The sequence below is a fragment of the Bradyrhizobium erythrophlei genome (genome assembly GCF_042430365.1).
GTDB lineage: Bacteria > Pseudomonadota > Alphaproteobacteria > Rhizobiales > Xanthobacteraceae > Bradyrhizobium > Bradyrhizobium erythrophlei.
In genome coordinates, this window is the sequence record NZ_JBHMET010000235.1 from 430 (window position 1) to 42,775 (window position 42,346).

Below are 42,346 nucleotides of genomic sequence, written 5' to 3' on the forward strand. Positions count from 1 at the left end.
GACGCCAAGGCGGCGTGAGACCGGGCCAACGGAACTGAGAACCAAAGCATCCCGTGCGAGGGGATGAGGAAGTAGAGGTCGCAAATGAGAACATGTCTTGTTGTCGATGACTCAAGCGTCATTCGCAAGGTTGCCCGCCGCATCCTGGAAGGCCTCGACTTCCAGATCACCGAGGCCGAGGACGGCGAGAAGGCGCTCGAGGTCTGCAAGCGCGCGATGCCGGATGCGGTGCTGCTCGACTGGAACATGCCGGTGATGGACGGTTACGAGTTCCTCGGCAATCTGCGCCGCATGCCCGGCGGCGATCAGCCCAAGGTCGTGTTCTGCACCACCGAAAACGACGTCGCGCACATCGCGCGCGCGCTGCATGCCGGAGCCAATGAGTACATCATGAAGCCGTTCGACAAGGACATCGTCACCGCGAAGTTCCAGGAAGTCGGACTGATCTAAAATCTTGTGTTCGATCCGGCGGCGGAAGCCTTCGGCTCAATTGTTGTAACCTGTGCCGTTGCGTTGCTGGTGAAGTTATGAGTATAGCGTTGACAAGTGCTGCGGCCTCGACATCGACCCGTACGGAGAAATTGCGGGTGATGGTCGTCGACGACTCCGTCGTCATCCGCGGAATGATCTCGCGCTGGATCGGCGCCGAGCCCGACATGGAAGTCGTGGCCTCGCTGCGCACCGGCCTCGATGCCGTCAACCAGCTCGAGCGCATCAAGCCCGACGTCGCGGTGCTCGATATCGAAATGCCTGACCTCGACGGCATATCGGCTCTGCCGCGACTGCTGGCGAAGAAGCGTGACCTCGTCATCATCATGGCCTCGACGCTGACCCGCCGCAACGCGGAGATCAGCCTGAAGGCGCTGTCGCTCGGCGCTTCCGACTACATCCCGAAGCCGGAGAGTACGCGGGAGGCGACCGCCGCGGAAACCTTCCGCCATGATCTGATCCAGAAGATCCGCCACCTCGGCCCCAGGGCCCGCCGCAGCGCCGCCCACCCGGCGGTGAGCCCACCGCTGGCACCGGACCACGACAAGCCGCGTGTGTCGGTCACGGGCGCCGCGCCAGCTCATGCCGCGCCGGCGCAGTTCGCGCGCCGTCAGTTCGGCCTGTTGCCGCCGAAGGTGCTGCTGATCGGCTCCTCGACCGGCGGCCCACAGGCGCTGATGTCGCTGGTCGCTCATATCGGACCGGTGATCGATCGCTTCCCTGTGTTGATCACCCAGCACATGCCGCCGACTTTCACCACCATTCTCGCCGAGCATCTGGCGCGTACCAGCAAGCGGCCGGCGCATGAGGCGATCGACGGCGAAACGGTCAAGGCCGGCCAGATCTACCTTGCGCCGGGCGGCCGCCACATGCGCGTCGTCCGCCACGGCATCGATGTCGCGATCGCGCTCGACGACGGCCCGCCGGTCAACTTCTGCAAGCCCGCCGTCGATCCGCTGTTCTCCTCCGCGGTCGAGGTCTGGCAGGGTGGCATCTTGTCGGTGATCCTCACCGGCATGGGCTCCGACGGCATGCGCGGGGGCAAGGACATCGTCGCCGCCGGCGGCAGCGTGATCGCGCAGGACGAGGCGACCAGCGTGGTGTGGGGCATGCCGGGCGCGGCTGCCAATGCCGGGATCTGCGCGGCGGTGCTGCCGCTCAATCAGATCGCACCGAAACTTGTTCGTGTGTTTTCGGGAGACCGCTCGTGACGCCCCAGGACTATGAGTATCTGCGCAAGCTCCTGAAAGAGCGGTCCGGGCTCGATCTCTCGGCCGACAAGCAATACCTCGTGGAGAGCCGCCTGGTGCCGCTGGCGCGCAAGGCGAATCTCGCCGGGATCCCGGAGCTCGTGCAGAAGATGAAGGGCGGCGCCGAGCCGCTGACATCGGAGGTGGTCGAGGCGATGACCACCAACGAGACGTTCTTCTTCCGCGACAAGATTCCGTTCGACCATCTGAAGGAAGCGGTGCTGCCGGCGTTGGCAGCGGCCCGCGCCGCGCGCCGCAGCTTGCGCATCTGGTGCGCGGCGTCGTCGACCGGGCAGGAGCCCTATTCGATCGCGATGTGCTTGAAGGAAATGAGCGCGCTGTTTTCGGGCTGGCGCACCGAGATCGTCGCCACCGACCTGTCGCAGGCGGTGCTGGAGAAATCCAGGGCCGGCCTGTTCAGCCAGTTCGAGGTGCAGCGCGGCCTGCCGATCCAGCTCCTCGTGAAGTACTTCACCCAGAAGGGCGAGCTCTGGCAGCTCAACGCCGACATCCGCGGCATGGTGCAGCACCGCCAGCTCAATCTGCTGCAGGACCTCTCCCATCTCGGCACGTTCGACGTGATCTTCTGCCGCAACGTGCTGATCTATTTCGACCAAGGCACCAAGGCCGGCATCTTCGCCAAGCTGGTGCGGATGCTCGAGCCCGACGGCGTGCTGGCGCTGGGCGCGGCCGAATCCGTGGTCGGCATCACCAACGTGTTCAAGCCCTATCCCGATCGGCGCGGGCTCTATCAGCCGAGCAACGCCCCGGTCGCACGCGCCGGCGCCGCGGCGCACGTGCTGAAGGCGGTGGCGTCGGCCGCGCGCTGAGGTGCAATTCTTCTGAGCTAGAAGGGTAGGCACAGGTCTCTGCCCGTCATCCCCGCGCAACGGCTTCGCCGTTGTCGCTGGAGGAGCGCTAGCGCGTCTCGAAGGATCGACGGCCACCAGCGGGGCCGTGCATCCTTCGAGACGCCGCTTCGCGGCTCCTCAGGATGACGGTGAAAGAACGGCGTTCGTTTCTACGACGTTGAGCTAAAGAATCGCGTGCGGGAGAAATCGCGACGTGTTGCCGGTGATCGGGTTCTCGTCTTCGCGGATCGACAAGCAGCACGGGATGTGATCGACCAGCCAGCTTCCGAGCACCGGATATTGGCCGGAGAAATTCGGCAACGGCGCCAGGGCCTGCCGGATGAAGCCTTCGGCACCGTAAGGGCCTTCCTGTTCGACCAGTGCGGTGCCGGCGCTGACGAGCGCGATGTTGGAGCCCTCGCGCGAATAGATCGGCTTGCGTACGAAGGACGGGCCAAGTTGCGCGGCCCGCGGGTCGTCCTCGAAATAGGCCGGCAGCAGATTGGGATGGTTCGGAAACATCTCCCACAACAGCGGCAGGATGCCCTTGTTCGACAGGATCGCCTTCCACGGCGGCTCGATCCAGCGCGTCGACGCCTTCGCCAGGTTGTTGCCGAAGGCGTCGTGGAACATCCACTCCCATGGATAGAGCTTGAATGCGAGTTCGATTTCGCGGTCGTCGAGATCGACGAAGCTCCCGTCGTCGCGCAGCCCGATCTCCTCGATGTCGAGCAGCGTGGTCTTGAGCCCCGCCTGCGCGGCGGTATCCTCGAGATAGGCGAGCGTGCCGGCGTCCTCGGTGTTTCCGGTCATGCCGGTGAGATGCAGCGGGTGCGTGCCGCCGACCTTGCTCCAGGCCTCGATCAGGCGTTCGTGGATCGAATTGAACTGGTCGGCGCGCTTCGGGATGATGTTGCGATCGATCGCCTGTTCGAGCCAGGTCCATTGAAACACCGCAGCCTCGAAGATCGAGGTCGGCGTGTCGGCATTGTATTCGAGCAGCTTGGCCGGACCCTTGCCGTCGAATTTGAGATCGAGCCGGCCGTAGAGGCTGTCGTCGTCGCGATGCCAGCTCTCCGCGATCAGATTCCAGAAGGCCTCGGGAATCTTCAGGCGGCGCAAATAGCTCTCATCGTCGACCGCGTGGCCGACGAGTTCGAGGCACATTGCGTCGATCTCGCCGGTCGGCGCCTCGATCCCGCGTTCGATTTCGTCGAGCGTGAAGGCGTAATAGGCGCGCTCGTCCCAATAGCGTTCGCCGTCGATGGTGTGGAAATCGAAGCCGGCGCTTTCCGCCGTCGCGCGCCAGTCGTCGCGTTCGGAGCATTCAATTCGCTGCATGGTTCACCACGCTTTCGAGCGAACGGGGCGTCAGCCGCCACCGTGGCCGCCGTGCCCATGACCGCCGTGGCCGTGACCATGGCCGCTGAAACGATGCGGCCCGCCGCCGAAGCCGCCATAATGGGCCGGGCGGCAATAGAGCCTGCCGTCCGGGCCCGGCACCGCGCTGTTGCCGGGACCGCAGTCGCGGCGCGGAGTCAGACCCATCGATACCGCGCCGATCGCGGCACTCCCCATCAATGTCAGCACGACGCGGCGCGAGCGTTTCATGGGCGCGATCCCTCCTCGACGAGCGGCGTCGAGTTTCCATCAGCGGTGACCGCCGGGCAAGCAAAAGCGCGACCGCACGCGACAGCGTGATCGGTCAGCCGCCGCCGAAGCCGAACGCATGTGCGAACGAGCCGAAGCCGCCGCGGCTCACCGATCCCGACGAGGTGGTCGATGACGAGGACGAGCCGCCGCCGGAGGAGGAATCGCCGCTGAAGAAGCTGCTGCGCGAGGAGCTTCCGCCGCCGCTGCCACCATGGCCACCCGATCCGGATGACGAGCTGCGCGGCGCGCAGTCGGCGCCGGGCTGCGGCACCGCGGGGGCGGCCATGCCCGGCGAGGCCGGCCGGCAGTCCTCGCGCGGCATCAGCGCGTAGGCGCCGCCGCCCACGGCAAGCGTGCCCATCACCAGCAGGACGACATGGTTGGAGCGCTTGGGCGGCGGGCCCGGCCGCGGCGGCACCGCGGGCCGGCGCTTGCCGAATGGCGGGTTCGGTTTGTTCGCCATTGTCAGTAGATCATGCAGGCCGCGTTCAGCGCGCCTGCGGCCAGCGAGGACAGACCGAGCCAGATCGCCGCCGCCATCTCGCCGGATGCGATCCGTGCCGACAGGTTCGGCACCGGGACCTTGACGATGTAGTAGACGATGATCTGCACGATCAGCGCGATGACGCTCCAGATCAGGCAATCCACCACATTGGCGGAATGGGCGATGGCGCTAACCACCGGCAGCACGAAGCCGAGCAGGCTTAACCCCAGCGCAATCGCGGCCGCCGGATCGTTGTCGCGGATCAGCTGGAACTCGTCATGCGGGGTGACGCGGGTATAGACGAAGAGGTAGGCGACCACGGCGATCAGCGCCGTGCAGAAATAGACCAGGAACGCCGGCAGGCCGGCGAGGGATTGCAGGATCATTTCAAGCCGCCCCGAGACCCGTCACGCTTGTCGCAGCGAGGATCGCACGATTCGTTGGTCGGCGCACGGGGATGGCGGGTTCAACACCGGCGTTAGCAAGCACAGCGGCGCTGCTGCAGGGCAGGAAATCTGGCGAGGTCAATCACAGACCTTTTACATGCAGCTCGACAGGCAAGGCATAGCATCGCGCGAACTGGAAGACTGACGCTCGTTGTCCAACCATGGAAACTGGTCGGTACTCCCGATGGCAAATCACCTGTTGACGCGGCGACAGGCCGTCGGCCGCTGGCTGGCCGCAACCTCGATCGGCATTGCCGCTCGTACGCTCTGGCTGAGTTATCCGGCACAGGCGCAGGTGCTTCCGGAAACGCCATCGTGCGGTCCCGACGATGGCGCCACGATCTCGCAAACCGAAGGGCCGTTCTACACGCCGCACTCGCCGGCCAAGCGCAATTTCCGCGCCGATGCACCGGGAGCGGCCTTTACGCTTATCGGTTTTGTTACCAACAAGCGCTGTCGGCCCATTGCTAATGCGGTTGTCGACCTCTGGCACGCCGATGCGAGCGGTGCCTATGACAACAGCGGCTTCAGGTTGCGCGGACATCAGGCGACCGACGCGCTAGGGCGATATGTCTTCGAGACCATCGTGCCGGGGATGTACCCCGGGCGCACTCGGCATTTCCATGTCAAGGTTGCGGTGCCGGGTCAGCGCGTTCTGACCACGCAGCTTTATTTCCCGGGCGATGCGCGCGCCAACAGCGGCGACAGCATCTTCGACCACCGCCTGTTGATGCGCGTCGACAACGCATCCGATGGCAAGATCGGCCGCTATGATTTCGTGGTGAATGTCGCTTAGTCCGCCGGACGGTCTTGCGTCATCCAAAAACAAAAACCCCGCCATTTGCGGCGGGGTCCAAGTCGGGAGGCGTGAACCGGATGGTTCGCCTGCAGAAGCCAGCTTTAGGCCGGGATGCGCTCGTCGGCCTCGTGCGGCTCGCGCAGCACGTAGCCGCGGCCCCACACGGTCTCGATGAAGTTGCGGCCTTCGGAAGCATTCGCAAGCTTCTTGCGCAGCTTGCAGATGAAGACGTCGATGATCTTCAGCTCCGGCTCGTCCATACCGCCATAGAGGTGGTTGAGGAACATTTCCTTGGTGAGCGTGGTGCCCTTGCGGAGCGAGAGCAGCTCCAGCATCTGGTATTCCTTGCCGGTCAGGTGCACGCGCTGGCCGCCGACCTCGACCGTCTTGGTGTCGAGATTGACCACGAGATCGCCGGTCTGGATGACCGACTGGGCGTGGCCCTTGGAGCGGCGCACGATCGCGTGGATGCGGGCGACCAGTTCGTCCTTGTGGAAGGGCTTGGTCATGTAGTCGTCGGCGCCGACGCCGAGACCCTTGACCTTGTCCTCGATGCCGGCGAGGCCGGAGAGGATCAGAATGGGTGTTTTGATCTTCGACACCCGGAGCTGCTTGAGCACGTCGTAGCCGGACATGTCGGGCAGGTTGAGGTCGAGAAGAATGATGTCGTAGTCGTAAAGCTTGCCGAGATCGACGCCCTCTTCTCCGAGGTCCGTCGTGTAGACGTTGAAACTCTCGGACTTCAGCATCAATTCGATCGACTGCGCGACGGCGCTGTCATCTTCAATCAGCAAAACGCGCATGCCAGTCCCCTATAGTCGCCGCTCCGGGCGTCAGGTCGGCCGCACTTGCGGCACTCACAAAACGCCTTTGAACAACTGATTCGGATCCTGACGAGATATGGTTAACAAAAACTGATTCCTCCGCGCAAGCTGTATCCGTGCAATTTTTGTCGAATCGCCCTAAGATACTGTGCAGAAGAAGCTTTTCCTATCCGTTCTCGCTCAAGTTCCACATTAAGAGACGGGTCTAACCGACTCTCGCGACTCACCGTTCTTCTGAACAGCAAGCGACCTCAGTCACCAAAGACAGTGACGCAATGATTAACGATGCGGGTAAACACGAAGTTAAGCGACTGGGCCAAAAACGCGGAAACTTAAGGTTTTCGCAATGAAGGCGCTCGCGGAGCAAATTGGTGACATCGACGGCGTCAATATTTATGGACGCGTGGTCGGCGTGCGCGGATTGATGGTCGAGATCGCCGGACCGATTCACGCGATGTCGGTCGGCGCGCGCATCGTGATCGACGTCGGCGGCAATCGCTTCATCGCGGCCGAGGTGATCGGCTTCTCCGGCAGCAATGCGGTCGTGATGCCGTTCGGCGGTCTCGAGGGTGTCAGGCGCGGCTGCCGCGCGCTGATCGCCAATGCCGCGAGCCAGGTGCGGCCGTCGCCGGCCTGGCTCGGCCGGGTCGTCAACGCGATGGGCGAGCCGATCGACGGCAAGGGACCGCTGCCGCAGGGCGCCTCGCCGATGCCCTACCGCAACTCGCCGCCGCCGGCGCATTCACGCAGGCGGGTAGGTAGCCCGCTCGATCTCGGCGTGCGCGCGCTCAATACCTTTCTGACCTGTTGCCGTGGCCAGCGGCTCGGCATCTTCGCCGGCTCCGGCGTCGGCAAGTCGGTGCTGCTGTCGATGCTGGCGCGCAATGTCGACGCCGATATCACGATCATCGGCCTGATCGGCGAACGCGGCCGCGAGGTGCAGGAATTCCTCCAGGAAGACCTCGGCGAGGAGGGTCTCGCCCGCTCGGTCGTGGTGGTCGCGACCTCGGACGAGCCGGCGCTGATGCGGCGGCAGGCGGCCTATCTCACGCTCTCGATCGCCGAATATTTCCGCGACGAGGACAAGGACGTGCTGTGCCTGATGGACTCGGTGACGCGCTTCGCAATGGCGCAGCGCGAGATCGGCCTGTCCGGCGGCGAGCCGCCGACCGCCAAGGGCTATACGCCGACCGTGTTCACGGAATTGCCGAAGCTCCTGGAGCGCGCCGGGCCGGGCACCGGCGTCGGCACCATCACCGCCATCTTCACGGTGCTGGTCGACGGCGACGATCACAATGAGCCGATCGCCGACGCGGTGCGCGGCATCCTCGACGGCCATATCGTGATGCAGCGCGCAATCGCCGAGCGCGGCCGCTATCCGGCCGTCAATATTCTGAAGTCGGTCTCGCGCACCATGCCGCGCTCCGCCGATCCCAATTTCCTGCCGCTGATCACCAAGGCGCGGCAGGTGATGGCGACCTATGCCGACATGGAGGAATTGATCCGGCTCGGCGCGTACCGGCCGGGTTCCAGTGCCGAGGTCGACGAGGCGATCCGCCTGCACGAACCGCTCGAGACGTTCCTGCGCCAGGCCAAGGACGAGGCCACCAGCCTCGGCGATGGATACCAGCAACTGGCGCAAATCCTGTCGGGTTTGGAAACGGAACGCTAACTTTGTCAGGCCATCATCTCCGGCACACCATTAGCTATGCCGGCGGGGCCCAGCGGGGAGCCGGCTCTGTCCCGCGTTCCAAATCGGGACTTCTGGGGAGTAAGAGTCGATGAAGTCACGAGAAACGCTGATCCGTCTGAAGAAGTTTCAGGTCGACGAAAAGCGCCGCCGGGTCACCCAGATCGAAGGCATGATCGCCGATTTCCAGCGCATGTCGGTCGAGTTGGAGCGCGAAATCCAGGTCGAGCAAGAGCGGGCAGGGATCAACGATCCCTCGCATTTCGCCTATCCGACCTACGCCAAGGCAGCGATCCAGCGTCGGGAAAACCTGACCCGTTCCGCCGACGAGCTGCGCACCCAGCTCGAAGACGCCAAGGCGCTGCTGGCTGAGGCTTTCGAGGAATTGAAGAAGGTCGAGCTGCTCGACGAGCGCGACCAGGCGCGCGAGCGCGCGGAAGAGAGCGCGCGCGAGCAGGCCGATATGGACTCGATCGGCCTGATGCGCGCCCGCCTCGGCGCCATCGCCTGACACACCTCGTCCATACCAGACGACGACAAAACCCGGGCCCTCGGCCCGGGTTTTTGCTTGGCGATGTCCACAAGCGAGCCACTGGTGGACCGTCTGGCCACAAATTATGCTACGACCATCCCGGACATACGCGGCAAAGAGCCTCGGCACCGAGGGCTTTGGCAACGGACAATTGGCGATAAAGCGGTTGGCAATTTGGCAGTGGGGACGCGGGATTTGGGGGACGCTGGATGTTGACGCCAGCTGAGCTGGTCTGGCTGATCGCTGCCGTTGCGAAAGGGGATGAGGTCGCCTTCGAGCGCCTCTACGCCGCGACGCGGGCGAAACTCTTTGGCGTCGTGCTTCGTATCTTGCGCCGACAGGATCTCGCCGAGGAGGTCATCCAGGAGGCTTACGTCAAGATCTGGAACAGCGCCGGACAATTCAATCCAGCCCTGTCTTCCCCGATCACATGGATGGCGTCGATCGCGCGCAACCGCGCCATCGACGTGGTGCGCAAGCGGAGCGAGCTCTCGCTGGAGGAGGAGCCGGCGGCCATGGAAGTGGCGGCCGAGTCTCCCGATCCGCTGGCGCGCCGGGAGATGACGGAAGATCTGAGGCGGTTGTTGGAGTGCGTCGGTCGTCTGGAGCCGGATCGGCAGAAGCTCGTGCTACTGGCCTATTACAACGGCTGGAGCCGCGAGCAGCTTGCCGCAAAGTTCGAGACGCCGGTGAATACGGTGAAGACCTGGCTACGCCGCAGCATGATGGAAATCCGGGAATGTCTCGGACTTTGAAGGTTCTGGACTTCGAGTGATGGCCTACAGCGAAGACCATATCGCGCTCGCCGCCGAATATGCGCTCGGCACCCTCGACGCCGAGGAGCGCGCGCAGGTCGAGACCATGATGGCCGTCGACAAGGAATTCACCGCGATCGTCCAGGCGTGGGAGCACAGGCTCGGCTCGCTCAACCAGATGGTCGGCTCGGTCGAGCCGCGCCCGATCGTGTGGGAGAACATCAAGGCGGCGATCGGTCATTCGACCGAGCCGCAGCAGCCGCTGGTGCTTCCCGAACCGCCACCGCCTCCGCCGCCACAGGTCGAGCCGGCCGAGATGCGTCAGGCGCCGGCCGTCGACACCGCGAACGTGATCGATCTGAGCGGCCGCGTGAAGCGCTGGCGCAACGTCGCGTCCGCGGTGAGCGCGCTCGCCGCCGCACTGCTCGTGATGCTGGGCCTGCAGATCTATCAACCTGACGCGCTGCCGCAGGCGATCCGGCCGAAGCCGCGGGTCCAGATCGTCGAGGCGAAGACGCCGCCACCGCCGCCGTCGGCACAATACGTGGCGCTGTTGCAGCAGGGGGCCGGCGCGCCGGCCTTCATCCTCACGGTCGACGCCGCGACCAAGAGTTTCACGGTGCGCAAGGTCGGCGCCCAGGCCGAGCCCGGCAAGAGCTTCGAGCTTTGGCTGATCTCCGACAAGCTGCCGCAGCCGCGCTCGCTCGGCGTGATCGGCGGCAGCGATTTCACCGCGCGTCCGGTGCTGTCGTCCTACGATGCCAACACCATCCATGCGGCGACCTTTGCTGTGACCGTCGAGCAGGCCGGCGGCTCACCCAGCGGCCAGCCGACCTCGGCGCCGATCTTCACCGGCAAGCTGATCGAGACCGTGCCGGGCGGGCAAAAGTAGAGCGCCAAAGCGCAAGACGAGACCCGCTAGCGCACCTCACAAAAAGAAAACGCCCGTGGGGAGCGGGCGTTTTCGACAGTCAACTTGGGGGTAGTTGGGGGTCTTCAATTATCCACGTAGCGACTTTGGGGGGCTGTAAAGAGACTACGTGAATTCCGTGAAATTCTCCTTCTATCGGACGAGCGAATTGGCCGAGCTGGTCACCGCGACCGGCTTGCCGGCCTTCATCACGCGCGCGGCCTGGGTGTAACCCTCGTCCGAACCGTTGCGCGTCGAGATACTGAACCCAGCGACCAGGATACCCGCGACAAGAGCCACGACCACGATCTTCAGATGCGTCGAACGATCAGCGCTGTAGATCGAGTGATTCATGGAAGTCTCCTGCCGCCTTCCTGTCTTGCGGATTTGTCGAAGCCATCCGCTGCGGGGTTCAACGCCTCGCGCCACTCAACGTAGGATTTGCTGATTCCGTTCCCCAGAGGCGATCACAAGCCGGTGAAAAGACTTGAACGGGCGCGATCGAAAACGTCGCCTCAAGCGCGAAATCTGGCAAAAAATATAGTGACTACAGACTATTGCCAGTCAGGCGTGTTCCGCAATCCGGAGTTCTCCGGTCCCTACGGGTTCCCCACAAATCATTTGCGTGTGGCGAATAAACCGCGTTCGCGAGCGGGCTGATTTGCCGGGCGACGTGCCGTTCCGGGCAACGGCAACCGGCGTCGGCTCTTGTCGCCAGAAGCGTTTTCAAGCGAAGTGGACACCGGTTCGCGTGAAGAAAACGCGTCAAAACAAGTATCTAGAGCCCCGTTCCGGTTCCATCGGAACGGGAATGGCTCTAGATGCTGCCAACCGTCTTCAGCCGGGCGCGGGGGTGAATTTCGGCCTGCGACAGCACGGTGGTCTGCGAGCGGAACCGCTCGACCAGCGAGCGAACGAATGGCCGGATCGCCGCCGATGTCACCAGCACCGGCGCCTCGCCTTCGCGTGCCGCCTGCTCGAAGGCGTTGCGCACCGCGGTCATGAACTCCGAGAGCTTGGAGGGCTGCATCGCAAGGCTGCGGTCGTCGCCCTGGCCGACGATCGACTCGGCGAAGGCCTGCTCCCACCGCGCCGACAGCGCGATCAGCGGCAAATAGCCGTTCGGCGAGGTGTTTTGGGCGCAGATCTGCCGCGCCAGGCGGGCGCGGACGTGCTCGACCATGGTCGCCGGGTTGCGCGAGAACGCCAGCGCGTCGGCGATGCCCTCGAGGATGGTCGAGAGGTCGCGGATCGAAATGCGTTCGGCGAGCAGGAGCTGCAGCACGCGCTGGATGCCCGAGATCGTGACCTGGGCCGGCACGATGTCCTTGATCAGCTCGCCCTGTTCCTTCGGCAGGTCCTTGAGTAGCTTCTGCACCTCGCCGTACGAGAGCAGGTCCGCCATGTTGGTCTTGAGCAGCTCGGTCAGGTGCGTCGACAGCACGGTTGCGGCGTCGACCACGGTGTAGCCTTTCAGCGCGGCCTCTTCCTTCAGGCCGGCATCGACCCAGGTCGCGGGCAGGCCGAAGGTCGGTTCGATGGTGTGGATGCCGGGCACCTGCACCTGGTTGCCGGCGGGATCCATGACCATGAACTGGTTCGGCCAGATCCGGCCGGTGCCGGCGTCGACCTCCTTGATCTTGATCACGTAGCTGTTGGCCTCGATCTGCACATTGTCGAGGATGCGGACGGCCGGCATCACGAAACCCATCTCGACCGCGAGCGAGCGGCGCAACGCCTTGATCTGCTCGGTGAGCCGATCGGTGCCGTCCGGGCCGTTGACGAGCGGCAGCAGCGCATAGCCGAGCTCGATCTTGAGGTCGTCGATCTTGAGCGCGGCGGAGATCGGCTCTTCGGCCGCGGCTGCGGCGGCCGCCGCCGCGGCCGGCGCTGCGGCTGCGGCGACCTCGGCGGCCTTGGTCACCTGCTGCTGCTTGCGCGCGGTCCAGGCGAGGGCGGCCGCACCGGAGCCGAGCGCCATGAACGGGATCATTGGAATGCCCGGCAGCAGCGACAGCACGATCATCACGCCGGCCGACATGCCGAGGGCCTGCGGATAGCCGGAGAGCTGCCGGATCAGCGCCTTGTCGGCGGCGCCGGTGATGCCGGCCTTGGACACCAGGAGGCCTGCGGCGGTCGAGACGATCAGGGCGGGCACCTGGGTGACCAGGCCGTCGCCGACGGTCAGCACGGTGTAGGTGCGGGCGGCCTCACTGAAGGAGAGCCCCTGCTGGGCGACGCCGATGATGATGCCGCCGATGATGTTGATGAAGACGATCAGCAGGCCCGCGATGGCGTCGCCGCGGACAAATTTCGAGGCGCCGTCCATGGCGCCGAAGAAGCCGCTTTCATCCTCCAGCGCCTTGCGCCGCTCCTTCGCGGTCTTCTCGTCGATCAGGCCGGCGGAGAGGTCGGCGTCGATCGCCATCTGCTTGCCGGGCATCGAGTCGAGCTGGAAGCGCGCCGCGACCTCGGCGATGCGGCCGGAACCCTTGGTGATGACGACGAAATTCACGATCACGAGGATCGCGAACACGATGATGCCGATCACGAAGTTGCCGCCCATCACGAAGTTGCCGAAAGCTTCGATGACGTGGCCGGCGGCGGCGGTGCCCTCGTGGCCGCGGGAGAGGATCAGCCGGGTCGAGGCCATGTTCAGCGACAGCCGCAGCATGGTCGAGATCAAGAGGATGGTCGGAAACGACGAGAATTCCAGCGGCGCCTGAATGAACAGCGAGGTCATCAGGATCAACACCGAGACCGTGATCGAGACCGCCAGGAACAGGTCGAGCACGATCGAGGGCAGCGGCAGGATCAGCACCACCAGGATGGTGAGCACGCCGAGCGCGAGCGCAATGTCGCCGCGCTTCAAGATGTCGCCGATGTCGGTGAGGCTCGGAAGTCCGCCTTTGCCTGCCGTGCCCTGTCCCGCCGTGACGTCGACCATGCTCGCCGCCTCTCCCCGCGATTGACGGCTGCGGCCGCCAAACGTCTGCGCGGCGGCCGAAGGGCCGCCGTTCCGAAAGTGAGGCACCGCACTGGCGTTCACGGGGAGCTCCCTCCCGTTAGGCGCGATCGACGACACTCGACTTCACTGGGCAATTTTTGCCCGGTGTATGGTTAGCAAAGGGTTAATGGGAGCCTTCTGAGGAGCTTTGACCGGATCATTCCAGGGGGAAGGGGCTTCGCAGGCGTGGGCAAGCGCTCCCCCCGCCTGAGCCGGGCAGGTTGGCGTGGGGCCGCCTCGTGCCGGCTTGCGTAGGGAGCTATCTCAGGGCACCGAACACGACCCCGGATGCTGCAGCGACGCACAGCATGATGACGCTCGCGCGCCACAGGAACTGCCGACGCGCAGCCCGCCGGTCGTGGAAGGCGAGCCAGTCGCGAACAAATCCCGCCGGGATGTCGAACACCACCGCTGGCTCTGCGCCATGATGGGTTTCGTGCTCGCAATACATTGTCCTGACCGTCGGCACGCCGAGGCGCTCGAGCTCGCGATGCCACTGCCAGGCATGCTCGCCATTGGTCCATCGATTTTCAAAGGGGATCACGTGTGATTCCATGACGAGCCTCCGGCCCACCTCGAACCTCACGCGACAAGCCTAGCCTATTTTGCGGGCCGGCGCGAGATTGGCGCCGTCCGGGCACGTGCCCCTGCGGCGCGGTGGCGGCGCGGCCGGGCGCCATGGAGCCCCGGCGGTCCGGCGCCGGGTCCACTCATCAGCGGGGTCCAGGCCGGTTACTCGGCGGCCGCTGTCCATTGGCGCCAATGCGTCGGTTGAACGTGGACGTGGTCATTTGAACCACTGACCCAGTCGGCGCCGTCCTTGTGACAAGGGAACATCAGCGCGTGGACCATTCCATCATAGTCCAGGACACAGACCTCGAGATCCCGGTCTGACGGCGCAATTGAAACGGGTAGCCATTCCGCGGACGACATATGCATGATGTACCTCCGATGAAATGCTGCGATCCCTTGATGTGATCCTTCACTATCGCACCAATGGCGAATGGCAAGTGTGAACCAGCTCGCACTGCTTCAATCTTCCTCGACAGGATGATCACCGTCGAGCGATTGATATTCCTGGACGTCACCTTTTCTCAAGTCGCATGCACGAGCACGATCAGCCCCGCCACAATCAGTGCGGCGCCGGCGGCGTAGCTGAGGCGGCGGCCGAAGGGGAGAAGTTTCTCGCAGCCGACATAGAGGGCGATGCCGACGATCCAGAACAGGTTCATGACGCCGCCGACGAACAATAGCGCCATCAGGAACCAGCAACAGCCGAGGCAATAAAGGCCGTGGCGCAGCCCCATGCGCAGCGCACCGGCTGCGCCCGGACGCCAGTACCGGCTCAGGAACAGCACCGGGCTCTGGCAGTAGCGGAGGCAGGCGCGCTTCAACGGCGTGAACTGGTAGAGCCCGGCCAGCAGCAGGACGCCGCCGCCCAGCACGGCGCTGCTAGCAGCCATCGCCATCGACAACAGGCCCGCGCGGTCGAGCTGCCATTGCGCCAGCGTCGCAGCGAGGCTGAAGCCCGTCCAGATCAGGAGATAGCCGCACAGGAAAATCCAGGCCTCAGCGAGGGGCGAGGCGGTCGCCGCTTGCTTGCGCTTCAGCGCCGCGAACAGCAGCAGCATCGGCGCCGCGCTCGACACCATCATGGCGATCATCATCGTCAACCACATGGCGAACACCAGCGCGGCGTAGGATGGCGTCCACGGCATCGGATCCATCGGCATGTCGGCCATGCTCATGTCCATGCCGGCGCCGGCGAGCAGATAGGCCCAGGCCAGCGCCATCACCGCGGCGATGCCGCCTGTAAAGATCAGGCGGTCATGCCGCAGGAGCTGTTCGAGCGCCGACGTCTCGCTCATGGTGGGATCCCAGCAGCCGAACAACCGGACTGCGCTCGCTATAGGCTAGGCCGCGACACCTGCCGGCGTCTGCACGACGTTGGCGAGCGAGCCGTGCGAGCCATTGGTCTCGAACTTGATCGCCCCGGTCGAGCGGATGTTGGCTGAACCCACTTCGGCCTCCCTGTACTCGAATCCCTCGGGCATCAGCACCTCAATGCGATGCGGCGCGCCGGTCACAGGATTCTTGATCGGTTCGACCTCCGTCTCCAGCACGCCCTTGGCGACGAGCTTAGCGACCCGCCCGTTCTTGTCGAAGGAAAACTCGAAGGGCACGAACGCCGGATCGTGGATCTTGGTGACGATCAGGGTGAGGATATGGAATAGCGTGCCCTCGGCCGAGTGCTTGCCCGAGAGAATCTGGAACAGGGCCTCGCGTTGTTCCGCCGTGGCGCGCTCGTCGATGATCGGCTGTATCTGCCCATTGCCCTCATGCAACGGGCCGGGAAAATTGACCGTCGCTATGAAAACGAGGCCGTCGAGCCGGGTGCTCTCGAAATGTCCCTTGGTGATCCGCATGCCGAGCATGCCCTTGCAGAAGCCCAGGGTTGGAGGGGCGTTGAAATCGCAGGGGCAGCCAAACGCACAATTGCAGTTCTTGATCCATTCGCCTTCGAGACGCCAATCAGAAGCCATTGCAACCTCCATAATGACCGTCGGTGAACGATGCGGACGCTAGAGAATTCCTTCTGCATCAAAAAATCCGGATCAATCCGGGCAAGTCGTGATCATATCAGCCCCCGGCCGTGCGGTACAGGACACGCCGCGGCCGCGTTGCCCGAACTTTCTGGCCGGAGCGGCGCCCTGGGACGTCCATCCGGAATGGACGACGGACGAGAATTGAACGTCCGAGGCCCTATATTCGACGAAACGCCTAGCAGGACGTTTCGCCTCGGGAGGGATTGAATGATGCACCAGGCAGATCGTGCGGAGGCAACGACCGGCAAATCCTGGCTGGCCGGTTTCGGAATTGTCGCGGCCGTCACCCTGTCCTTCGCGACGGCCGCTGCCGCGAAGCCGCCGGGCCAGGACGCCGCGATGATGCGCATGCTGGCATGCGACGGCGAAGGCGTCAGGATGGAAATCTATCTGCCGCTGTCAGTTGCGTCCCCGCCTCACGGCCTGCGCGCGGGCCAGACGGTGATCGGCTACTACGCGCTCGATCTGACCGAGGCTAACAAGGGCAAGCCGCTTGAGCCGGTGCGCGTCACGATGAGCGCGGACGAAAAGACCGTGATCGTCGACCAATACACCAGGGGATTGCCGCCGACACGCATTCCGGTCGGCGGCGGTACCGTCGATTTCGACCAGCGCTTCGCGAAACGGGCCAAATGTGGTCCGTTCCAGTCGCAGGATCCGAACTTCGGCAATTGATGCGACGTCGGCCGCGCGCAAATCCGGCGCGGGTGCGTGCCGTTTCAAGGGGCGGCGTCCCCTTGCTCTTGCATGCCTAATCTCTCGGCAACGCGGCTTGACCCGGAGGCAAATGCCGACGAAGTTGCCGCCGCCGTGGAAATTCCTTCTCAATTCTCTCCCGTTTCAGCTGCGTTCATTCCCGACTCGCGTCGGGCGTGGCTGCGGCTTGTCGTCGCCGTGATCATCGGCTCGCTCGGCAGCGTCGGCATGTGGTCGGTGGTGGTCGCGCTGCCGGTGGTGCAGGGCGACTTCGGCGCGACGCGCGGCACCGCCTCGCTCGCTTTCACCATGGTGATGCTCGGCTTTGGCCTCGGCCAGGTGGTGACCGGCAAGATCAGCGACCGCCACGGCATCGTCGCGGCGATCGGGGTCGGGATCGGCATCCTCGGCCTCAGCTATGTCGGTGCGGGTTACGCGCCGTCGGTCTGGGCGTTCATCCTGCTGCACTTCGCGATCGGCCTGTCGTCGGCGGCGACCTTCGGGCCGTTGATGGCGGAGGCGTCGCACTGGTTCGACCGCTATCGCGGGCTCGCCGTCGCGATCGCGGCGAGCGGCAACTATATCGGCGGCACGATCTGGCCGCCGCTGGTCAATTTCGGCATTCAGACCATCGGCTGGCGGGCCAGCCATATCGCGATCGGCATCTTCACTGCGATCGCGATGGCGCTCGCGCTTGTCGTGCTGCGCCGTTTTATGGGAGCCGCCACCCGGCGCAGCCACGCCGGCGCGCCGCCGCCGCAGGTCGATCTGCGGCTGTCGACCAATGCGCTGACGGTGATCCTGTCGCTGGCGGCAATCGCCTGCTGCGTCGCGATGTCGATGCCGCAGGTCCACATCGTCGCCTATTGCGGCGATCTCGGCTATGGCGTGGCGCGCGGCGCGGAGATGCTGTCCCTGATGCTCGGCTTCGGCATCATCAGCCGGATCGGCTCGGGCTTCCTTGCCGACAAGATCGGCGGCATCCGCACGCTCCTGATCGGCTCGGTGGCGCAGGGCGCCGCGCTGTTGTTCTATCTGTTCTTCGACAGCCTGACCTCGCTCTACATCATCTCGGCGATGTTCGGCCTGTTCCAGGGCGGCATCGTGCCGAGCTACGCCATCATCGTGCGCGAGGCGATGCCGGCCAAGGAGGCCGCCACTCGCATCGGCATCGTGATCTTCGCGTCGGTGTTCGGCATGTCGTTCGGCGGCTGGATCTCCGGCGTGATCTTCGATGCCACCGGCTCCTATGCCGCGGCGTTCGCCAACGGCCTCGCCTGGAACCTGTTCAACGTCACCATCATGCTGCTGCTCCTGTTGCGCGCGCGGCAGCATCAGGGCAGCTTCGGTCGCGCTTCAACCGCCCAGCCCGAAACAACCTGAGTTCGCGCGCAGCGCGGCCCGTTCAGAGCTGCTGCCACGCCGCGAAGGCGTCGATCAATCCGGCGCCGGCCGCGCCGGTGTCGCTGGTCGAGGCCGGCTCGCCGACATTGTCGTCGCTCGAGGCGGGATTGGCAGCGCCCCTGATAACGCTGCGCGCGGTGCGGCGCAGGATCGCCTTCGCATCCGACGGTGACAGGCCCGGGTTCTTCTCGACCAGCAGCGCGCAGACGCCGGCAAGCTGTGGCGCCGCCGCCGACGTGCCCGAGAACACGCCCCAGCCGTCGTCGGGCGCGGTGCCGTCGCCCTGGCCGTCGTCGGGCTCGGCCTGCTCACGGTCGATCTGGCAGCCCGGAGGGACCGGCAGCTCGATATAGCTCGCATGCGGCAGCATGCCGACCAGGCCACAGAAATCCGGCACCGAACGTCCCGCATAGATCTTGCTTTGGAACGCGCTCGCATAGTCGGACGCCTGCGTGGCGTTGGTCTCGTCGACGAACACGCCGCCGGCGGAGATCACGTTCGGCATCATGCCGGGGAAGGAGAAGTGGCCGTTGCCGGACGAGAACACCACGATGACGCCGCGCGAGATCGCAGCCTGGATCTCCGCTTCCAGCGCCGCCATGTTGTTCGGCAACTCGCTCATCTGCGTGCCGTCGGGATTGCGCAGATCGAAGCCCATGCTGAGCGAGATGATCTGCGGATCATGCAGCAGCGCCTGCTGGAATCCCTCCAGCATGCTGGCGCCGGAGCGCGGGTCGCTGTCATTGTCGACCTTGATGCCGATGAAGGTGATGCCGGGCGCGACCGCGAGCAGATTGGCTGACTCGCCGGTGCCGTGGCCGTTGACGTCGGTGGCGTCGTTGGTAGCGTGCGGCGCAAGATCGACCGAGGACTTGTAGCCCTTGCTCGCGAAATAGGGATGGCTGTGGGCGAAGCCGGTGTCGACCATCGCGACGCGGACGCCCTTTCCGGTGGTGCCGGCCTTGTGCACCTTGTCGACGTTCAGAAGCCCGGTGACGCCGTCGGGCACGTTGAGATGGAAATAGTTCACCGCCGGCGGCTTCAGCGAGGGCAGCCGCGCGGCGGCGCCGGCCATCGTGCCGGCGCGTCGCGCGCTTCCGCGCGGGTGTGCTGCTTTTTTCGCGCGGCCGGTGTATGCGACCTTCGCCCTGCGTCCCATGTAGATGTGCGGCCATTGGATATAGGCGTCGTCGATCATGTGGCCGAGCTCCGGCGGCATCGACCACGGCGCGCCCTCTGCTGGGTAATAGAGTGACGGGAAGGCGTAGGCGACCTTCGGGTCGAGCCGCACCTCCGACAGGCGCGTGCCGAAGGTCTGTTCGAACAGCGCGCGGGTGCAGCGCACCGACGCGGTGTATTGGCCGCGCCGCGTCGGGCGGAAGCCGTACCGGCTGAGATGATACAGCGCCTGGTCGACGACCATCGGATCGGGCTTGAACTCGGTGACGGTGGATAGCGACAGCGGCGGCGCGAATTTCGTCGGGCCCTCGCGGCCGCCGGCGCGCCTGAACGTCACGGCGATGCGCAGTTCATCGGAGGGGGAGGCGAATTTCGCGTCGCGTGACGACGCGCTGGCACGTTTGTATGCATACATGGCTGAATTCCTTTCCACGACGGGACAAACGACTTCCAAAAATCAATTCGCGAAATACGACGAAGCGAAAACGCCGCTCAGTAATAGGAATGCCCCGGCGCCACCGAGATGCTCTCGACCCATTCGGCAAACGGCGCAGGCACTTTCAGCTCAGGCGACACATGCCCGCTCGCGCGGCCGAACTCGGTGTTGCCGGGCGGCTGCGGCGCGGTCGGCGCAGCCTTGACCCCGAACATCTCCTCAAACTTCTCCTGCGTGATCGCAGCCGACACCGTCGCCACGCCAGACGTCGTCGGCGTCAGGCCGTTTGCGCGCAGGATGTCCAAAACCTTTGCTATTCCTCCCGGCGTCCGCCATTCGCGGCGAAGCAGGATTTGCAGCGTGACCGATGTGTTGGACGTTGATGTGTCGGACGTTGGAACCTCCTTGAGGCGCCAGAGCGCCTGTCCGGATTTGCGGTGATCACGCGAGCAGGTCAGCGACACTGTCACGTGTCAACGTTCCCGCGTGTCAACGCATCCATGGTAACGCGTTTCAATCGCGCCGTGCGACGATGTTCGGTCTAACGATAATGTCGGAACAACCTGTGAGCGAATCACAATTTGTTATTGCGCATGTGGCAATCGGCCATAGGCAGATGTGAACCAGGTCATACCGCCTGGCCGGCCTTGAGCAGTGAGCAACCCGTGATCTTGAAGCTGCCGTCCGCCTGACGCTCGAGCGTGTACAGTGCCTCCCACGCCTCGCCATTGGCGTCGATAATGTGGACGCGCTGTGCGATAAAGCCGCCGTCGCTGCGCGCCTCGCCGAACTCGAAGCTCTTGTGGCGATAGACCGGTGCGTAGCTGTTCTGCACCATCAGCATGAAGATGTCCGCGCGCGGAAATATCTCCCGGATCGCCGGCGCAGCATGCGAATACGCCGCGGCCGCGTCGTCGTGGCTGAACGCCTGCTCCTGCGCGCGGATCACGCCTTGCGCGACGGCGACGTCGTCGGCGGAGGCAGGCGCGGCGGTGAAGAGCAGGGCGGCAAGCAGGAGGAGGATGCGCATGAGGATGCTCCGGGGCGGATAGCCGTGCTTACGCGTCACATCCTATCGCGGTTTCGCGCGAAATGGATTTCCGGCGCTTCCGAATTTGATCTGGCGCAAGGCGCCCTCCGGCCGGGGGGCTAGCCTTGCGCCATCAACTTGGGGAGGACCGTCATGACCATTGACACCATTCTCGTCATCATCGCCGTGACCATGATGTTCGGTACGATCGCAGCCGTCATTGCCTGGGGCGACCGGCAGACGGGTAACCTCTGAGGGAGCGCAACAATCGGCGGCTTTCGGCGCGATCGGCTACCTGATCGAGCCCTTGAAGTTGTTGATGTCAGCCGACGGACGGGCAGGAAACAGCCGTGCTGTCGATGAGATGTCGAGCCGGCGCCTGCATTTCTCCTCGTCGGCGTTCTTGTTCTCGGTGCCGTCCTTGTTCGCGTAGCGCTTCTTCGCGAACACATCGTCCTGGCGGTTGACGATCAGCATGGCGTGGTCGCGCTCCAGTGTGTCGGGGTTCTTGCGCTGCTCAGCGGAACGGAATGTGCCGCCCACGACCTTGCCCGTCATGTCGTAGTCGCAGCCTGCCTTCCAGTCGCCTTGATCCCACTTCCAGCCCTCGGCCTTCAGCGTGCCGTCGCCGTCGATCGTGATCCTGATGATCGCGTTGTGGGCGAGCCAGTCGCCGGCGAGGCCCTCGCGCTTGTCGTCAAAGCCCTCGAGCAGCGCGATGCGCTCGCGCTGCAAGGAGTCGACATGGTAGCGGGCGTCGGTCGTGTAGTGCGTCTCCGACGTCTGCTTGTCCCAGGCTGGATGCAGGAATTCCGGGAATTGCTGGGTCTGGCTGCGGACCCAGCCGCGCTGGTCCTCCGCCAGCGCGCGCCGCGTAGCCTCGTCGAGCCGCGGCAGCAGCGCCTTCCAGGCGCGGTTGAGCCTGTTGTCGTTGTCGGCGAGATCAGGGTCGGCGCAGATTTCCTCGTCGGTTGCCGTCGCCGGCCGCGCACAGTCGAAGGTCGGCGCCACGAACGCGGTGTCGGCGGTGTCGGCGGCGTCCGGTTTGCCGGTGGCAAAATAGCTGCCGGTGATCTGCCACATATACTCGCAGTCGGTGAGGCCGTCCCAGCCCTCGTCGCCGTCGAAGGCGACAATGCGCAGCGTCTCGCCCTGACGACGCAGCTTGAGCGTTGGCGGTTTTGCCGGCTCGACCTTGGCGTCCGCTTTCGCCTTGTCGTCGGCCTTGTCCTGGTCGGCCAGCACGGGGCCGGCGAGCCAGCTCGTCGCCGTCGGCTGCACGCGCGCGTTGAACTTGCAGCTCCGGTGCTTGTCGCTGCCATAGTCCGCGCGGATGTCCGCCGCGAGGCGATAGGCGCCGCCTTCGGCCGGCGTCACGGCGATTGTGCCGAACGCGTTGGCCCAGCGTCCAGCAATGCCCGGACGGCCGAAGCCGCCGGCGATGCCGTCCAGCGCCGCGACGCGACGGCGCAGCGTCTCGGCAAAGGCCTGGCGGATCTCGGCTTCGTCGACGTTGCGGACGGTATCGGCGGCCTCCAGGATCATCTCGTTGAACCAGGCCTGGTCGCGCTTCAGGAGCGGCTTGATATTGGCCGGCGTCCTGGCAAGGGCTAGGTCGAACGCCTTGTCGATCTGCGTCACCATTTTGTCGTAGCCGGCTGTCCTGCAATCGGCGGACTTGATCCGGTCGTCGTTCGCTTCGCCGCACAGCTTGATCGCGGTGGGGGCGCTGCTCGCGGCGCGCAAATAGTCGTCCATCGCAAATGATGCGACCGGGGTCAGGGCGGAAACAGCAATGGCGAATGCCGCAAGGCGAGGGAGGGCGGGCATCATTGTCGACCTTCGGGCTGCGACGTGCTGCCCTCGCGGCTTAGGTCGCCTGCGGCGCGGAACCGGTTCAAAACGTCGGCGGCGTGCAGGCTGAAATCACCTCGCAGGGCTTTGCGCCGATGCAGCGGAAGCGGTGGGGACGGCGGCTTTCGAAATAATAGGCATCGCCAGCGTTCAGCACCCGCCGCTCGTCGTCGACCGTGACCTCGAGCCGGCCGGAAACCACGATGCCGCCTTCCTCGCCCTCGTGCACGAGCGGCACGCGGCCGGTATCGCTGCCGGGCTCGTAGCGTTCTTTCAGGATTTGCAGGCTGCGGCCGAACAGATTGTCGCCGACCTGGCGGTAGGAGATCGGCGACTTGCCGATCTCGGTCAGCTCCTCGGCGCGGTAGAACGCCTTGCGCGGCCGCTCCGGCTCGATGGCGAAGAATTCGGCGAGCCCCATCGGGATGCCGTCGAGGATGCGTTTCAGCGCGCCGACCGACGGGTTCATCTGGTTGGATTCGATCAGCGAGATCGTCGAATTGGTGACGCCGGAGCGCTTGGCCAATTCGCGTTGCGACAGCTTGTGGCGCGCGCGGATGAATCGCAGCCGTCCACCGATATCGACGCTCATGCCAAATCCCTGTTGCAGGTGTTGCGGATCGAACAAATCTTCGCAGACCGCCTCAATCAGATCAATGGGTTGCGGTGCGGCAGAAAAGGACTTGTTGAGTGACCCGAAGCGTGGTCCGACTATGGTGTTTTCGAGCGAAGTGCAGCCGGTTCGCGTCAAGAAAACGCAAAACAAGGCCAGAGCCCGGTTCTGATGCAACCGGAGCCGATAGACCCTCTCGGCAAAATCAGCAATGGAGCGCCCCGTGACCGTTCATCAGATTCCGAACACCATCAAGACCGATTCGTTCTGGATGCCGTTCACGGCCAACCGGCAGTTCAAGAAGACGCCGCGGCTGTTCTCCTCCGCCAAGGGCATGTACTACACCTCCGTCGACGGCCGCCAGGTGATCGACGGCTCCGCCGGCCTCTGGTGCGTCAATGCCGGCCACAGCCGCCCGCAGATCGCCGCCGCCGTGGAGAAGCAGCTGTCGACGCTGGACTTCGCGCCCTCGTTCAATATGGGCCATCCGCTCTCGTTCGATTTCGCCGAGCGGCTCGCCGAGATCGCCCCGAAGGGCCTCGACCGCATCTTCTTCACCAATTCCGGCTCCGAGTCGGTCGACACCGCGCTGAAGATCGCGCTCGCCTATCACCGCGCCACCGGTCAGCCGACCCGCACCCGCCTGATCGGCCGTGAGCGCGGCTATCACGGCGTCGGCTTCGGCGGCATGTCGGTCGGCGGCATGGTGGCCAACCGCCGCGCGTTCGCCACCCATCTGCCGGGCGTCGACCACATCCGTCACACCCATGATCTCGCCCGCAACGCTTTCGCCAAGGACCAGCCGGACCATGGCGCCGAGCTCGCTGACGACGTCGAGCGGTTGGTGGCGCTGCATGGCGCCGACACCATCGCCGCCGTGATTGTCGAGCCGGTGCCCGGCTCGACCGCGGTGCTGCCGCCGCCGAAGGGTTACCTACAGCGGCTGCGCGAGCTCTGCACCAAGCACGGCATCCTCTTGATCTTCGACGAGGTCATCACCGGCTTCGGTCGCCTCGGCACGCCGTTCGCCGCGGATTTCTTCGGCGTCACGCCCGACATGATGACGACCGCCAAGGGCATCACCAACGGCTGCGTGCCCTGCGGTGCGGTGTTCGCGAGCCGCCAGATCCACGACGGACTGATGACCGGCCCCGAGGGTACGATCGAGCTGTTTCACGGTTACACCTATTCGGCGCATCCGGTCGCCTGTGCCGCCGGCCTTGCCACCCTCGACATCTACAAGGCCGAGGGCCTGCTGACGCGTGGTGCGACGCTCGCCGACTACTGGCGCGATGCCCTGCATTCGCTGAAGGGCCTGCCGAATGTCATCGACATCCGCAATGTCGGCCTGATGGGTGCGGTCGAAGTCGCGCCGCGCAGCGATGGTGTCGGTGCACGCGGCTACGACATCATGGTCGACTGCTTCAACAATGGCCTTTACCTGCGCATGAGCGGCGATTCCTTCGCGATGTCGCCGCCTTTGATCGTCGAGAAGAAGCACATCGACGACATGGTCTCAATCCTCGGCGACGCCATCAAGCGCGTGGCCTGATAATTGCTAGCTCGATAGCCGCTAGCTCATGGTTGCTGTCGCCGTTGCGAAAGCAGATGTTTTCGCAGCGGCGACAGGCGTTTGCCGCTGCAGGATGTGAGGAACAGTGAAGGTCCTGGTTCTCGGCAGCGGCGTCGTCGGCGTCACGTCTGCCTATTATCTCGCGCGCGCCGGTCACGAGGTTACGGTCATCGACCGTCAGCCCAAGCCCGCGCTCGAAACCTCCTTTGCCAATGCCGGTGAGGTGTCGCCCGGCTATTCCTCGCCCTGGGCCGGCCCCGGCGTACCGGTGAAGGCGGTCAAGTGGCTGCTGATGAAGCACGGCCCGCTGGTGATCCGCCCTAAGGTGGATCCGGTGATGTGGCTTTGGCTCCTGAAGATGCTGCGCAACTGCACCACCGCGCGCTACGCGGTGAACAAGAGCCGGATGATCCCGATCGCGGAATACAGCCGCGATTGCCTGCGCGCGCTGCGCAGCGAGATCGGCATCCGCTACGACGAGCGCGAGCGCGGCACGCTGCAGCTGTTTCGCCATCAGGCGCAGCTCGACGGCACCGGCGACGACATCGCCGTGCTCAAGGAGTATGGCGTTCCCTTCGAGGTGCTCAGCCGCGAGGGCTGCATCGCCGCCGAGCCGGCGCTGGCTGGCGTGAAGGAGAAATTCGCCGGCGGGCTTCGCCTGCCGCAGGACGAGACCGGCGACTGCCACATGTTCACGCAGGCGCTGGCGCTCGAGGCCGAAAAGATCGGCGTGCGCTTCCGGTTCAATGTCGGCATCGACGGGCTGAACACGGATGCGACCCGCGTCACCGGCGTTGCCACCAGTCAGGGCCTGATGCAGGCCGACGCCTATGTGCTTGCGCTCGGCAGCTACTCGCCGCGTCTGGTGCGTCCGCTCGGCATCTCGCTGCCGGTCTATCCGGTGAAGGGTTATTCGATCACGGTGCCGATCAAGGATGCGGCCGGCGCACCGGAATCGACCGTGATGGACGAGAGCTACAAGGTCGCGATCACGCGGCTGGGCGATCGCATCCGCGTCGGCGGCACCGCGGAGATCTCGGGCTATTCGACCAAGCTCTACGGCGCGCGGCGCGCGACGCTCGATCATTCGCTGACCGACCTGTTCCCGCGCGGCGGCGACCTTTCCAAGGCGACGTTCTGGTGCGGCCTGCGCCCGATGACGCCCGATGGCCCGCCGGTGATCGGCGCGACGCGCTACGCGAACCTGCACCTCAACACCGGCCACGGCACGCTCGGCTGGACCATGGCCTGCGGCTCGGGCCGGGTGCTGGCGGATATGCTCTCGGGCAAGAAGCCGGAGATCGACACCAAGGAGCTGTCGATCAGGCGGTACGACCACCGGTTCGGGTAGGTCTCAAGTCATCGCCGTCATTGCGAGGAACTCGCGACAAAATTGCAAAGCAATTTTGCGCTGAAGCGACGAAGCAATCCATGCTTCGGCTAGCTGAGAGGTGGATTGCTTCGCGGAGCCTGTCATCGGGCGCGCATCCGCGCGACCGTTGGCTCGCAATGACGTCGCTTGCAGCTAGCGCGGCTGCTTCCGGCCAGCTTTCTTCCCGGCTGGTTTCGGCTTTGCCGTTGACGCCGCCTCACCCGCCGGCCGCACCCGCAGCCCATCGACGAACACGTCCAACAGCCGCAGCGCGGTCGCCTGCCAGCCGGGCTGGTCGTGCATGTAGCACATGCCGATCAGCGCGCGCAGCACGTCCTCGGCGCTGATGTCGCTGCGGATCTCGCCGGCTGCGACCGCCCGCGCCAGCAGCGCGCCGACCGCCTTGGTCAGGCGGTCGAATGAGTACGCATGCAGTTCGGTGGAGCCGTGCGCGACCAGCGCGAGCGCAGCGACCATGCCCTTCTTGGTCGCGACGAACTCGACATTGGCGCGCAGCCAGCGCCGTAGCGCCGCGACTGGTTCGGGGGCGTTGCCCAACTGCTCGGCAAGCTCGCCGAGTTGCTCGACCTCGCGGCGATAGACTGCTTCATACAGCGCCTCGCGCGTCGGGAAGTGGCGATAGAGCGTGCCGATGCCGACGCCGGCCTGGCGTGCCACGGCCTCGAGAGACGCCTCGCTGCCGCCGGCCGAGAACACGGCCTTCGCCGCCTCCAGCACGCGCTCGCGGTTACGCACGGCATCAGCGCGGGGCTTGCGAGCAATTTCTGTTGATTGACCGGCCATTTCTTTTTCTGCGCACCTCCCTTGTTAAACGGAGGATGCCTCCGTATATGGCGACCAGCATCCGACCTGCCAAGGCGCGCCGATCCTCGTTCGGCGGCCACGGGATCGTGTTGCCCTGCTTCAACCGACCATACACGGATCGGAGCCCTGCATGAATCTCTCCATCAGCTTGACCATCAATGGCGTGCGCCGGGATGTCGCGCTCGACGACCCTCGGGTGACGCTGCTCGACCTCCTGCGCGAGCGCCTCGACCTGACCGGCACCAAGAAGGGATGTGACCGCGGCCAGTGCGGCGCGTGCACCATCCTCGTCGACGGCCGCCGGATCAATTCCTGCCTCGCGCTCGCCGTCAGCCATGACGGTGCCGACATCACCACTATCGAAGGCATCGCGCGCGGCGATCAGCTGCACCCGGTGCAGGCCGCCTTCATCGCGCATGACGGCTTCCAGTGCGGCTTCTGCACGCCGGGCCAGATCATCAGCGCGATCGGGCTGATCGAGGAGGGGCAGGCAGGTCGCGATCCCGAGCGGGTGCGCGAATGCATGAGCGGCAATCTCTGCCGCTGCGGCGCCTATGCCGGGATCACCGAGGCGGTGCTCGAGGCACAGGCCAATCTCGACGTAGCAAACCGGAGGCGCTCCGCATGATGAACTTCGATTATGTCAGGCCGGCCAACGTTGCTGAGGCGATCGCGGCGGCAAGCGAACAGGGGGCGGCGTATCTTGCCTCCGGCACCAATCTGCTCGACCTGATGAAGGGCGGCGTCAGCCGGCCGAGCCGCCTCGTCGACGTCACGCGCCTGCCGGGGCTCGACCGCATCGAGCATCTCTCCGATGGTAGCTTGCGCATCGGCGCGCTGGTGCGAAATGCCGATCTCGCGCATGACGCCGCCTTTGCACGCAGTTATCCGGCGGTTGCCGAAGCGCTGCTGTCAGGCGCATCCGCGCAGCTCCGCAACGCGGCGACCGTCGGCGGCAATCTGTTGCAGCGGACGCGTTGCGCGTATTTCTACGACGTCGCCAGCGCCTGCAACAAGCGCTGGCCCGGCGCCGGCTGCGACGCCCGTCAGGGCGAGAACCGCCTGCATGCGGTGCTCGGCTGGAGCGAGGGCTGCATCGCGACCCATCCGTCCGATTTCGCCGTGCCGCTGGTTGCGCTCGATGCCGTCGTCGAGATCGAGGGCAGGCGCGGGCGCCGCGAGCTGCCGCTCGCCGCGTTGAATCGCCTGCCCGGCGATACGCCGGAGCGCGAGACCGCGCTCGAGCCGGGCGATCTGATCGTCGCGCTGCGCCTGCCGGCTGCGGCCAAAGGGTTTGCCGCGCATGCGCGTTACATCAAGGTGCGCGAGCGCACCTCCTACGCCTTCGCGGTGGTTTCCGCTGCGGCAGCCTTGCGGATCGAGCAGGGCACGATCCGCGAGGCGCGGCTTGCGCTGGGTGGTGTCGCGGCCAAGCCGTGGCGCGCGCATGCGGCCGAGCAGGTGCTCGCGGGCAGCACGCCTGACGTTGCCGTCTATCGCGAGGCGGCACGCGCAGCGCTCGCCGACGCCAGGCCGTCCGGCGACAACGCGTTCAAGATCGAGCTCGCGCAGCGCATCCTCGCCCGTGCGCTGACCTTGGCCACCAGCGGCACGCCGGACCGCATTGCCGCGCTGCCGGGCTCTCCCTTCTCATCCGTATCAGGAGCGTAACGCATGACGCCCGAGATCCATCTGACCCGCGATCCTGCCCACCTCAGGCACGGCTCCAACATCGGCCAGCCGCTGACACGCCGCGACGGCATCCTGAAAGTGACCGGCAAGGCGCGCTATGCCGCGGACAATCATCCGCCCGGCATGCTCTACGCCGTGATCGCAACGAGCACTATCGCGCGCGGCCGCGTCGCCTCGCTCGACGTCGCCGCCGCCAAGCGCCATCCCGGCGTGATCGACGTCATGACGCCGGCGCACAAGCCGCCGCTTGCGGAAGACCCCGACGCCAAGGGCAATCCGTTCGCCTTCCGCATGGAGGTGCTGCAAAGCGACGAGGTGCGCTATGCCAATCAGGCGATCGCGGTTGTCATCGCCGAGACGCTGGAGGCCGCAACCGAGGGCGCGGCGCTGTTGTCGCCGCGATACGAGGTCGCGCCTGCGCGCGTCGGCCTCGACGCCGGCGACAGCTACACCCCGCCGGTGGTCGGGCTCGCCAACCCGGCCGAAGTTTCCCATGGCGATGTCGATGCGGGACTTGCGTCGGCCGCGACGCGCATCGAGGCGACCTACCAGACCCCGGCGCAATATCACAACGCGATGGAGCCGCACGCGATTGTCGCGGTGTGGGATGGCGACCGGCTGCTGATCGACACGCCGAGCCAGGCGATGGCGATGGCGCAGCTCCGCATCGGCGGGCTGTTCGGCATTCCGCCGGGCAATATCCACGTCAACAGTCCGTTCCTCGGCGGCGGCTTCGGCTCCAAGGGATTCATCACCGGACCGCAGGTGCTCGGCATCATGGCCGCGAAGCTCGTCGCCCGCCCGGTCAAGCTCGTGCTGCGCCGTGATCAGATGTATGGCCCGGTCGGCCACCGCTCGCCGACGCGGCAACGGCTCGCGATCGGCGCCGACGGCGAGGGCGTGCTGACCGTGATCGATCATCACGCCAGGGTCGCGACGTCGAGCTTCGACGATTTCTACGAGCCCGCCGCCGATGCGTCGCATACGCTTTATGCGAGCCCGGCGATCCGGACCGCGCATGAGGCGGTGCGCGCCGACACCGGCACGCCGCTGTTCATGCGTGCGCCGGGCGAGGCCACCGGATCGATTGCGCTGGAAAGCGCGATCGATGAGGCGGCGGTCGCCTGCGGCATCGATCCGCTGGCATTCCGCTTGAAGAACTATGCCGAGGTCGAGCCGACCACCGGCAAGCCGTTTTCGTCGAAGGCGCTGCGCGAGTGTTACGCCCGGGGCGCCGAACGCTTCGGCTGGGCGCGACGGCCGCTCGCACCAAAGCAGATGCGCGATGAGAACGGCTTCCTGGTCGGCTGGGGCATGGGCACCGCGACATTCCCCGCGCTGATGTTCCAGGGCAACGCCCGCGCGGTGATCCGCGCCGACGGCATCGGCGTGATGGAGAGCGGCGCGCACGACATGGGGCAGGGCGCGTGGACCGCGTTCGCGCAAATCTCGGCCGACGCGCTCGGCCTCGCGCTCGCGCAGGTCGCGTTCAGGGCCGGCAGCTCCGATCTGCCGGATGCCGGCATCGCCGGCGGCTCGGCGCACACCGCGACGGCGGGTGTTGCGATCCACAATGCCGGCGCGTCCGTGATCGCCAAGCTCGCCGCGCTTGCGACCTCGGACCAGCGTTCACCGCTGTTCGGCGCCGGCAATGCCGGCGTGATCGCGCGGGCCGGGCGGCTGTTCCGCCGCGACGACGATGCGCGCAGCGAGAGCTATGCCGAGATCCTGACGCGCGCCGGCCTCGCCGAAATCGAAGGCAGCGGCAGCGGCGCGGCCGATCCGGCGGCGCAGTCGCATTATGCGATGCATGCGCATGGTGCTGTCTTCGCCGAGGTGAAGGTCGATCCCGATCTCGGCCAGATCCGGGTGACGCGGATGGTCGGTGCGTTTGCCGCCGGCCGCATCATCAACCCGCTGATGGTGCAGAGCCAGCTGTTCGGCGGCATGATCTGGGGCCTCTCCTTCGCGCTGCACGAGGAGGCGGTGACGGACCATCGCTCGGGGCGGATCCTGAACGCCAATCTCGGCGAGTACCACGTGCCTGTGAACGCCGACGTGCCGCCGATGGACGTGATCACGGTCGACGAGCACGATCCGCATGTGAACGCGCTCGGCATCAAGGGCGTCGGCGAGATCGGGATCACCGGCAGCGCGGGAGCGGTGGCCAATGCCGTGTGGCACGCCACCGGCATCCGCGTCCGCCGCTTCCCGATCCGGATCGACGATCTTGTGATGGGGTCGGAGACTTAACGCATGACGGCGGGGTAGGGCGAATCGCGGCAGCGGTCTCGTCATTGCGAGCGGAGCGAAGCAATCCATAGTGCCGCACATTGGATAGATGGATTGCTTCGTCGCTTCGCTCCTCGCAATGACGGTGAATCTGCGGCTAGCTCGTTCCGGTCACGCAATTCACCCACAGCACCACCGTCTTCGCGTCACTGGCCGGATTGGAGAACCGGTGCGGCCGCCGGCTGGCGAAGCGGAAGCTGTCGCCCTGCTTCAGCGTCCAGGTCTCAGCGTCGACCGTCAGCGTCATTGCGCCCTCGAGCACGAGGCCGGCTTCCTCGCCGTCATGGGTGTAGAGCTCGTCGCCGGTGCTGCCGCCGGGTTCAAGATGCACCAGGAACAGATTGAGACGGTTGTCGGAACCGGGTGGGCTCAGCAATTGCTTCGAGATGCCGGTGCGCCACAGCTTCAGCTCGGCGCGCTGCACTTCGCGCGTCACGACGCCACCAGAGGCGCCATCCTCGCGCGGCGTCGCGCCGAACAGCGCGGCGATGCCGACGCCGAGCACGTCGGCGAGCGTCGCCAGCACGCGCAGCGATGGCGAGGACAGGCCGCGCTCGATCTGGCTGATGAAGCCGATCGAGAGGTCGGTGCGGGATGCGACCGTCTCCAGCGACATCTCCTTGGTGCGACGCAGATCGCGGATGCGCCGGCCGACCGCGAGGTCGACCGCCGGCTCGGCCGGCTTCTTCGCCGCACGCCGCGCCTTGGCGGGCTTGGTCGCTGCCGCGGGCTTGGCTGCCGCCGGTTTGCGCATTCTCTTGCCGCCGCTCACGTCACACCGCATCCTTCATGTGCATGAAAACTGCTTGCATTGCGCACGGTTTCGTGTCCACAATTTCATATTGGTGAAAATAGGCCGGAACGGCGTCGCCCGCAACCTTTGAGCTCGAAAGGGCCGGACGACGCGGCCCCGGTGTCAGCCCCGGGAGGTAAATCGATGTCGTTTCAGCGTCTCGTCCAGGCCGCGGTCGCGGCCCTCGCTATTGCCGCAAGCTGGCCCGCATCGGCGCAACAGGTGCTGAAGGTCGGCTCGACGCCGACAGGCATTCCCTTCACCTTCCTCGACACCAAGACCAACTCGATCCAGGGCATCATGGTCGACCTCATCACAGAGATCGGCAAGGATGCGGGCTTTGCCGTGCAGATCGAGCCGATGCAGTTCTCGACGCTGATCCCGTCGCTCACCGCAAACAAGATCGACATCATCTCCGCGGCGATGTTCGTCACGCCGGCGCGCAAGGAGGTGATCGATTTCTCCGAGCCGTTCTATACCTATGGCGAGGGCCTTCTGGTGCCGAAGAGCGACACCAAGGGCTACGTCAAGCTCGACGAGCTGAAGGGCGAGGTGGTCGGCGCCCAGGTCGGCACCGCCTTTGTCGACGCGCTGAAGAAGACCGGCCTGTTCTCGGAGGTGAAGGCCTATGACACCATCGCCGACATCCTGCGCGACGTGAACTCGGGGCGGCTCAAGGCCGGCTTCGGCGACTACCCGATCTTCGCCTATTACCTGAAGCAGGGCGGCTTTGCCGAGGCGCGCATCGTCGAGAGCTACAGGCCGACGATCATGGGCTCGGTCGGCATCGGCGTGCGCAAGAGCGACGGTGAATTGCTGGCCAAGATCAATACGTCGCTGGCGAAGCTGAAGGCCAACGGCACCGTCGGCAAGATCCTGGAGAAATACGGCCTGAAGGCGCAGGGGGCGTAGGGCGGGATGATCGCTGCGTCGAAGCAGCCTGTCGGCGGTCTTGCTTCACCTCCCCCGCAGGCGGGAGAGGGGGCGCAGTGTGCTCGCGGGCGCTATTCGACCCCATCCCGTCACACCATAGAGCGCCGTTGATGCAAAACTTCCTGCACGATACGGCCGAGTTCCTGCCGATCCTGATGCATGGCGTGGCGCTGACGATCATTGTCACGCTGGGATCGCTGTTGCTCTCGACGCTGCTCGGCCTGGTCTGGGCCTTGATGCGGGTGTCCGGCATCGGCGCCCTCGCGGGCCTCAGCGCCACGCTGATCAATCTGATCCGCGGCATCCCGATCATCGTGCTGCTGTTCTATCTCTACTTCGTGATGCCAGATCTCGGCATCACGCTATCGGCGCTGCAGGCCGCGATCCTCGGGCTTGGCATCGCCTACTCGGCCTATCAGGCGGAGAACTTCCGAGCCGGCATCGAGGCGATCGACAAGGGGCAGATCGAGGCGGCGCAGTCGATCGGCATGAGCTGGTGGCAGACCATGCGCCGCGTGGTGCTGCCGCAGGCGGTCCGGATCGTGCTGCCGCCCTACGGCAACGTCATGATCATGATGCTGAAGGATTCCTCGCAGGCCTCCACCATCACGGTCGCCGAGCTCGCTTTGCAGGGCAAGCTGATCGCCTCGTCGACCTTCAAGAATGCCAGCGTCTTCACGCTGGTGGCGCTGATGTACCTCACCATGAGCATCCCGCTGATCCTTCTGGTGCGTCACTTCGAGAAGCGGGCGGGGCGGCGATGATTGAACTGTCAGACGTCCACAAGAGCTTTGGCAAGGTCGAGGTACTCAAGGGCATCACGGCCGCGGTCGAGAAGGGCGAAGTGGTCTGCATTATCGGCCCGTCGGGCTCGGGCAAATCGACCATCCTCCGCTGCATCAACGGGCTCGAGAGCTACGACCGCGGCGATATCCGCGTCGAGGGCGCGCGCGTCAACCGCGATGACGGCTCGATCGTCGGAATCCGCACTCAGGTGTCGATGGTGTTCCAGCGCTTCAACCTGTTCCCGCATCGCACTGCGCTCGAGAACGTCATCGAGGGCCCGGTGATCGTCAAGCGCGAGCCGCGGGCCGAGGCGCTCGAGCGCGGCCGCGCGCTGCTCGCGCAGGTCGGGCTCGCCGAAAAGGCCGAGGTGCATCCGCCGCAACTCTCCGGCGGCCAGCAGCAGCGCGTCGCGATCGCGCGTGCGCTGGCGATGCAGCCGAAGGCGATCCTGTTCGACGAGCCGACCTCGGCGCTCGATCCCGAGCTGGTCGGCGAGGTACTGTCCGTGATGCGCAAGCTCGCCGACGACGGCATGACCATGGTGGTCGTCACCCACGAGATGGGCTTTGCCCGCGACGTCGCCGACCGCGTGCTGTTCATCGACGGCGGCATCATCGTCGAGCAGGGCGCGGCGAAATCCGTCCTCAACCAGCCGCAGCACGCCCGCACGCAAGACTTTCTGCGGCGCGTTCTGCATCCGCTTTGATCCGGTTATATGTGATGAATGCACCCGTCCGCCTGCCGCTGCCGCCGAGCCTCTATGCCGACACTGCCGTGCCGCCGGTGCCGACGCCGCCGCTTACAGCCGACAGGAGTGTCCCGGTCGCGATCATCGGCGGCGGGTTCACCGGCCTGTCGACCGCGCTGCACCTCGCCGAGAAGGGCGTGCTCGCGACCGTGCTGGAGGCGCAGGAGCCCGGCTGGGGCGCCTCCGGCAACAATGGCGGGCAGATCAATCCCGGGCTGAAGCACGATCCCGACCAGATCGAGGCCGATTTCGGCCCCGATCTCGGCCGCCGCATGATCGCGTTCGCCTACGGCACCACGAACTTCACGCTCGATTTGATCCGACGCTACCAGATCCCCTGCGAGGCGCGGCAGGGCGGTACGCTACGCGCCGCCTACAATGACGCGAGTGCCGTCGCGATCGCGGCGACCGCGCAGCAATGCATCCGGCGCGGCATGCCGGTGAAATTGCTCAATGCTGCTGAGATGCGCGCGATGACCGGCAGCGACCGCTATCTCTGCGCCATGCTCGACGCCCGCGGCGGCGATCTGCATCCGCTGAGTTACGTGCGTGGACTTGCGCGCGCCGCGATCGGTGCCGGCGTTGCCGTTCACGGCGAGACGCCCGCGTTGTCGCTGCGCCGCGACGGCGGGCGTTGGCGCATCGAGACCCCGCGCGCGGTGGTGCACGCCGACAAGGTGCTGCTCGCGACCAATGGCTTCACCGATGATCTCTGGCCTTCGCTCCGCCGCACAATCGTGCCGGTGTTCTCGTCGATCACCGCGACCGCGCCGCTGCCGGATGAGGTCGCGCGCTCGATCATGCCGACGCGGCCGGTGCTTTATGAGAGCGGCCACATCACGGTCTATTACCGCATCGACCAGCGCAATCGCCTGTTGATGGGCGGTCGCGGCCCGATGCGCTGGATCAAGACCCCGTCTGATGTCGCCTATCTGATCCGCTACGCTGAGCGGCTATGGCCGCAGCTCAAAGGCGTCGCCTGGACCCACGGCTGGAACAGCCGCCTTGCCATCACCGGCGACCACTATCCGCATGTGCACGAGCCCGCGGAGAATCTCTTGGTCTCGCTCGGCTGCAACGGCCGCGGCGTCGCGCTCTCGACCGCGATGGGCGCGCAACTCGCCCGCCGTCTGATCGAAGGACACAAGGCCGAGATCGATATGCCGGTCACCGGTATCAAGCCGATCCCGCTGCACGCCTTCTGGCGCGTTGGCGTCACCGCCGCGGTGTTGACGGGGCGGGTGCGGGACCGGCTGGGCGTCTGATTCAGACTCTTGCTTCAGGCTTGATCACCGCTTTGGAACCGGCAAGGCGCGCGACCGTTGTTGCGGGCAGAGGCCTCACGCCATGGACATGGTCACGCGCACCGTCGGCCAGGACTTCGCCCCGGCGGAGCTGGTTTCTCCAGTGAACTCGCACAATGAGTGGGATCCGCTGGAGGAGGTGATCGTCGGGAGGCTCGAGGGCGCGGTCATCCCGTCCGATCATCCGGTGGTCACCTGTAACATTCCGGGCATGGCGGCGCGGGCCCAATCGCTGTTCGCCGGCTTCCGCTATCCAAGGATCATGATCGAACCCGCGCGGCGCGAGCTTGATGGCTTTGTCGAGCTATTACAGTCGCTGGGCGTTGTGGTGAGGCGGCCGGAAGCCGTCGACCACACGAAACGTTTCAGCACGCCGGAATGGTCCTCGCACGGCTTCTGCAATTCCTGCCCGCGCGACAGCATGCTTGTGATCGGTAACGACATCATCGAAACGCCGATGGTTTGGCCGTGCCGCTACTTCGAAACGCACTCCTATCGTCCGATCCTTAAGGACTATTTCCGGCGCGGTGCGCGCTGGACTGCTGCGCCCAGGCCGCAACTGACGGACGAACTGTTCGATCCGGAGTTTCGCGTCTCCGAAAACGGCGAGCCAGTCTCGTATATCCTGACCGAATTTGAGCCCGTCTTCGACGCCGCCGATTTCTTTCGCTGCGGGCGTGACCTGTTCGTCACCCGCAGCAATGTCACCAATGCATCCGGTATTGAATGGCTGCGTCGGCACCTTGGCGACGGCTATCGCATTCATGAGATTGAGAGCCGCTGTCCCAATCCGATGCACATCGATACCACCATATTGCCCCTTGGCCCCGGCAAGATTCTGATCAATCCCGAATACATAGACATCGACCGTCTTCCGGCCATTCTGAAGAACTGGGACATCCTCGTCGCCCCGGAGCCGGACCCGATCACCGATCCCATGCTCAGGATCACCTCGCTGTGCGGGAAATGGCTCAACATGAATGTGCTGACGATAGACGAGAAGCGCGTCATTGTTGATCCGCATCACAAGGCGACGATGCGTGCGATCGAAAAATGGGGATTCGAACCGATTCCCTGCGAATTCTTGCACTACGCCGCATTTGGCGGCGCCTTCCACTGCGCCACGCTCGACATCCGACGCCGCGGTACCTTGCAGAGCTATTTTTGAGCTCCGACTTAAGGTCGACATCGCCGGGGTTAAGAGGTGATTTTCAGTCCTATGATGCCCGAGAGAATAAGGCCAATACAGCCAAGTCTGACCAAGGTCGCAGGCTCGTTGAAAAGATAGATGCCGAATACGGCAGCGCCCACGGTGCCAATGCCCGTCCACACCGCATAGGCTGTCCCCACCGGAAGCGATTTGAGAGCCAGGCCGAGCAATCCGATGCTGGCCGCCATGGCCGCAACCGTGCCGATTGTGGGTGACAGGCGCGAGAATCCGTCCGTGTATTTCAGGCCGATCGCCCAAGCAATTTCGCACAGACCGGCAAGGATCAGGAAGAGCCAGGCCATGAGAGATCCTCCTTGAAATGTTTGTTCGTCTTCCACGCTCTTTGCCGTTCGTGCGCAGTTTCCGCATAAGGAAAAAGCTAGGGCAGCGAAAGAATCTTGCACATGAAGAACTTGAAGAGAAGAAAACAGCCTATCCTCGCACGAAGACGGCAGGCTTTCGCAATCAATTTGCCGAGCCGGCTCAGGACATAAAGCACGGCCCGCCTGCGTCCGCTTCCGGGGATAAGGTAGAAATGCTCCACTCAGTACGGGACGACCGGTTCTGACTCCGACCCGACGTTGCATTTTTTTGAGAGTCCACGCGGGCAATTCATCGGGTCGTCCCTATCGTGGCACGGCGTCGTCGAGTAGACTGTCGCGAACCGCCCTGAAGCGGGACGTGCCGAAATCCTCCCTGGGGGATTGGGCAGCGAACGTGCCGTCGGCAAGCAATAGCACTCTGAAAAAATGGAGTAACAATCGCTAGGAGAACCTCATGAAAAAGCTTCTGACCGTAGCAGCCTTGATCGCACTGGCGAGTGTGGCACAGGCGCAAGATGCCGTGACCATCGTCAAGCCAGATGCGCTAACATGGACGGACAATCCGAACATTCCGAAGGGTGGCCAAGTCGCGGTCCTGCTAGGCGATCCAGCGAAAGCTGGCAGCGTGGTGGTCCAGCGCGTCAAGTTTCCGCCCAACTATAAAGTTCCGCCGCACACTCATCCCTATGCCGAGACCGTCACCGTGATCAGCGGTAGCGTCGGCTGGGGCATGGGCGAAAAGTTTGACCCTACGAAGGGCGAGGTGGTCAAGGCGGGTGCCTTGCAGGCGGTGCCGGCGAAGCACGCTCATTATGTTTGGACGGGAAACGAGGAGGCGATTCTCCAAATTCAGTTCATCGGCCCAGGAGGCATCGACTACATCAACCCGGCTGATGATCCCCGCAAGAAGACGCAGTGAAGCATACCAATTCTAATCTGCAAACCTGTGGTATCCATCACTCATCGTGTCTGGAAGCGAGCGTCCTTGCCACCAATGCATGAGACCACCTCCAGACCGGCCCCGCTACGGCCGAAGCCGAGCGGGGCCTTTGCATATTGAGCGAGAGTCTTGCCTCCGCGTTTGCCTAAGCGGCATGTCGGGTTCGCGCCCTTGCCGGACCTCCCGTGATGTCTGCTTTCGTACAGACTCAGCGGACATCGACCCGAAGTGCGTGGCCGTGATTTGTAGCTACACGCCCTGTTTGGCCTGACGCCCGATCGCTACTCTGCAGCGCTCGCCTGGATCGCCGGAGCGGCACCGGTCTCGCTCCGTGCCCGCGCGATCGTCGCTGCGACGATGATGCCGCCGAACAGCACCGACGAGATCGCCACGATGACGAACAGGGTCGACAACCCGGCGCCCCATGTGGCGACTGCGAGCCAGCCGACGCCGGCCGCGACAATCAGGCGCGCGGTGCCGGCGAGCAGCGGTGCGAGCACGCGCCTGGCGCCCTGGCCTGCGAAATAAAGCGCCATGCCGGCGCCGGCCACGCCGTAGAACGGCGCAACCGTGTGCAAATAGAGCGTGCCGCTCGCCAGCACCGGCGGCGCGTCGGTGAACAGGCCGAGCCATGCGGTGGGAAACAATGCGGCAGCAAGCCCGATCGTTTCGGTGACCGCGAATGCAATGGCCGCGCCGGTCCAGGCGACGCGCGTCGCCCGTGCCGTCTGGCCCGCACCGGTGTTGATGCCGGCCATCGTGACGAGCCCGGTGCCGAGTCCGAACAGCAGCGGGATCTGGAGATAATCGAGCCGCGAGGCCAGGCCGTAGCCGGCAATCGCATTCGCGCCGAACTGCCCGACTGCGGCTGTGATCAGCGCGACCGTGAGGTTGGCCTGCACGGTGCCGATCGCCGACAGCAGGCCGACCCCGAGGATGTCGCGGAACAGCCGTCCGCTTAGGGGTGCGATCGTTAGCCGGATCGGGCTCTGCGGCGAGCGCATGAAGCCGATCAGCATCGCCATTGCGATGAGATAATAGATCACGACCGCAACGCCGCCGCCGGCGACGCCGAAGCGCGGGATTGGACCAAAGCCGAAGATCAGGGCCGGCGACAGCGGCACCAGCAGGATCGCGCCCGCCAGCGTGACGACCGCCGGCATGCGGACATTGCCGGCGCCGCGCAGCACCGCCGAGAGCAGGGCGACGATCCAGAGCGGGATCGATCCCGCGAACACCGCGTTCGAATAGGTCAGCGCCGCGGCGAGTGTATCGCTCTCGCCCCCCATCGCATGGTAGAGCCACGGCCCGCCGGAGATCGCGGCCAGGCTGAACACCGCGCCGAGCGCGATGGCCAGCACCACCGCGTGCCAGGCCAGCGCCTCGGCATCGGCCCGGCGGCCTGCACCGATCGCACGCGCCACGGCCGAGGCCACCCCGCCGCCGATGCCGCCATTCGACATCATCTGCATCAGCATCAGGACCGGGAACACCAGCGCGGTGCCGGCGAGCGCCGCGGTGCCGAGGAATCCGACAAAATAGGTTTCGAGGATGCCGACCAGCGTCTGCACCACCAGGACGACGATGGTCGGCAACGCAAGGCGCAACAACGTCGGCGCGATCGGACCATCGAGCACGCCGGGCGGCGCGCGCATCGCTGACGCGGCAAGCGGTCCGGAAGGCGAGGTCTGCGACATCACGCGTCTCCGTGTTCGCGGTCCGTTACGCAGGCAGCTTGGCGTTGGAGAGATCGAGCAGGCCGTTGAGTGCCAGCGTTGCCTCGGTGCCGAGCGCGGTTTCGACCGCTTGCTGCGCCTTGCGCCATTCGGGTGCGGCCTGCAGCAGCCGCTTGCGGCCGGCGTCGGTGAGCGACACCGTGCGCACGCGGCGATCGCTGTCGTCGCGGCCGCTGCGAACGAGCTTGGCATCGAGCAACAGCTTGAGATTCCGCGTCAGCGTGGTCGGGTCCATGCCGTGCAGCTCGGCCAGTATGCCGATCGGAAGCGCCGGCTTGCCCTGCAGGCTTGCGCCCTGCAGCCGGGCCAATAGGCCGAACTGGCTTGAGGTCAGGCCGGTCGGCGCGAGATGCCGGTCGTAGAGCTGGGTGATCTGCCGATTGGCGCGGCGCAGACGCATGCAGGTGCAGCCGAGCGCCTCGCGAACATCGAATTCGGTACCGCGGTCCATTGCCGGTGTCCTCTGAGTCTCGAAAATACATGCATATACATGTTATTTTCGACGTAGTCGAGATGCCGAATTGTCGCTGGATGCCCTGATGCTCGTGCTATTTGGTTCACGAGCAGTTGATCGTCGATCCTAATTTACCTGCAGCTACAGTCAAGATATCTGTATCTACAGATAATGCCACCAGGGAGAACGTCATGGACAACAGAGCATTGATCGGCCTGAGCATTCTGATGAGCCTGATCGCATCCGCCAGGGTGGCCCAGCTCTTCATCTGGCCGCGGCTGCGCGATCTCAGCCGGGAGGAGGCGCTGAACGTGCTGCTGGCGCCGCACATGTTCCGCTTCATTGGCCTGAGCTTCCTGATGCCGGGTGTGGTGTCGCCGGCCTTGCCCCAGGCCTTCGCCTTGCCGACCGCCTATGGGGATCTCGCGGCGACCGTGCTGGCGCTCGCTGCCTCGCTCGCGCTGTCGGCGCGGCTCTCGTCGGCCATCGCGCTGGTCTGGTTGTTCAACATTGTCGGCTTTGCCGACCTGTTGCTCGCCTATTATGACGGGACGATCGGCGTCGGGCTGCCGCCCGGCTCAATGGGCGCTGCGTTCTACATCCCGACCGTGATCGTGCCGCCTTTGCTGGTGACGCATGTGATGATGTTCCGCCTGCTGCTTGGCGCGAAGCGCGCGCAGCGGAATTCACTCCCAGCGTCGTGACGACCGCGGCACTATCAGGTCCGCTGTGACCGCGATAGTGGCGCAATAGCAGACTTCACAAGAGGCCCGGGTAGCGCCAGAAGCAGACATCGATCGCAGCTTCTAACTCAGGGCACCATCGCGTATAGTTCGATCGCGGGGCTCTCTGGGGCGTATGATGAGACGATTGGTTTGATTGGAGGTATGAGCTGGGAGAGCACTGCGCTCTACTACAGACTCATTAACGAGCGAGTTCGCGCCCGCATGGGTCAGCTGCATTCGGCTCCGCTGGTGATGTACTCCTATGACTTTCAAGAGATCAAGGAGATGCAGTATGCTGGCCGATGGCGGGATGCGGCGACCAGCCTTGCGGAGACGGCACGACGTCTAGAAGCCGCTGGCGCAAGAGCGATCGTGTTGTGTACCAACACTATGCACAAGCTCGCGCCCGACATCATGTCGAAAATAACCGTTCCATTTATTCACATCGCTGATGCGACTGCGCAACGTATACGCGCCAAGCAGTATCGGCGAGTTGGACTTCTCGGCACGAAGTTCACGATGGAAGAAGACTTCTACGTTGATCGACTGCGCGCGCATGATCTTGGCGTTCTGCTTCCTTCTGCGGATGAGCGAGCAGATGTGAATCGCATCATCTACGATGAGCTTTGCCTCGGAGTCGTCACTGCTCCCTCTCGCCGTCGCTACCAGGATGTAATGGCCGCGTTGGTGGCGAGTGGCGCGGAATGCATCATCCTGGGATGTACCGAGATCACGATGCTGATCGGGGCGGACGACACCTCAGTTGAAACATTCGATACCACCGCTATTCACGCGGAGGCGGCGGCTGACTTCGCGATTGGATGATTGCGGGCCGGTGGGCCAATCACTGATTTGCCCGACGGCGCAAGCCCCTTTTGATAAAATATTTCGGTTTTTTAGAATCGCAAATCAGTTTATGAATCCACGCGTCTCACCCGCTTGAGGGGCGCTTCGCGATCGTCACGAGTGTTGGGTCGAGATGCGGTGGACGCCGAGCGGGCTACGACGAGTGCGCGTGAAGCGGACGGCGAAGTCGTGTGGTCCTGACGCCCCAGTGGCTGGTGTCTCTCAGGAGAGGCCAAGGTCTCTCGCTGACGACGGTGACAAAAAAGCCCGGTCTCGCCGGGGAGAG

Annotated in this window: 43 protein-coding genes; 23 read left to right on the top strand and 20 right to left on the bottom strand. The window is 64.9% G+C overall.

Features of this window, described 5'->3' with window-relative positions; translation table 11 throughout:
• Positions 1-84: 84 nt before the first annotated feature.
• From ACFFWD_RS35970 to ACFFWD_RS35980, 3 genes are all read left to right on the top strand, one after another.
• Positions 85-450: a response regulator gene (locus ACFFWD_RS35970; protein ID WP_376973734.1), complete on the top strand. Its 366-nt coding sequence runs from the start codon at positions 85-87 to the stop codon at positions 448-450.
• Positions 451-527: 77 nt separating this feature from the next.
• Entirely contained in the window at positions 528-1,700 is a 1,173-nt protein-coding gene (locus tag ACFFWD_RS35975) for a protein-glutamate methylesterase/protein-glutamine glutaminase (RefSeq protein ID WP_376973736.1), read from the top strand.
• Positions 1,697-2,569: a CheR family methyltransferase gene (locus ACFFWD_RS35980; RefSeq protein ID WP_376973738.1), complete on the top strand. Its 873-nt coding sequence runs from the start codon at positions 1,697-1,699 to the stop codon at positions 2,567-2,569. The genes ACFFWD_RS35975 and ACFFWD_RS35980 overlap by 4 nt, the downstream gene beginning before the upstream one ends.
• 204 nt (positions 2,570-2,773) lie before the next feature.
• Here ACFFWD_RS35980 and ACFFWD_RS35985 read toward each other — a convergent pair whose 3' ends face one another.
• From ACFFWD_RS35985 to ACFFWD_RS36000, 4 genes are all read right to left on the bottom strand, one after another.
• Positions 2,774-3,931: a glutathionylspermidine synthase family protein gene (locus ACFFWD_RS35985; protein WP_376973740.1), complete on the bottom strand. Its 1,158-nt coding sequence runs from the start codon at positions 3,929-3,931 to the stop codon at positions 2,774-2,776.
• 30 nt (positions 3,932-3,961) lie between these two features.
• Positions 3,962-4,201 (bottom strand): hypothetical protein, encoded by a 240-nt coding sequence (locus ACFFWD_RS35990; protein ID WP_376973742.1) that lies wholly within the window; start codon positions 4,199-4,201, stop codon positions 3,962-3,964.
• Between the two features lie 94 nt (positions 4,202-4,295).
• Positions 4,296-4,706, bottom strand: a complete 411-nt coding sequence (locus ACFFWD_RS35995; protein ID WP_376973744.1) for a hypothetical protein — start codon at positions 4,704-4,706, stop codon at positions 4,296-4,298.
• Between the two features lie 2 nt (positions 4,707-4,708).
• Entirely contained in the window at positions 4,709-5,113 is a 405-nt protein-coding gene (locus ACFFWD_RS36000; protein WP_376973746.1) for a DUF350 domain-containing protein, read from the bottom strand.
• 244 nt (positions 5,114-5,357) lie between these two features.
• On the opposite strand from ACFFWD_RS36000, the gene ACFFWD_RS36005 reads away from it, so the two are divergent.
• On the top strand, positions 5,358-5,969 hold the full coding sequence (locus ACFFWD_RS36005; RefSeq protein WP_376973748.1) for a dioxygenase family protein: 612 nt from the start codon (positions 5,358-5,360) through the stop codon (positions 5,967-5,969).
• 104 nt (positions 5,970-6,073) lie between these two features.
• On the opposite strand, the gene ctrA is transcribed toward ACFFWD_RS36005, so the two are convergent.
• Complete coding sequence (gene ctrA, locus ACFFWD_RS36010) at positions 6,074-6,775, bottom strand: response regulator transcription factor CtrA (RefSeq protein ID WP_016848562.1); 702 nt, start codon at positions 6,773-6,775, stop codon at positions 6,074-6,076.
• A gap of 367 nt (positions 6,776-7,142) precedes the next feature.
• On the opposite strand from ctrA, the gene fliI reads away from it, so the two are divergent.
• The 4 genes from fliI to ACFFWD_RS36030 all read left to right on the top strand — a co-directional run bounded on the left by fliI (position 7,143) and on the right by ACFFWD_RS36030 (position 10,665).
• Complete coding sequence (fliI, locus tag ACFFWD_RS36015) at positions 7,143-8,468, top strand: flagellar protein export ATPase FliI (RefSeq protein WP_376973753.1); 1,326 nt, start codon at positions 7,143-7,145, stop codon at positions 8,466-8,468.
• 109 nt (positions 8,469-8,577) lie between these two features.
• Positions 8,578-8,997 (top strand): flagellar export protein FliJ, encoded by a 420-nt coding sequence (fliJ, locus tag ACFFWD_RS36020; RefSeq protein ID WP_376973755.1) that lies wholly within the window; start codon positions 8,578-8,580, stop codon positions 8,995-8,997.
• A gap of 230 nt (positions 8,998-9,227) precedes the next feature.
• Positions 9,228-9,773: a sigma-70 family RNA polymerase sigma factor gene (locus ACFFWD_RS36025; RefSeq protein WP_376973757.1), complete on the top strand. Its 546-nt coding sequence runs from the start codon at positions 9,228-9,230 to the stop codon at positions 9,771-9,773.
• 19 nt (positions 9,774-9,792) lie between these two features.
• The gene (locus ACFFWD_RS36030) at positions 9,793-10,665 is read left to right on the top strand and encodes an anti-sigma factor (RefSeq protein WP_376973759.1); all 873 of its coding nucleotides are present in this window, start codon (positions 9,793-9,795) and stop codon (positions 10,663-10,665) included.
• 171 nt (positions 10,666-10,836) lie between these two features.
• On the opposite strand, the gene ACFFWD_RS36035 is transcribed toward ACFFWD_RS36030, so the two are convergent.
• The 5 genes from ACFFWD_RS36035 to ACFFWD_RS36055 form a co-directional block, all read right to left on the bottom strand.
• Positions 10,837-11,037 carry a hypothetical protein gene (locus tag ACFFWD_RS36035; protein WP_376973761.1) on the bottom strand — a complete coding sequence of 67 codons (201 nt, stop codon included), beginning with the start codon at positions 11,035-11,037 and terminating at the stop codon, positions 10,837-10,839.
• A 463-nt stretch (positions 11,038-11,500) separates the two neighbouring features.
• Positions 11,501-13,630 (bottom strand): flagellar biosynthesis protein FlhA, encoded by a 2,130-nt coding sequence (gene flhA, locus ACFFWD_RS36040; RefSeq protein WP_376973890.1) that lies wholly within the window; start codon positions 13,628-13,630, stop codon positions 11,501-11,503.
• Positions 13,631-13,949: 319 nt separating this feature from the next.
• A complete protein-coding gene (locus tag ACFFWD_RS36045; RefSeq protein WP_376973763.1) occupies positions 13,950-14,246 on the bottom strand; it encodes a hypothetical protein in 297 nt (98 codons plus the stop codon).
• A gap of 538 nt (positions 14,247-14,784) precedes the next feature.
• On the bottom strand, positions 14,785-15,558 hold the full coding sequence (locus ACFFWD_RS36050) for a DUF2182 domain-containing protein (protein WP_376973765.1): 774 nt from the start codon (positions 15,556-15,558) through the stop codon (positions 14,785-14,787).
• Between the two features lie 45 nt (positions 15,559-15,603).
• Positions 15,604-16,233 (bottom strand): DUF1326 domain-containing protein, encoded by a 630-nt coding sequence (locus ACFFWD_RS36055; RefSeq protein ID WP_376973767.1) that lies wholly within the window; start codon positions 16,231-16,233, stop codon positions 15,604-15,606.
• Between the two features lie 270 nt (positions 16,234-16,503).
• Between ACFFWD_RS36055 and ACFFWD_RS36060 the strand changes: the two genes are divergently transcribed.
• Positions 16,504-16,971 carry a hypothetical protein gene (locus ACFFWD_RS36060; protein ID WP_376973769.1) on the top strand — a complete coding sequence of 156 codons (468 nt, stop codon included), beginning with the start codon at positions 16,504-16,506 and terminating at the stop codon, positions 16,969-16,971.
• A gap of 135 nt (positions 16,972-17,106) precedes the next feature.
• Complete coding sequence (locus ACFFWD_RS36065) at positions 17,107-18,375, top strand: MFS transporter (RefSeq protein ID WP_376973892.1); 1,269 nt, start codon at positions 17,107-17,109, stop codon at positions 18,373-18,375.
• A 22-nt stretch (positions 18,376-18,397) separates the two neighbouring features.
• Here ACFFWD_RS36065 and ACFFWD_RS36070 read toward each other — a convergent pair whose 3' ends face one another.
• From ACFFWD_RS36070 to ACFFWD_RS36090, 5 genes are all read right to left on the bottom strand, one after another.
• Entirely contained in the window at positions 18,398-19,990 is a 1,593-nt protein-coding gene (locus ACFFWD_RS36070; protein ID WP_376973771.1) for a S8 family serine peptidase, read from the bottom strand.
• Positions 19,991-20,067: 77 nt separating this feature from the next.
• Positions 20,068-20,481: a hypothetical protein gene (locus ACFFWD_RS36075; protein ID WP_376973773.1), complete on the bottom strand. Its 414-nt coding sequence runs from the start codon at positions 20,479-20,481 to the stop codon at positions 20,068-20,070.
• A 158-nt stretch (positions 20,482-20,639) separates the two neighbouring features.
• Positions 20,640-21,041 carry a DUF4864 domain-containing protein gene (locus ACFFWD_RS36080; protein ID WP_376973775.1) on the bottom strand — a complete coding sequence of 134 codons (402 nt, stop codon included), beginning with the start codon at positions 21,039-21,041 and terminating at the stop codon, positions 20,640-20,642.
• A 291-nt stretch (positions 21,042-21,332) separates the two neighbouring features.
• The gene (locus tag ACFFWD_RS36085; protein WP_376973777.1) at positions 21,333-22,874 is read right to left on the bottom strand and encodes a lysozyme inhibitor LprI family protein; all 1,542 of its coding nucleotides are present in this window, start codon (positions 22,872-22,874) and stop codon (positions 21,333-21,335) included.
• Positions 22,875-22,938: 64 nt separating this feature from the next.
• Positions 22,939-23,487: a cupin domain-containing protein gene (locus ACFFWD_RS36090; protein ID WP_376973779.1), complete on the bottom strand. Its 549-nt coding sequence runs from the start codon at positions 23,485-23,487 to the stop codon at positions 22,939-22,941.
• A 232-nt stretch (positions 23,488-23,719) separates the two neighbouring features.
• Between ACFFWD_RS36090 and aptA the strand changes: the two genes are divergently transcribed.
• Both aptA and ACFFWD_RS36100 read left to right on the top strand, forming a co-directional pair.
• The gene (gene aptA, locus ACFFWD_RS36095) at positions 23,720-25,060 is read left to right on the top strand and encodes an omega-aminotransferase AptA (protein WP_376973781.1); all 1,341 of its coding nucleotides are present in this window, start codon (positions 23,720-23,722) and stop codon (positions 25,058-25,060) included.
• 106 nt (positions 25,061-25,166) lie between these two features.
• Entirely contained in the window at positions 25,167-26,432 is a 1,266-nt protein-coding gene (locus ACFFWD_RS36100; protein ID WP_376973783.1) for a D-amino acid dehydrogenase, read from the top strand.
• 174 nt (positions 26,433-26,606) lie between these two features.
• On the opposite strand, the gene ACFFWD_RS36105 is transcribed toward ACFFWD_RS36100, so the two are convergent.
• Positions 26,607-27,257 carry a TetR/AcrR family transcriptional regulator gene (locus tag ACFFWD_RS36105; RefSeq protein WP_376973785.1) on the bottom strand — a complete coding sequence of 217 codons (651 nt, stop codon included), beginning with the start codon at positions 27,255-27,257 and terminating at the stop codon, positions 26,607-26,609.
• A 151-nt stretch (positions 27,258-27,408) separates the two neighbouring features.
• Here ACFFWD_RS36105 and ACFFWD_RS36110 point away from each other — a divergent pair, with 151 nt between their 5' ends.
• From ACFFWD_RS36110 to ACFFWD_RS36120, 3 genes are read left to right on the top strand one after another with little or no spacing between them, the layout of a single operon-like run.
• Entirely contained in the window at positions 27,409-27,906 is a 498-nt protein-coding gene (locus ACFFWD_RS36110; protein WP_376973787.1) for a (2Fe-2S)-binding protein, read from the top strand.
• A complete protein-coding gene (locus ACFFWD_RS36115; RefSeq protein WP_376973789.1) occupies positions 27,903-28,949 on the top strand; it encodes an FAD binding domain-containing protein in 1,047 nt (348 codons plus the stop codon). The genes ACFFWD_RS36110 and ACFFWD_RS36115 overlap by 4 nt, the downstream gene beginning before the upstream one ends.
• Before the next feature lie 3 nt (positions 28,950-28,952).
• Positions 28,953-31,223, top strand: coding sequence for a xanthine dehydrogenase family protein molybdopterin-binding subunit (locus ACFFWD_RS36120; RefSeq protein ID WP_376973791.1), 2,271 nt, complete (start codon positions 28,953-28,955; stop codon positions 31,221-31,223).
• A 136-nt stretch (positions 31,224-31,359) separates the two neighbouring features.
• On the opposite strand, the gene ACFFWD_RS36125 is transcribed toward ACFFWD_RS36120, so the two are convergent.
• Positions 31,360-32,016, bottom strand: a complete 657-nt coding sequence (locus ACFFWD_RS36125) for a cupin domain-containing protein (protein ID WP_376973793.1) — start codon at positions 32,014-32,016, stop codon at positions 31,360-31,362.
• Between the two features lie 183 nt (positions 32,017-32,199).
• Between ACFFWD_RS36125 and ACFFWD_RS36130 the strand changes: the two genes are divergently transcribed.
• The 5 genes from ACFFWD_RS36130 (at position 32,200) to ACFFWD_RS36150 (ending at position 36,994) form a co-directional block, all read left to right on the top strand.
• Complete coding sequence (locus tag ACFFWD_RS36130) at positions 32,200-32,967, top strand: ABC transporter substrate-binding protein (RefSeq protein WP_376973795.1); 768 nt, start codon at positions 32,200-32,202, stop codon at positions 32,965-32,967.
• A gap of 131 nt (positions 32,968-33,098) precedes the next feature.
• The gene (locus ACFFWD_RS36135; protein WP_376973797.1) at positions 33,099-33,752 is read left to right on the top strand and encodes an amino acid ABC transporter permease; all 654 of its coding nucleotides are present in this window, start codon (positions 33,099-33,101) and stop codon (positions 33,750-33,752) included.
• Positions 33,749-34,480 carry an amino acid ABC transporter ATP-binding protein gene (locus ACFFWD_RS36140; protein ID WP_376973799.1) on the top strand — a complete coding sequence of 244 codons (732 nt, stop codon included), beginning with the start codon at positions 33,749-33,751 and terminating at the stop codon, positions 34,478-34,480. Before ACFFWD_RS36135 ends, ACFFWD_RS36140 begins: the two co-directional genes overlap by 4 nt.
• 14 nt (positions 34,481-34,494) lie before the next feature.
• Positions 34,495-35,787 carry an NAD(P)/FAD-dependent oxidoreductase gene (locus ACFFWD_RS36145; protein WP_376973801.1) on the top strand — a complete coding sequence of 431 codons (1,293 nt, stop codon included), beginning with the start codon at positions 34,495-34,497 and terminating at the stop codon, positions 35,785-35,787.
• An 82-nt stretch (positions 35,788-35,869) separates the two neighbouring features.
• Entirely contained in the window at positions 35,870-36,994 is a 1,125-nt protein-coding gene (locus ACFFWD_RS36150; protein ID WP_376973803.1) for an amidinotransferase, read from the top strand.
• 29 nt (positions 36,995-37,023) lie between these two features.
• Here the strand turns inward: ACFFWD_RS36150 and sugE are convergent, their stop codons facing one another.
• Complete coding sequence (gene sugE / locus ACFFWD_RS36155) at positions 37,024-37,338, bottom strand: quaternary ammonium compound efflux SMR transporter SugE (RefSeq protein ID WP_376973805.1); 315 nt, start codon at positions 37,336-37,338, stop codon at positions 37,024-37,026.
• Between the two features lie 475 nt (positions 37,339-37,813).
• Between sugE and ACFFWD_RS36160 the strand changes: the two genes are divergently transcribed.
• Positions 37,814-38,278: a cupin domain-containing protein gene (locus ACFFWD_RS36160; protein ID WP_376973807.1), complete on the top strand. Its 465-nt coding sequence runs from the start codon at positions 37,814-37,816 to the stop codon at positions 38,276-38,278.
• Positions 38,279-38,580: 302 nt separating this feature from the next.
• Here the strand turns inward: ACFFWD_RS36160 and ACFFWD_RS36165 are convergent, their stop codons facing one another.
• Positions 38,581-39,996 carry an MATE family efflux transporter gene (locus tag ACFFWD_RS36165; RefSeq protein WP_376973809.1) on the bottom strand — a complete coding sequence of 472 codons (1,416 nt, stop codon included), beginning with the start codon at positions 39,994-39,996 and terminating at the stop codon, positions 38,581-38,583.
• Between the two features lie 25 nt (positions 39,997-40,021).
• Positions 40,022-40,486, bottom strand: coding sequence for a MarR family winged helix-turn-helix transcriptional regulator (locus tag ACFFWD_RS36170; protein WP_376973811.1), 465 nt, complete (start codon positions 40,484-40,486; stop codon positions 40,022-40,024).
• A 194-nt stretch (positions 40,487-40,680) separates the two neighbouring features.
• On the opposite strand from ACFFWD_RS36170, the gene ACFFWD_RS36175 reads away from it, so the two are divergent.
• Both ACFFWD_RS36175 and ACFFWD_RS36180 read left to right on the top strand, forming a co-directional pair.
• Entirely contained in the window at positions 40,681-41,193 is a 513-nt protein-coding gene (locus ACFFWD_RS36175) for a DUF8737 domain-containing protein (RefSeq protein WP_376973813.1), read from the top strand.
• A 132-nt stretch (positions 41,194-41,325) separates the two neighbouring features.
• Positions 41,326-42,039, top strand: a complete 714-nt coding sequence (locus ACFFWD_RS36180) for an aspartate/glutamate racemase family protein (protein ID WP_376973894.1) — start codon at positions 41,326-41,328, stop codon at positions 42,037-42,039.
• The last annotated feature ends 307 nt before the right edge of the window (positions 42,040-42,346 follow it).

Bases quoted from the DNA above. Each gene is read 5' to 3' on its own strand.
- ACFFWD_RS35970 (WP_376973734.1), top strand. From the start codon at position 85: ATGAGAACATGTCTTGTTGTCGATGACTCAAGCGTCATTCGCAAGGTT.
- ACFFWD_RS35975 (WP_376973736.1), top strand. From the start codon at position 528: ATGAGTATAGCGTTGACAAGTGCTGCGGCCTCGACATCGACCCGTACG.
- ACFFWD_RS35985 (WP_376973740.1), bottom strand. From the start codon at position 3,931: ATGCAGCGAATTGAATGCTCCGAACGCGACGACTGGCGCGCGACGGCG.
- ACFFWD_RS35990 (WP_376973742.1), bottom strand. From the start codon at position 4,201: ATGAAACGCTCGCGCCGCGTCGTGCTGACATTGATGGGGAGTGCCGCG.
- ACFFWD_RS35995 (WP_376973744.1), bottom strand. From the start codon at position 4,706: ATGGCGAACAAACCGAACCCGCCATTCGGCAAGCGCCGGCCCGCGGTG.
- ACFFWD_RS36000 (WP_376973746.1), bottom strand. From the start codon at position 5,113: ATGATCCTGCAATCCCTCGCCGGCCTGCCGGCGTTCCTGGTCTATTTC.
- ACFFWD_RS36005 (WP_376973748.1), top strand. From the start codon at position 5,358: ATGGCAAATCACCTGTTGACGCGGCGACAGGCCGTCGGCCGCTGGCTG.
- ctrA (WP_016848562.1), bottom strand. From the start codon at position 6,775: ATGCGCGTTTTGCTGATTGAAGATGACAGCGCCGTCGCGCAGTCGATC.
- fliI (WP_376973753.1), top strand. From the start codon at position 7,143: ATGAAGGCGCTCGCGGAGCAAATTGGTGACATCGACGGCGTCAATATT.
- fliJ (WP_376973755.1), top strand. From the start codon at position 8,578: ATGAAGTCACGAGAAACGCTGATCCGTCTGAAGAAGTTTCAGGTCGAC.
- ACFFWD_RS36025 (WP_376973757.1), top strand. From the start codon at position 9,228: ATGTTGACGCCAGCTGAGCTGGTCTGGCTGATCGCTGCCGTTGCGAAA.
- ACFFWD_RS36030 (WP_376973759.1), top strand. From the start codon at position 9,793: ATGGCCTACAGCGAAGACCATATCGCGCTCGCCGCCGAATATGCGCTC.
- ACFFWD_RS36035 (WP_376973761.1), bottom strand. From the start codon at position 11,037: ATGAATCACTCGATCTACAGCGCTGATCGTTCGACGCATCTGAAGATC.
- flhA (WP_376973890.1), bottom strand. From the start codon at position 13,630: ATGGTCGACGTCACGGCGGGACAGGGCACGGCAGGCAAAGGCGGACTT.
- ACFFWD_RS36045 (WP_376973763.1), bottom strand. From the start codon at position 14,246: ATGGAATCACACGTGATCCCCTTTGAAAATCGATGGACCAATGGCGAG.
- ACFFWD_RS36050 (WP_376973765.1), bottom strand. From the start codon at position 15,558: ATGAGCGAGACGTCGGCGCTCGAACAGCTCCTGCGGCATGACCGCCTG.
- ACFFWD_RS36055 (WP_376973767.1), bottom strand. From the start codon at position 16,233: ATGGCTTCTGATTGGCGTCTCGAAGGCGAATGGATCAAGAACTGCAAT.
- ACFFWD_RS36060 (WP_376973769.1), top strand. From the start codon at position 16,504: ATGATGCACCAGGCAGATCGTGCGGAGGCAACGACCGGCAAATCCTGG.
- ACFFWD_RS36070 (WP_376973771.1), bottom strand. From the start codon at position 19,990: ATGTATGCATACAAACGTGCCAGCGCGTCGTCACGCGACGCGAAATTC.
- ACFFWD_RS36080 (WP_376973775.1), bottom strand. From the start codon at position 21,041: ATGCGCATCCTCCTCCTGCTTGCCGCCCTGCTCTTCACCGCCGCGCCT.
- ACFFWD_RS36085 (WP_376973777.1), bottom strand. From the start codon at position 22,874: ATGATGCCCGCCCTCCCTCGCCTTGCGGCATTCGCCATTGCTGTTTCC.
- ACFFWD_RS36090 (WP_376973779.1), bottom strand. From the start codon at position 23,487: ATGAGCGTCGATATCGGTGGACGGCTGCGATTCATCCGCGCGCGCCAC.
- aptA (WP_376973781.1), top strand. From the start codon at position 23,720: ATGGAGCGCCCCGTGACCGTTCATCAGATTCCGAACACCATCAAGACC.
- ACFFWD_RS36105 (WP_376973785.1), bottom strand. From the start codon at position 27,257: ATGGCCGGTCAATCAACAGAAATTGCTCGCAAGCCCCGCGCTGATGCC.
- ACFFWD_RS36110 (WP_376973787.1), top strand. From the start codon at position 27,409: ATGAATCTCTCCATCAGCTTGACCATCAATGGCGTGCGCCGGGATGTC.
- ACFFWD_RS36115 (WP_376973789.1), top strand. From the start codon at position 27,903: ATGATGAACTTCGATTATGTCAGGCCGGCCAACGTTGCTGAGGCGATC.
- ACFFWD_RS36120 (WP_376973791.1), top strand. From the start codon at position 28,953: ATGACGCCCGAGATCCATCTGACCCGCGATCCTGCCCACCTCAGGCAC.
- ACFFWD_RS36125 (WP_376973793.1), bottom strand. From the start codon at position 32,016: ATGCGCAAACCGGCGGCAGCCAAGCCCGCGGCAGCGACCAAGCCCGCC.
- ACFFWD_RS36130 (WP_376973795.1), top strand. From the start codon at position 32,200: ATGTCGTTTCAGCGTCTCGTCCAGGCCGCGGTCGCGGCCCTCGCTATT.
- ACFFWD_RS36135 (WP_376973797.1), top strand. From the start codon at position 33,099: ATGCAAAACTTCCTGCACGATACGGCCGAGTTCCTGCCGATCCTGATG.
- ACFFWD_RS36140 (WP_376973799.1), top strand. From the start codon at position 33,749: ATGATTGAACTGTCAGACGTCCACAAGAGCTTTGGCAAGGTCGAGGTA.
- ACFFWD_RS36145 (WP_376973801.1), top strand. From the start codon at position 34,495: ATGAATGCACCCGTCCGCCTGCCGCTGCCGCCGAGCCTCTATGCCGAC.
- ACFFWD_RS36150 (WP_376973803.1), top strand. From the start codon at position 35,870: ATGGACATGGTCACGCGCACCGTCGGCCAGGACTTCGCCCCGGCGGAG.
- sugE (WP_376973805.1), bottom strand. From the start codon at position 37,338: ATGGCCTGGCTCTTCCTGATCCTTGCCGGTCTGTGCGAAATTGCTTGG.
- ACFFWD_RS36160 (WP_376973807.1), top strand. From the start codon at position 37,814: ATGAAAAAGCTTCTGACCGTAGCAGCCTTGATCGCACTGGCGAGTGTG.
- ACFFWD_RS36165 (WP_376973809.1), bottom strand. From the start codon at position 39,996: ATGTCGCAGACCTCGCCTTCCGGACCGCTTGCCGCGTCAGCGATGCGC.
- ACFFWD_RS36170 (WP_376973811.1), bottom strand. From the start codon at position 40,486: ATGGACCGCGGTACCGAATTCGATGTTCGCGAGGCGCTCGGCTGCACC.
- ACFFWD_RS36175 (WP_376973813.1), top strand. From the start codon at position 40,681: ATGGACAACAGAGCATTGATCGGCCTGAGCATTCTGATGAGCCTGATC.